The organism is Virgibacillus sp. GM2-2 (assembly GCF_055329585.1).
In genome coordinates this window covers 56,378-113,312 of record NZ_JBUZWC010000006.1, presented here as the reverse complement: position 1 = coordinate 113,312, position 56,935 = coordinate 56,378, and the positions used below count along the sequence as shown (strand labels likewise).

69 protein-coding genes and 1 pseudogene (2 of these 70 cut by a window edge) are annotated in these 56,935 nt (G+C 36.2%); 20 read left to right on the top strand and 50 right to left on the bottom strand.

What is annotated here, in order from left to right:
* A protein-coding gene (locus tag ACY9Z2_RS09455) for a penicillin acylase family protein (protein WP_463609480.1) crosses the window boundary here: on the top strand, positions 1-2,043 show its 3' portion. 327 nt of this gene lie to the left of the window's left edge; only the last 2,043 of its 2,370 coding nucleotides appear in the window; its start codon lies off the left edge, out of view; its stop codon occupies positions 2,041-2,043.
* Positions 2,044-2,076: 33 nt separating this feature from the next.
* Here ACY9Z2_RS09455 and ACY9Z2_RS09450 read toward each other — a convergent pair whose 3' ends face one another.
* Together ACY9Z2_RS09450 and ACY9Z2_RS09445 are read right to left on the bottom strand one after the other, a co-directional pair.
* Entirely contained in the window at positions 2,077-2,502 is a 426-nt protein-coding gene (locus tag ACY9Z2_RS09450; RefSeq protein WP_463609387.1) for an NUDIX hydrolase, read from the bottom strand.
* Between the two features lie 365 nt (positions 2,503-2,867).
* Positions 2,868-3,224: a DUF805 domain-containing protein gene (locus ACY9Z2_RS09445; RefSeq protein WP_463609386.1), complete on the bottom strand. Its 357-nt coding sequence runs from the start codon at positions 3,222-3,224 to the stop codon at positions 2,868-2,870.
* Between the two features lie 429 nt (positions 3,225-3,653).
* On the opposite strand from ACY9Z2_RS09445, the gene qoxA reads away from it, so the two are divergent.
* The 5 genes from qoxA to ACY9Z2_RS09420 are packed head-to-tail and all read left to right on the top strand — an operon-like array spanning position 3,654 to position 7,771.
* The gene (qoxA, locus tag ACY9Z2_RS09440; protein WP_463609385.1) at positions 3,654-4,589 is read left to right on the top strand and encodes a cytochrome aa3 quinol oxidase subunit II; all 936 of its coding nucleotides are present in this window, start codon (positions 3,654-3,656) and stop codon (positions 4,587-4,589) included.
* A gap of 19 nt (positions 4,590-4,608) precedes the next feature.
* The gene (gene qoxB, locus ACY9Z2_RS09435) at positions 4,609-6,549 is read left to right on the top strand and encodes a cytochrome aa3 quinol oxidase subunit I (protein ID WP_463609384.1); all 1,941 of its coding nucleotides are present in this window, start codon (positions 4,609-4,611) and stop codon (positions 6,547-6,549) included.
* On the top strand, positions 6,549-7,154 hold the full coding sequence (qoxC, locus tag ACY9Z2_RS09430) for a cytochrome aa3 quinol oxidase subunit III (RefSeq protein WP_463609383.1): 606 nt from the start codon (positions 6,549-6,551) through the stop codon (positions 7,152-7,154). Before qoxB ends, qoxC begins: the two co-directional genes overlap by 1 nt.
* Before the next feature lies 1 nt (position 7,155).
* On the top strand, positions 7,156-7,536 hold the full coding sequence (qoxD, locus tag ACY9Z2_RS09425) for a cytochrome aa3 quinol oxidase subunit IV (RefSeq protein WP_463609382.1): 381 nt from the start codon (positions 7,156-7,158) through the stop codon (positions 7,534-7,536).
* A 19-nt stretch (positions 7,537-7,555) separates the two neighbouring features.
* On the top strand, positions 7,556-7,771 hold the full coding sequence (locus ACY9Z2_RS09420) for a cytochrome C oxidase subunit IV family protein (RefSeq protein WP_463609381.1): 216 nt from the start codon (positions 7,556-7,558) through the stop codon (positions 7,769-7,771).
* Between the two features lie 45 nt (positions 7,772-7,816).
* Here the strand turns inward: ACY9Z2_RS09420 and ACY9Z2_RS09415 are convergent, their stop codons facing one another.
* On the bottom strand, positions 7,817-8,089 hold the full coding sequence (locus tag ACY9Z2_RS09415) for a spore morphogenesis/germination protein YwcE (protein ID WP_463609380.1): 273 nt from the start codon (positions 8,087-8,089) through the stop codon (positions 7,817-7,819).
* 260 nt (positions 8,090-8,349) lie between these two features.
* On the opposite strand from ACY9Z2_RS09415, the gene ACY9Z2_RS09410 reads away from it, so the two are divergent.
* The 3 genes from ACY9Z2_RS09410 (at position 8,350) to ACY9Z2_RS09400 (ending at position 11,016) form a co-directional block, all read left to right on the top strand.
* Positions 8,350-9,567 carry a dicarboxylate/amino acid:cation symporter gene (locus tag ACY9Z2_RS09410; RefSeq protein ID WP_463609379.1) on the top strand — a complete coding sequence of 406 codons (1,218 nt, stop codon included), beginning with the start codon at positions 8,350-8,352 and terminating at the stop codon, positions 9,565-9,567.
* 258 nt (positions 9,568-9,825) lie between these two features.
* Entirely contained in the window at positions 9,826-10,851 is a 1,026-nt protein-coding gene (locus ACY9Z2_RS09405; RefSeq protein ID WP_463609378.1) for an AimR family lysis-lysogeny pheromone receptor, read from the top strand.
* A 36-nt stretch (positions 10,852-10,887) separates the two neighbouring features.
* A complete protein-coding gene (locus ACY9Z2_RS09400; RefSeq protein WP_463609377.1) occupies positions 10,888-11,016 on the top strand; it encodes a hypothetical protein in 129 nt (42 codons plus the stop codon).
* A gap of 222 nt (positions 11,017-11,238) precedes the next feature.
* Here ACY9Z2_RS09400 and ACY9Z2_RS09395 read toward each other — a convergent pair whose 3' ends face one another.
* On the bottom strand, positions 11,239-12,201 hold the full coding sequence (locus tag ACY9Z2_RS09395; RefSeq protein ID WP_463609376.1) for a hypothetical protein: 963 nt from the start codon (positions 12,199-12,201) through the stop codon (positions 11,239-11,241).
* A 139-nt stretch (positions 12,202-12,340) separates the two neighbouring features.
* Entirely contained in the window at positions 12,341-12,496 is a 156-nt protein-coding gene (gene sspO / locus ACY9Z2_RS09390) for a small acid-soluble spore protein SspO (protein WP_463609375.1), read from the bottom strand.
* Between the two features lie 139 nt (positions 12,497-12,635).
* On the opposite strand from sspO, the gene ACY9Z2_RS09385 reads away from it, so the two are divergent.
* Entirely contained in the window at positions 12,636-13,538 is a 903-nt protein-coding gene (locus ACY9Z2_RS09385; RefSeq protein ID WP_463609374.1) for a GNAT family N-acetyltransferase, read from the top strand.
* Between the two features lie 82 nt (positions 13,539-13,620).
* Here ACY9Z2_RS09385 and ACY9Z2_RS09380 read toward each other — a convergent pair whose 3' ends face one another.
* Positions 13,621-16,080, bottom strand: a complete 2,460-nt coding sequence (locus ACY9Z2_RS09380) for an immune inhibitor A domain-containing protein (protein ID WP_463609373.1) — start codon at positions 16,078-16,080, stop codon at positions 13,621-13,623.
* Positions 16,081-16,350: 270 nt separating this feature from the next.
* On the opposite strand from ACY9Z2_RS09380, the gene ACY9Z2_RS09375 reads away from it, so the two are divergent.
* A complete protein-coding gene (locus ACY9Z2_RS09375) occupies positions 16,351-16,845 on the top strand; it encodes a BsuPI-related putative proteinase inhibitor (protein ID WP_463609372.1) in 495 nt (164 codons plus the stop codon).
* Positions 16,846-16,942: 97 nt separating this feature from the next.
* Here ACY9Z2_RS09375 and ACY9Z2_RS09370 read toward each other — a convergent pair whose 3' ends face one another.
* The 9 genes from ACY9Z2_RS09370 to ACY9Z2_RS09330 all read right to left on the bottom strand — a co-directional run bounded on the left by ACY9Z2_RS09370 (position 16,943) and on the right by ACY9Z2_RS09330 (position 26,073).
* Positions 16,943-17,647, bottom strand: a complete 705-nt coding sequence (locus tag ACY9Z2_RS09370) for an IucA/IucC family C-terminal-domain containing protein (RefSeq protein ID WP_463609371.1) — start codon at positions 17,645-17,647, stop codon at positions 16,943-16,945.
* Between the two features lie 12 nt (positions 17,648-17,659).
* Positions 17,660-18,697, bottom strand: a complete 1,038-nt coding sequence (locus tag ACY9Z2_RS09365; RefSeq protein WP_463609370.1) for a FecCD family ABC transporter permease — start codon at positions 18,695-18,697, stop codon at positions 17,660-17,662.
* Entirely contained in the window at positions 18,694-19,707 is a 1,014-nt protein-coding gene (locus ACY9Z2_RS09360) for a FecCD family ABC transporter permease (protein WP_463609369.1), read from the bottom strand. Before ACY9Z2_RS09360 ends, ACY9Z2_RS09365 begins: the two co-directional genes overlap by 4 nt.
* A gap of 66 nt (positions 19,708-19,773) precedes the next feature.
* The gene (locus ACY9Z2_RS09355; RefSeq protein WP_463609368.1) at positions 19,774-20,784 is read right to left on the bottom strand and encodes an ABC transporter substrate-binding protein; all 1,011 of its coding nucleotides are present in this window, start codon (positions 20,782-20,784) and stop codon (positions 19,774-19,776) included.
* Positions 20,785-20,971: 187 nt separating this feature from the next.
* Positions 20,972-22,330, bottom strand: a complete 1,359-nt coding sequence (locus ACY9Z2_RS09350; protein WP_463609367.1) for a GntP family permease — start codon at positions 22,328-22,330, stop codon at positions 20,972-20,974.
* A 78-nt stretch (positions 22,331-22,408) separates the two neighbouring features.
* Positions 22,409-23,557 carry a galactonate dehydratase gene (dgoD, locus tag ACY9Z2_RS09345; protein WP_463609366.1) on the bottom strand — a complete coding sequence of 383 codons (1,149 nt, stop codon included), beginning with the start codon at positions 23,555-23,557 and terminating at the stop codon, positions 22,409-22,411.
* Positions 23,558-23,560: 3 nt separating this feature from the next.
* Complete coding sequence (locus ACY9Z2_RS09340) at positions 23,561-24,196, bottom strand: bifunctional 4-hydroxy-2-oxoglutarate aldolase/2-dehydro-3-deoxy-phosphogluconate aldolase (RefSeq protein WP_463609365.1); 636 nt, start codon at positions 24,194-24,196, stop codon at positions 23,561-23,563.
* Positions 24,197-24,208: 12 nt separating this feature from the next.
* Positions 24,209-25,162 carry a sugar kinase gene (locus tag ACY9Z2_RS09335; protein ID WP_463609364.1) on the bottom strand — a complete coding sequence of 318 codons (954 nt, stop codon included), beginning with the start codon at positions 25,160-25,162 and terminating at the stop codon, positions 24,209-24,211.
* 56 nt (positions 25,163-25,218) lie between these two features.
* Positions 25,219-26,073, bottom strand: coding sequence for a MurR/RpiR family transcriptional regulator (locus tag ACY9Z2_RS09330; protein WP_463609363.1), 855 nt, complete (start codon positions 26,071-26,073; stop codon positions 25,219-25,221).
* Positions 26,074-26,366: 293 nt separating this feature from the next.
* Here ACY9Z2_RS09330 and gnd point away from each other — a divergent pair, with 293 nt between their 5' ends.
* Complete coding sequence (gene gnd, locus ACY9Z2_RS09325; RefSeq protein ID WP_463609362.1) at positions 26,367-27,248, top strand: phosphogluconate dehydrogenase (NAD(+)-dependent, decarboxylating); 882 nt, start codon at positions 26,367-26,369, stop codon at positions 27,246-27,248.
* Positions 27,249-27,308: 60 nt separating this feature from the next.
* Entirely contained in the window at positions 27,309-28,847 is a 1,539-nt protein-coding gene (gene gntK, locus ACY9Z2_RS09320; RefSeq protein WP_463609361.1) for a gluconokinase, read from the top strand.
* A gap of 165 nt (positions 28,848-29,012) precedes the next feature.
* On the opposite strand, the gene ACY9Z2_RS09315 is transcribed toward gntK, so the two are convergent.
* The 17 genes from ACY9Z2_RS09315 to ACY9Z2_RS09235 form a co-directional block, all read right to left on the bottom strand.
* Positions 29,013-29,549, bottom strand: a complete 537-nt coding sequence (locus ACY9Z2_RS09315; protein ID WP_463609360.1) for a hypothetical protein — start codon at positions 29,547-29,549, stop codon at positions 29,013-29,015.
* Between the two features lie 2 nt (positions 29,550-29,551).
* Complete coding sequence (locus ACY9Z2_RS09310; RefSeq protein WP_463609359.1) at positions 29,552-29,761, bottom strand: hypothetical protein; 210 nt, start codon at positions 29,759-29,761, stop codon at positions 29,552-29,554.
* A 28-nt stretch (positions 29,762-29,789) separates the two neighbouring features.
* Positions 29,790-29,975, bottom strand: coding sequence for a hypothetical protein (locus ACY9Z2_RS09305; protein ID WP_463609358.1), 186 nt, complete (start codon positions 29,973-29,975; stop codon positions 29,790-29,792).
* Between the two features lie 17 nt (positions 29,976-29,992).
* Positions 29,993-30,403 (bottom strand): GNAT family N-acetyltransferase, encoded by a 411-nt coding sequence (locus tag ACY9Z2_RS09300; RefSeq protein ID WP_463609357.1) that lies wholly within the window; start codon positions 30,401-30,403, stop codon positions 29,993-29,995.
* A 52-nt stretch (positions 30,404-30,455) separates the two neighbouring features.
* Positions 30,456-31,133, bottom strand: a complete 678-nt coding sequence (locus tag ACY9Z2_RS09295; protein WP_463609356.1) for a Type 1 glutamine amidotransferase-like domain-containing protein — start codon at positions 31,131-31,133, stop codon at positions 30,456-30,458.
* 9 nt (positions 31,134-31,142) lie between these two features.
* Positions 31,143-31,889 carry a class I SAM-dependent methyltransferase gene (locus ACY9Z2_RS09290; protein ID WP_463609355.1) on the bottom strand — a complete coding sequence of 249 codons (747 nt, stop codon included), beginning with the start codon at positions 31,887-31,889 and terminating at the stop codon, positions 31,143-31,145.
* A gap of 54 nt (positions 31,890-31,943) precedes the next feature.
* Positions 31,944-32,654, bottom strand: a complete 711-nt coding sequence (locus ACY9Z2_RS09285) for a class I SAM-dependent methyltransferase (protein ID WP_463609354.1) — start codon at positions 32,652-32,654, stop codon at positions 31,944-31,946.
* 58 nt (positions 32,655-32,712) lie between these two features.
* A complete protein-coding gene (locus tag ACY9Z2_RS09280) occupies positions 32,713-33,546 on the bottom strand; it encodes an aminopeptidase (RefSeq protein WP_463609353.1) in 834 nt (277 codons plus the stop codon).
* 30 nt (positions 33,547-33,576) lie between these two features.
* Complete coding sequence (locus ACY9Z2_RS09275; RefSeq protein WP_463609352.1) at positions 33,577-34,038, bottom strand: GNAT family N-acetyltransferase; 462 nt, start codon at positions 34,036-34,038, stop codon at positions 33,577-33,579.
* 33 nt (positions 34,039-34,071) lie between these two features.
* On the bottom strand, positions 34,072-34,908 hold the full coding sequence (locus ACY9Z2_RS09270; protein ID WP_463609351.1) for a nucleotidyltransferase domain-containing protein: 837 nt from the start codon (positions 34,906-34,908) through the stop codon (positions 34,072-34,074).
* An 89-nt stretch (positions 34,909-34,997) separates the two neighbouring features.
* Positions 34,998-35,438: a hypothetical protein gene (locus ACY9Z2_RS09265; protein ID WP_463609350.1), complete on the bottom strand. Its 441-nt coding sequence runs from the start codon at positions 35,436-35,438 to the stop codon at positions 34,998-35,000.
* A gap of 43 nt (positions 35,439-35,481) precedes the next feature.
* Entirely contained in the window at positions 35,482-36,348 is an 867-nt protein-coding gene (locus tag ACY9Z2_RS09260; protein WP_463609349.1) for an alpha/beta hydrolase, read from the bottom strand.
* On the bottom strand, positions 36,345-37,025 hold the full coding sequence (locus ACY9Z2_RS09255) for an HAD family hydrolase (RefSeq protein WP_463609348.1): 681 nt from the start codon (positions 37,023-37,025) through the stop codon (positions 36,345-36,347). The genes ACY9Z2_RS09260 and ACY9Z2_RS09255 overlap by 4 nt, the downstream gene beginning before the upstream one ends.
* A gap of 4 nt (positions 37,026-37,029) precedes the next feature.
* Positions 37,030-37,467, bottom strand: a complete 438-nt coding sequence (locus tag ACY9Z2_RS09250) for an NUDIX domain-containing protein (protein WP_463609347.1) — start codon at positions 37,465-37,467, stop codon at positions 37,030-37,032.
* A 115-nt stretch (positions 37,468-37,582) separates the two neighbouring features.
* Positions 37,583-38,344: a membrane protein insertase YidC gene (yidC, locus tag ACY9Z2_RS09245; RefSeq protein ID WP_463609346.1), complete on the bottom strand. Its 762-nt coding sequence runs from the start codon at positions 38,342-38,344 to the stop codon at positions 37,583-37,585.
* A gap of 26 nt (positions 38,345-38,370) precedes the next feature.
* On the bottom strand, positions 38,371-38,661 hold the full coding sequence (locus ACY9Z2_RS09240; protein WP_463609345.1) for a hypothetical protein: 291 nt from the start codon (positions 38,659-38,661) through the stop codon (positions 38,371-38,373).
* Positions 38,662-38,800: 139 nt separating this feature from the next.
* On the bottom strand, positions 38,801-39,301 hold the full coding sequence (locus tag ACY9Z2_RS09235; RefSeq protein ID WP_463609344.1) for an HXXEE domain-containing protein: 501 nt from the start codon (positions 39,299-39,301) through the stop codon (positions 38,801-38,803).
* 230 nt (positions 39,302-39,531) lie between these two features.
* Between ACY9Z2_RS09235 and ACY9Z2_RS09230 the strand changes: the two genes are divergently transcribed.
* Positions 39,532-41,037 carry a BCCT family transporter gene (locus ACY9Z2_RS09230; protein ID WP_463609343.1) on the top strand — a complete coding sequence of 502 codons (1,506 nt, stop codon included), beginning with the start codon at positions 39,532-39,534 and terminating at the stop codon, positions 41,035-41,037.
* A 71-nt stretch (positions 41,038-41,108) separates the two neighbouring features.
* Here the strand turns inward: ACY9Z2_RS09230 and ACY9Z2_RS09225 are convergent, their stop codons facing one another.
* From ACY9Z2_RS09225 to ACY9Z2_RS09210, 4 genes are read right to left on the bottom strand one after another with little or no spacing between them, the layout of a single operon-like run.
* Positions 41,109-41,456, bottom strand: coding sequence for a VOC family protein (locus ACY9Z2_RS09225; protein WP_463609342.1), 348 nt, complete (start codon positions 41,454-41,456; stop codon positions 41,109-41,111).
* Between the two features lie 20 nt (positions 41,457-41,476).
* Positions 41,477-41,908 (bottom strand): VOC family protein, encoded by a 432-nt coding sequence (locus ACY9Z2_RS09220; protein ID WP_463609341.1) that lies wholly within the window; start codon positions 41,906-41,908, stop codon positions 41,477-41,479.
* 44 nt (positions 41,909-41,952) lie between these two features.
* Positions 41,953-42,822 (bottom strand): DUF6597 domain-containing transcriptional factor, encoded by an 870-nt coding sequence (locus ACY9Z2_RS09215; protein WP_463609340.1) that lies wholly within the window; start codon positions 42,820-42,822, stop codon positions 41,953-41,955.
* Between the two features lie 56 nt (positions 42,823-42,878).
* Positions 42,879-43,694: a pentapeptide repeat-containing protein gene (locus ACY9Z2_RS09210; protein WP_463609339.1), complete on the bottom strand. Its 816-nt coding sequence runs from the start codon at positions 43,692-43,694 to the stop codon at positions 42,879-42,881.
* Between the two features lie 111 nt (positions 43,695-43,805).
* Here ACY9Z2_RS09210 and ACY9Z2_RS09205 point away from each other — a divergent pair, with 111 nt between their 5' ends.
* Entirely contained in the window at positions 43,806-43,982 is a 177-nt protein-coding gene (locus ACY9Z2_RS09205; RefSeq protein WP_463609338.1) for a twin-arginine translocase TatA/TatE family subunit, read from the top strand.
* Positions 43,983-44,172: 190 nt separating this feature from the next.
* On the opposite strand, the gene ACY9Z2_RS09200 is transcribed toward ACY9Z2_RS09205, so the two are convergent.
* The 8 genes from ACY9Z2_RS09200 to ACY9Z2_RS09165 form a co-directional block, all read right to left on the bottom strand.
* A complete protein-coding gene (locus ACY9Z2_RS09200; protein ID WP_463609337.1) occupies positions 44,173-44,820 on the bottom strand; it encodes an HAD family hydrolase in 648 nt (215 codons plus the stop codon).
* A 63-nt stretch (positions 44,821-44,883) separates the two neighbouring features.
* A complete protein-coding gene (locus ACY9Z2_RS09195; protein ID WP_463609336.1) occupies positions 44,884-45,426 on the bottom strand; it encodes a DUF1572 domain-containing protein in 543 nt (180 codons plus the stop codon).
* Positions 45,427-45,456: 30 nt separating this feature from the next.
* Positions 45,457-46,278, bottom strand: a complete 822-nt coding sequence (gene coaW, locus ACY9Z2_RS09190) for a type II pantothenate kinase (protein ID WP_463609335.1) — start codon at positions 46,276-46,278, stop codon at positions 45,457-45,459.
* A 111-nt stretch (positions 46,279-46,389) separates the two neighbouring features.
* The gene (locus tag ACY9Z2_RS09185; protein ID WP_463609334.1) at positions 46,390-46,947 is read right to left on the bottom strand and encodes a DEAD/DEAH box helicase family protein; all 558 of its coding nucleotides are present in this window, start codon (positions 46,945-46,947) and stop codon (positions 46,390-46,392) included.
* A gap of 5 nt (positions 46,948-46,952) precedes the next feature.
* Entirely contained in the window at positions 46,953-47,489 is a 537-nt protein-coding gene (locus ACY9Z2_RS09180; RefSeq protein ID WP_463609333.1) for a GNAT family N-acetyltransferase, read from the bottom strand.
* Between the two features lie 54 nt (positions 47,490-47,543).
* Positions 47,544-48,032 (bottom strand): NUDIX hydrolase, encoded by a 489-nt coding sequence (locus tag ACY9Z2_RS09175; protein WP_463609332.1) that lies wholly within the window; start codon positions 48,030-48,032, stop codon positions 47,544-47,546.
* 17 nt (positions 48,033-48,049) lie between these two features.
* Complete coding sequence (locus ACY9Z2_RS09170) at positions 48,050-48,502, bottom strand: GNAT family N-acetyltransferase (protein WP_463609331.1); 453 nt, start codon at positions 48,500-48,502, stop codon at positions 48,050-48,052.
* A gap of 82 nt (positions 48,503-48,584) precedes the next feature.
* Positions 48,585-48,902, bottom strand: coding sequence for a hypothetical protein (locus ACY9Z2_RS09165; protein WP_463609330.1), 318 nt, complete (start codon positions 48,900-48,902; stop codon positions 48,585-48,587).
* 204 nt (positions 48,903-49,106) lie between these two features.
* Between ACY9Z2_RS09165 and ACY9Z2_RS09160 the strand changes: the two genes are divergently transcribed.
* Complete coding sequence (locus ACY9Z2_RS09160) at positions 49,107-49,565, top strand: SRPBCC family protein (RefSeq protein WP_463609329.1); 459 nt, start codon at positions 49,107-49,109, stop codon at positions 49,563-49,565.
* 13 nt (positions 49,566-49,578) lie between these two features.
* Positions 49,579-49,968, top strand: coding sequence for a thiol-disulfide oxidoreductase DCC family protein (locus ACY9Z2_RS09155; RefSeq protein WP_463609328.1), 390 nt, complete (start codon positions 49,579-49,581; stop codon positions 49,966-49,968).
* Between the two features lie 406 nt (positions 49,969-50,374).
* Here ACY9Z2_RS09155 and ACY9Z2_RS09150 read toward each other — a convergent pair.
* The 4 genes and pseudogenes from ACY9Z2_RS09150 to ACY9Z2_RS09135 all read right to left on the bottom strand — a co-directional run.
* Positions 50,375-51,160 (bottom strand): annotated as a pseudogene (locus tag ACY9Z2_RS09150) (NAD-dependent epimerase/dehydratase family protein); the annotation flags it as partial.
* Positions 51,161-51,255: 95 nt separating this feature from the next.
* Positions 51,256-51,942: an LppM family (lipo)protein gene (locus tag ACY9Z2_RS09145; protein WP_463609327.1), complete on the bottom strand. Its 687-nt coding sequence runs from the start codon at positions 51,940-51,942 to the stop codon at positions 51,256-51,258.
* A gap of 182 nt (positions 51,943-52,124) precedes the next feature.
* Positions 52,125-52,532: a DUF4440 domain-containing protein gene (locus ACY9Z2_RS09140; protein WP_463609326.1), complete on the bottom strand. Its 408-nt coding sequence runs from the start codon at positions 52,530-52,532 to the stop codon at positions 52,125-52,127.
* 169 nt (positions 52,533-52,701) lie between these two features.
* Positions 52,702-52,845, bottom strand: coding sequence for a Spo0E family sporulation regulatory protein-aspartic acid phosphatase (locus ACY9Z2_RS09135; RefSeq protein ID WP_463609479.1), 144 nt, complete (start codon positions 52,843-52,845; stop codon positions 52,702-52,704).
* Positions 52,846-53,237: 392 nt separating this feature from the next.
* Here ACY9Z2_RS09135 and ACY9Z2_RS09130 point away from each other — a divergent pair, with 392 nt between their 5' ends.
* The gene (locus tag ACY9Z2_RS09130) at positions 53,238-53,780 is read left to right on the top strand and encodes a helix-turn-helix domain-containing protein (RefSeq protein WP_463609325.1); all 543 of its coding nucleotides are present in this window, start codon (positions 53,238-53,240) and stop codon (positions 53,778-53,780) included.
* 96 nt (positions 53,781-53,876) lie between these two features.
* Here ACY9Z2_RS09130 and ACY9Z2_RS09125 read toward each other — a convergent pair whose 3' ends face one another.
* Positions 53,877-54,548 (bottom strand): hypothetical protein, encoded by a 672-nt coding sequence (locus ACY9Z2_RS09125; protein ID WP_463609324.1) that lies wholly within the window; start codon positions 54,546-54,548, stop codon positions 53,877-53,879.
* Between the two features lie 141 nt (positions 54,549-54,689).
* On the opposite strand from ACY9Z2_RS09125, the gene guaC reads away from it, so the two are divergent.
* A complete protein-coding gene (guaC, locus tag ACY9Z2_RS09120; protein ID WP_463609323.1) occupies positions 54,690-55,673 on the top strand; it encodes a GMP reductase in 984 nt (327 codons plus the stop codon).
* Between the two features lie 89 nt (positions 55,674-55,762).
* Here the strand turns inward: guaC and ACY9Z2_RS09115 are convergent, their stop codons facing one another.
* Positions 55,763-56,512: a sulfite exporter TauE/SafE family protein gene (locus tag ACY9Z2_RS09115; protein WP_463609322.1), complete on the bottom strand. Its 750-nt coding sequence runs from the start codon at positions 56,510-56,512 to the stop codon at positions 55,763-55,765.
* Positions 56,513-56,713: 201 nt separating this feature from the next.
* Between ACY9Z2_RS09115 and ACY9Z2_RS09110 the strand changes: the two genes are divergently transcribed.
* Positions 56,714-56,935, top strand: the 5' portion of a protein-coding gene (locus ACY9Z2_RS09110; RefSeq protein WP_463609321.1) for an SLAP domain-containing protein. Its footprint extends 156 nt past the window's final position; only the first 222 of its 378 coding nucleotides appear in the window; its start codon is at positions 56,714-56,716; its stop codon lies off the right edge, out of view.

Sequence of the window (56,935 nt, the reverse complement as noted above, 5' to 3'; positions counted from 1 at the left end):
GAGGTAGTTGGAGAGGCAGCAATTAACCATGATAAATATTTTCGTACGCTTGGCCTAAGGCGCGCAGCTGAAGCTTCATATGAAATATATTCCGATGATGCAAAACAAGTATTACAGTGGTTTGCGGATGGTGTAAATGCATATATTGCTCAAGCCAAAGAAAATAATAGCTTGCCAATTGAATTTACCTTAATGGGCTCTACACCAGCAAAATGGACACCAATTGACTCGCTAACTATAGGAAAATACATGGCATTTGATTTGGGTGGTCATTGGGAACGTCAAGCATTTAATTACTATGTTCTGAACAATTTCGAGCAAGAAAAAGCGTATGAATTATTCCCAAGTTACCCCGATAACAAACCAACCATTATTAGTGAAGATGAAGTAGACGTCGCCGCAAGTTTTGATAAAGCTATTATCCCACATACGTTTAATGGCAGTAACAACTGGGTTGTTAGTGGAGAAAAATCAAAATCAGGCATGCCACTTCTTGCAAATGATCCACATCTCGGGCTTGCTACCCCATCAATTTGGTATCAGATGCAACTAGAAACACCAGAAATGAATGTAAGTGGCGTTATTTTTGCCGGGGTCCCTGGAATAATTCTCGGGCACAACGAATCTATTGCATGGGGTGTCACGAATACTGGTCCTGATGTCCAACAGCTATACTTAGAAAAAAGAAACCCTGATAACAAATATGAATTTTTATATGAGGGCGAATGGGAACAGGCGACCGTGATTAACGAACCAATCGAAGTAAAAGATGGAGAAACGATAGATTATCAGGTTGTGGAAACACGACACGGACCAATTATTTCTGATTTTGCAAATGAAAAGATGAAGGATACTGTCATGTCTTTGAGGTGGACCGCACTAGAACCTACGACCGAGCTGGAAGCAATTTTAGAAATCAATCGTGCCTCTAACTGGAATGAATTTGAGAAAGGATTGGAAAAATTCCTCTCACCTGCTCAAAATTTTGTATTCGCATCAAAAGATGGAACGATTGCATATAAGGCAAATGGTAATATCCCCATTTATGAAAATGGAGATGATGCATTACTACCACTTGAAGGCTGGGAAGAGGAAAATGATTGGAAAGGCTACATTCCATTCGATGAATTACCAACTGTTATTAATCCGGAAAAGGGATTTATAGCGACGGCGAATAATAAAATTATTGGTGATGCGTACCCATATCACATAAGCAATGTGTGGGCACAACCTTATCGATATGAACGGATTGCTGAGGTCTTATCTGCTGGAGATGATTTCACAGTTGAGCATATGCAGAAGTTACAAATGGATCAAACTAACCTTCAGGCAAGGGAGTTTGTTCCCCTATTTATCGAACAACTAAGTAGCACGAAACTATCACCTGAAGAAGAGAAAGCTTTAAAACTCCTTTCAAATTGGGATTATGTAGATGACGTAAACGCTCCACAACCGTTGATTTTTCATCACTGGTTAGATGAGATTGAAACGATATTATACAAGGATGAAATCCCTAAAGATGTGATGGACTTATTTGGAAGCCGTGGCCAAACAACCGATGAAATACTACGAAAAGGAAATGATTCAATTTGGATTCAGGAAAATGGGGGTTTTGAAAAAGTACTGCAAACCGCATTAAAAAATACCCTAAATCATCTAACCGAAGAATTCGGAAACGATTTAGCAAGTTGGCAATGGGGAGATTACCACAGAGTTCAATTTTATCATCCATTATCAGATATTAGCCCTATTCTAGCATTCTTTTTCAACAAAGAAGATCCAATTCCTGTAGGAGGAAGTGGCGTTACCCCTATGGCGGCAAGCTATGACTCCAATACTGGCATTGTTGACCATGGTGCATCTTGGCGATTTGTTGTAGATACAAATGATTTAGGAACCGGTTACCATATAGTAGGACCAGGTCAGGCAGGTCATTTCAAAAGTCAATGGTATCACGACCAAATGAATGATTGGGTTGAAGGCAACTATCACGCAACCAGAATGAATCAAACAAACGGATTTAAACTACTATTGAAACCATAAGTAAAGACCCTGCCAAATAGCAGGGTCTTTCCATTATATAAGTTTTCCAGTCAATACAACGCTTGACTTAGTCCACGAGGGGATACTATCACATTCTTGTATTTTTTTATACGTCATCCATTTAATCTCTTCAATTTCATCGGGACTTTTAATATAAGGTTTACCAGTAAAACGTGTACAGAGAAATACCACATTTAATACTTGCACATCACCAGTCATAAAAGTTGTGCTATGAACATACCTTAAATCCCCTTCTAATGTAAGCCCAATTTCCTCGAAAACTTCTCGCTTGAGATTATTCTCCAAGACATTAAGTTCACTTTCTTGAAAATCAACCTTTCCACCGACCAACGAATATAGTCCACCAGCATGTTCCTCTTTTTCCGATCGCTTTATGAGCAGAAATTGATCATTTGTATGTATTGCCGCTTCGACGTTTACGATAAAATTATTTGACATGTTTATTCCCCCTCGATTTTACAAATTATTATTTTATCTTACATAACTTTTTTCTTGTATAAACTGAGAACTAATCCACTTGGAATAGTTCTATCAGTAGCGGACTCAGAAGTCGTTATTTTTGCTTTTAGCTCCTGTTTTATGGGCTAAGTGGACTCAGGATGCGTTATTTAGATAAAAACAGGATGAAATCAGGCTCTTTTCATTAAATAGCGTACCCTGAGTCCACGACAGACACATTCGCCCCAATTTTGCTCGAATAAGGAATCTAGTGTCCGCTTTAGTGTCAATCTTCGAGTAACCGTACTTCCTTAACTGCCAATAGCATGAGAGCACATTCAATCATGAAGGTAGCCCCTAACTCTTTAGTAACTATACTTAGGATTCTCACCATACTCGTTCATATCTTCTTCACTATCTAAGCAAGTAAATATAAGTAAAACAATCGCTCCAATAATCGGAATAAGCGCAATCAATATCCAGGCGCCGGTTCTCCCTGTATCATGCAACCGACGAAAAGTAACAGCGAGTGATGGTAAAAAAATAAATAATGAATAAAGTCCTGATAGGATAGAAAACATCATCAATTCCGTATAATATTCTAAAAACATTAAAAACAATGAAATAATAAAGTTAACCAAGGTAAACATCCAATATTCTTTCCGTCTTGCTCTCCCACTGAAACCAACGTAGTTTTTGATAACCTTCATATACCAATCCATATGTATTGTCACCTCCCATTTTCCGACAAACTAAATTGTAGCATAAAATTCACTTCAGTTATTTGTTAATAGCGATAGCCTTAGTTTCATTTGTATTGATAAATTCAGGGCAACGAAAATGTTAACTCAATAAGTTCTAATAATTGTTTAGAAAGGCGTATAAACAGGAAATAAAATAGGAAGTACTAGTAAAGTTATGGAGAATTAGAATAAAAACATATCCATAAACACTGCAAACATTCACAAAATTACACTGATTCCAAAGCTTCAGGCTGAATTCTAGAACATTATGTATCAAAAAATCTACAAAAAAGTGAACATTTGATTTTACTATCGCAAGTTCCTCTACTTACCTATTTCCATTTGTTATACTTATCACAAACAATTTAGTTTGATTTTTACTATTGCTAAACGGTGGGAGTGTTCCGCATGAATCGTAAAAAACGTCAGAGTAAAAAATGGTTTACCTTTTTGCTCTTAGGTCTTGTTTTTCTGCTAAGTGGTTGCGATCAAATGGTGGTATTTGATCCTAAGGGGCCAGTGGCAGAAACTCAAAAAGACCTTATTTTATATTCCCTTTTATATATGGCAGGGATTATTATAGTGGTTTATGTGGCGTTTACGGTTATCGTTATTAAATATCGTGATCGTCCAAATCGAAAAAAAGAAAGCTATAAACCAGACCTTCATGGTAATAAAGCAATTGAAGCAGTTTGGATTATTATTCCTTTAATCATTGTGACACTATTGTCGATACCGACAGTTCAGGCATTATATGATTTAGAAAAGCCTCCAGAGTCTTCCAGTGACAAGGAACCGTTAGTCGTATATGCGACAACGGCCAACTGGAAATGGTTTTTTAGCTACCCAGAACAAGGGATTGAAACGGTCAATTATTTGCATATCCCTACTGACCGTGCAATCGAATTTCGCTTATCTTCAGCTGGATCAATGACAGCTCTTTGGATTCCAGCTCTTGGAGGGCAAAAGTATAATATGGCTGGTATGCAAACAAAGCTATACCTTCAAGCGGATGAAGCTGGTGTTTATGATGGTCGTAATTCAAATTTTAATGGCGAGGCATTTACGGAGCATACCTTCAAAGTATATGCCGAGAGTCAAAGTGAATTTAATGACTGGGTAAGTGAGAAACAACAAGAAGCACCGAAACTTACGCAGGAAAAATATAATGAACTATTAGCGCCAGGATTAGTTGACCGAATGACATTCTCATCAACACATTTACAATGGGTGAATCACGGCACAATAGCAGGTATGGATTATTACATTAAACGCTATGGGGATGCCTATGAGGAACCAATGCATTTAGAAAATAACGGTCAACAAGACAATAAGGAACATTAAATCGAAAGTAGGTGTAATTATGGAATGGGATGAATTTTTTGTCACAGGAGAACCGTTGATTTATGGTGGTATGGTTGCAATCGGACTTGTATCATCTGCAATCATCTTCATCCTTACCTATTTCAAAAAGTGGAATTGGTTATGGCGCGAATGGTTGACTACTGTTGACCATAAAAAAATTGGAATAATGTATATTCTAAGTGCGCTTGCAATGTTATTTCGAGGTGGTATGGACGCGCTCATGATGCGTGTACAGCTTGCCTTTCCAGATATGAACTTTTTAAATGCCCAGCATTACAATGAAATTTTTACTACACATGGTACTGTAATGATTATCTTTATGGCTATGCCTTTTCTTATTGGGCTTATGAACATTATTGTTCCATTGCAAATTGGAGCTCGTGACTTTGCATTTCCTTTTGTCAATGCGCTAAGTTTCTGGTCCTTCTTCTTTGGTGCAATGTTATTTAACATTTCATTTGTAATCGGAGGATCTCCAGATGCAGGCTGGACTAGTTACACACCACTTGCTGGTGCAGCAATGAGTCCTGGTCCTGGACAAAACTTTTACCTAATGGGGCTGCAATTAGCCGGGATTGGTACTTTGGCAACAGGTATTAATCTAATGGTTACGATATTAAAAATGCGTGCACCAGGTATGAAATTGTTTCAAATGCCAATTTTTACTTGGTCGACATTAGTTACTTGTTTCATTATTGTTTTTGCCTTTCCTATCTTGACAGTAGCATTAGCATTAATGACGATTGACCGTATTTTTGGATCCCAGTTCTTTACGCTTACTGGTGAAGGATTACCAATGATGTGGGCAAACCTATTTTGGATGTGGGGACACCCCGAAGTATACATTGTTATCTTACCAGCATTCGGTATTTTCTCAGAAGTAATAGCAACCTTTGCAAAAAAACGTTTATTCGGATACAACGCGATGGTATGGTCAATCATTATCATCGCTGGACTAAGCTTTCTAGTTTGGGTGCACCACTTCTTTACAATGGGTGCAGGTGCATTTGTTAACTCGGTATTCTCGATTTCAACAATGCTTATCGCAGTACCGACTGGGGTTAAAATATTCAACTGGCTCGGTACACTTTACAAATCGCGAATTGAATTTTCAACGGCGATGCTTTGGTCACTTGCCTTTATACCAAGCTTCGTAATTGGTGGTGTTACTGGTGTTATGCTCGGTATGGCTGCAGCAGACTTCCAGTTCCATAATTCCTACTTCTTAGTAGCCCACTTCCATTACGTATTAATTGCTGGTACTGTATTCGCGTGTTTTGCCGGACTCATTTATTGGTATCCAAAAATGTTCGGCCATAAATTAAACGAACGACTTGGAAAATGGAGTTTCTGGTTCTTCCTTATCGGTTTCCATGTCTGCTTCTTCCCACAATACTTTATTGGGTTAGACGGAATGCCGAGAAGAATATTCTATATTGCACCAGAATGGTTTACGCTTAACTTTATATCAACAATTGGTGCATTTGGTATGGGACTAGGCTTTGCGATTTTTGTTTATAACATTTATTACAGCTTCCGTAATAGTGAACGCGAAAAAACTGGAGATGCTTGGGGACTTGGCAGAACATTAGAATGGGCAACACCGACTCCTGTTCCCCATTACAATTTTGCAACGTTGCCAGATAACCTTGGGTATGATCCACTGTTGAAAATGAAAGAAACTGGAGAAAAAACTTTTGATGAGAAAAAACTAGAGCCGATTCATATGCCAAGTAATTCTGGTAAACCATTCATCATGATGGGAATCTTGTTCTTTGCTAGCTTTGCACTTGTATTTGAATGGATTACACTAGCTGTAATTGGATTAATTGGTGCTATTATCATGATGGGAGTTCGATCATTTGACTATGATGATGGCTATCACGTAGAAGTAGATGAAATTAAGCAGATTGAGCGCTCAGCAAGGGGGTTAAAATAATGAGTGAACAAGTAGCTAACACCGGACCAATGGAGTATCGCACAGAAAATGGTAGGTTAAGTATTCTTGGATTCTGGATATTCCTTGCTGCTGAAGTCGCATTGTTTTCAACACTTTTTGCCACTTATGCTGTATTGTTCGGCCGGACGGCAGAAGCACCTTTACCAAGTGAATTATTTGAGCCAACTGGCACACTTATTATGACGTTTCTTCTACTGACAAGTAGTTTTACATGTGGGATTGCGATTCACCAGATGCGAAGAGGATCCAAAAAAGGATTAATCACGTGGCTTGTTATCACGTTAGCACTTGGTCTAGGGTTCCTCGGCTTTGAAATCTATGAATTTATCCATTACACACATGAAGGTGCAACCATTCAATCTAGTGCATTCTGGTCAGCCTTTTTCATTCTTGCTGGAACGCACGGATTACACGTAACGCTCGGGATAGGCTGGGCAATTATGATAATAATCCAGCTTTTCCAGCGCGGTATTACACCAATTACCAGCCGTAAGGTATTCATAGTCGGTCTTTATTGGCACTTTTTAGACGTTGTATGGATTTTTATCTTTACAGGTGTCTATTTAATCGGGATGGTGGTTTAATATGGCAGAACAATCAAAAAAAATCCCAGTTAATCATATCGTAGGTTTTGTATTCTCACTTTTATTGACCGTTCTTGCAGCATGGGCAGCATTAAAATCTGATTTACCCACTACTTGGGTAATAATTGCAATTATGGTACTTGCAGTTATTCAAGCTGGAATTCAGTTATTCATGTTCATGCATATGACGGAATTTGCTAGCGGTGGTGGTCATGTGCCATGGAATATGATGTTTCACGGATTTGTAATGGCATCAATTATAGTTGCTGGTTCACTTTTCACGATGTCATTTGGTCATGACCACGATCAGCATGGTGATAATAAAGAACAACCAAAACAGGAACAGCATCAAGAGCATATGGATCATATGGAACATGAATAATAATAGGTAGGTGCCGAAATTGGAACTGAACAAACACGTAAACGATCAACAAGAATACGGGTTACAGTGGAAGCCTATGATAGGGTTCATCCTCTGCATTCTTTTAACTGCTTTCTCTCTTTGGGGAGCATTATATTCTGGTTACTCTGCAAAAGGGCTATTCATGCTCCTTTCCGTTGTAGCCTTTATCCAAGCAGTGATACAATTATTTCAAACACAATCGAAACAATCATAAATAAAAACACCCCTCATTCATTTTGATATGAGGGGTGTTTTCTTATTAATAATTTTCTTTATATGAAGATACCGGTCGTTTCACCATATGAATGATAAACATTACCCAAGCCACTTCCGCAATGATTAGACTTAAATAATACATCGTCCAAGTTAACGAAAAAGCAGCTGGTGCAGTTTGGAACATTACCTCAAGGAAATATAACCACATGCCTACAAGTAAAACGCTTTGCACGATAGCAAATACTTTCTTCCTTAAATAAATGAATAGGAATGGGGTAAGTGTTGCCAATAACATAAACATCACTGCAATACCCATTTGAATCATCTCCTGAATTGTTTAATATAAACTAACTTAAGTCAATTGACAGCTAACTTCTTTCTTGTAAACGGTTTCTATATATAGTATAACAAATTATTCTCAAAAATGACACAAAAAATTCATGATTTGTCCATTAGTTAGTCAAAAGTTTATCTTCATAAATTTTATTTTCCACATTCTACTAGTTCTTAAACATATTTAAAATGCATACCTATTGTAAAGAATGCATGTCTTGATCAATCGAAGGAGGTGAAATAATGAAGAAGATTGGATTACTTAGCCAGGTATTGATTGCTTTTGTAATCGCTATCATTGCTGGTATTATTTTTGGACCGAGCATAGACGTGGTACAGCCATTAGGTGATCTTTTTTTACGACTCATTCAATTTATTATTGTTCCGTTGATTACCTCTTCTCTCATTGTAGGTGTTGCTAGTACTGGTAACATGAAAACACTTGGAAGAATTGGTGGAAAGACAATCGTTTATTATTTAGTAACAACGTTCATAGCAGTTAGCATCGGTTTAATTGCTGCATTTGTATTCACTCCGGGAGCAGGTGTCGATATTTCTACTACTGGAGAAGTACCGCAAGCTACTGAAACCGGTGGTGTTATTAACGTTTTGTTAAATATTATTCCTACCAATCCTATTGAAAGTCTATCCACAGGAAATATTCTGCAAATCATTTTCTTTTCTCTTTTTCTTGGTGTAGGAATTACGATGGTAGGAGAAAAAGCACAACCCGTCTATCGCTTTTTTGATGGATTGGCTGAAGTCATGTATAAAATTACGTGGGTTATCATGAAGTTAATTCCAATTGGGGTCTTCGGTTTATTAGCACCAATTATTGGAGAGTATGGTGCGTCAGTATTACTTCCTTTGATTAAGCTTGTATCCGTAGTTGCCGTCGCCTGTATTTTCCATGCAATTATCACCTATTCTATTGCTGTAAAAACACTAGGAAATATGAATCCAATTCAATTTTTCAAAGGAATTGCTCCAGCAAGCCTCGTAGCATTTAGCACACAAAGTAGTTCAGGAACACTTCCTGTCACTATAAAATGTTCAGAGGATAACTTAGGTGTATCGAAACGAATTTCCAGCTTCGTTTTACCACTTGGTGCCACCATCAACATGGATGGTACGTCACTTTATTTAAGTGTCGCTACTATATTTACCGCTCAAGCATATGGAATTGATTTATCATTTACTCAAATCCTGTTGATTGTATTAATTGCAACGTTGGGTTCTATCGGTGCTGCCGGTGTACCAGGAGCAGGATTAGTTATGCTTACCCTGATCTTGACTACAATGAACCTGCCACTTGAAGCAATCGCATTAATTGCAGGTGTTGACCGTTTCATGGATATGTTCCGAACGTCTGTAAATATTACTGGTGACGCTTCAGGTGCTGTGATTATAAATAAATCTGAAGAAAATGATGGATCGAAACATGAACCTGTAGCCAACTAATGATTGTAGGCGCATTAACCAAGATGCGCCTTCATTTCATTTTATATCCCTCATGTACTCCTTTTTTTGCACACCTACCCCAAAACAATTCGACAAATTTTATAATGTTGCATCACAAAAATAGATAATATGCACTATAAAATACTTGACAACCTGTCTGAATTGATAGAATTTTGTCGAAACTTCAGGTATAAGTCCCTATTTGAATTGTTATTAATTGTGCTATTATGTAGAAAAGGTAAGGTTAGGAGCTAAAAGATGACTACTGACTCAGTTACAGAATCTGTACTTGACATCTCTCAAGATAATAATCTATCACTGAATCACGTTATTTCAATCTTATCGATGAAACACGATGAACCAATAGTGCTTGACTTAGTTCGACAATTTTGTTTACAAAGCAACAAAGATGAAATTATGAAAACGGGTATGGAATTTTTGTACATGAATGGTTGCTACGATGACCTGCAGCAACTGATCAACAAGAATGAAAAGTCAACTCGTACGAACGTTCAGTGGGCTGCCGTCTACCAGCTATTGTTAGATCGTAAATTTAACCGTTTTCCCCCACCAGTGCTCTTACGCAATGCAACTTCTCTTCCAGGTGACGAGCCAGAAATTAAATGTTTACTTGAATTTGTAAAAATTTCAATTCATTATGACATGCATAATTTTGGCGAATTAGGCGATTTCTTAGATACCCAACAACATCTATTCGCTGAAGTAACCGATCCTTTTCTTCTATCCTTTTTTAACATTCGACTATGCGAAATTTTATTTACTTATTACTGGGTGCGTAACGAGCTTATTATGGCTCGAAAATATGCTTTTCGTGTATTAAACCTAACGCAGAATCCACGAACAAAAGTAGCAATGAACGTTAATTTGGCATTAACCTATACATTTGACACCTATGAACAGGGAATGCACCACTTGCAAGAAGCTTTAGTAATTGCTAAAAAACATAGATTAGTCGAGATAATACAAATCATCCAGAACCTTAATATCCCATTCTTATCAGCTTTTCATCAAAGAATAGAAGGAATCACAACCTCAGACCCAAGCGAACAAGCCCATATTGAGATAGTTAAAGGCAATCTTAAAAAAGCAGAAGCTATCTTGCGAAAATTACCATTAAACTCGCCTTTTGAACTTTATTATTTAGGTCTTGCTACACATAATAAGGATTTATTACACCAATCGTATACATTTTTTGTATCCAAACGAAGTGATCACTTTTTTTGCAGATTACCTATGTTAGCTCTACAGAATATGGGTGCATAATAGCATTCATTTACATACTTGAAGGGAGGTGAGAACATGAAAAAGAAAATCGGAATGTTTTTCTCAGTACTAGCTATTGCAGCATTCTTTATTAGCGCTCCAGTAAGTGCATCAACACAAGGTCCAGACTTCTATAATGATCCTGGGTATGGTGATATCGATTAATATGCTAGGTTCGTTATATGAAAAAGCTTTCAATTAAGTACGTAAAAAAGAAGCCTACACAATCAGTGAGTAATACTGGTAAGAGCTGGTTGTGTAGGTTTCTTTTATTTTATACTATTTTCACTGTTTTGATAAGAAAAACATTTCGTCATATTTAGACAGAATATTTTTCTATGAATATTAACGGTTATACGTAATGCTTTTTTTGGAATATAATTACGTTTACTTTAATTTATTTAAGAAAATTGCCTTTTTTTCATCTCCCCACATTTCGATTAAAGCACCTTCCATTTTTTCACCCATTTTGCCGTAATGCTTCCAAACGTTTGGCCAACTATATTCACTTGGCTCAAATTTTACCCGTACAGTATAGTTTGATAAGTCTCCGTTTTCAGCAGGATTTTCTACTTTAAAATGATATGATCCGTCAGGGTTTACTTGTGCTTTATCACCAGAACCAGAAAGTCCTCCCTCTGGAGTAAGAATCGATAATGCTAATTCACTTCCTTCTATAAGATTACTTTTCCCTTCAATGTTTACAAATTCTTTATCGTACTTTACATCTGCTTCGATTCGAATATTCATATCGCCATAATCATCTGGTTTTTTCCAATCTGGGGAGGGAATTTCTTTTATCGTTGCTTCCCCTTCTTTTTTTGGTAGTAAAAACGTCACACTTGCCTCCTTGTTAACCTTTTCATCCGATATACTATATAAACGAACAAAAGGACCTATTAAGTTCTCTCCACCTTCCCCATACAGCTCTATTACCGATTCATTTGTTTGCTCCTCTGCACGGAATCGAATTTTTAATTCCAATCCACCAGCATATTCCTCTGGGATCCCGGTCTCAAACTTGAATGAACCATCATCTTGAACATCAGCTGTTCCTGATACACCGATAAACGAAGAATGACCAATTGGACGTGGTATGAAGGAAATATGTGACTTTTCTGGAGGTAAGCTAGTTTCTCCAGTGATCGTTAATTGATTATTTTCATAAACAGCTTTACCAGAGAACGTTACCTTTAACGGATCCTTCTTATCCTCATTTTCTTCGACATTTTCAGCTGTGTTGGTATCTTTTTCACCTTTGTCTGAACTAGAATCGCTCGTTGCCGACTTATCACTACAGCCGATTAATACAAAACCGAACAAAACTAACATTACAAATACTTTACGCATATTCTCTCTCCTCACTTACTTTCTCTCCGTTTAGATTGTAACATAAGACGGGAGATATATTCTGACAATAATGGAATTATTTTCTTATAAATACATAATAAAGACCATAACTGATTTAGCTATGGTCTGGAATACTTGTTTATTGTCGCTTCTTCGTCTTTCTGTTATTGAATTTTTCCTCTGGGGTAAGTGGTTCGTTGGCAAATTCATGGTCGTATTGCCTGGTTAATTTTTTCCGGACTGCCTGTTCATCGCTGAATCCATTTCTTGCTTTTTTCCTATCGTTTTTGCTCATTTATTACACCTCCATATATCTAGTTTGTCTGAACTATTTGTTAAATATGTAAAATGGTATTTCAATCAAAATAGATGAAGTTTCCCTTCTATTCACATTATAATTTACATAAGGAAATATACTCGGGAGTGAGTAAAATATGGAGCAATTAATTCGACCACTAACTAATAAAGACAGTTTGTATGTAAAAATAATGGATACAGGAATTGAGGATGACTACATTATTCGTATATTTGATCGCCTTGTAACAGGGAATAATCATATGTATGGTTTATTCCTCGATGATCAGTTAGTGAGTGTCGGTGGTATTTCCGTATTTGCAAACCAGTATGCGATGTTGGGGAGACTGCGCAGTGACAGAAGATTTAGTGGTAAATCACTTGCGACAACTCTAATGGCACATATGATGAAAGAAGCTTTTCATATAGATGGGGTAAGATGGGTTGGGGCTAACACACAAGAAAATAATCTAGCTGCTCGCCGGGTTATGGAAAAAATCGGTCTAACCTCATACATTCCATTATATGGCGCAATAACAAAGAATGTGGCTACGCTTGAATCAGGAGATAAGCCATGGAAACCAGTAGTTGATGTAGCGAAAAAAAGATATTGGTTAGATAAAATGTACGGTTCATTAACTTCGGTTTTCCCCTATGAATGCTATTATTCATTTCCAGTGTCTAGCGCATTATTCCAGAATCAAACGATACAGCAATGGGCATTTTATGAGAACGAAGACAAAACCCGTGCACTTATCACAAAATTGGATCATAAAAAGTATCACTATTTACATACGCTTTATCCTTGGAATGATTTCACATCACAAAAAGGGTTATGGGAGACGATAGCTAGAGAATTCAAGCATTTAAATAAACAAACTAAAGAAGAAACATACATTTGGATGGATTTATCACCACACCAAAAAGAACTGCTGCCTACTAATCATCAATTTCAATTATCTTCACCATGGATTTTATATGGCATAGAAAAAATAAAGTGGCAAGAGCAAAGTGCCATAGATCTATCCAAAAACATCAAATAAAGAAGCTGTAATTCGTTAGAACACGGATTACAGCTTCTCATTTTACTTAACGATTCCTACATCAACATTTTGTATGAGAGAATTAGTCTTCGTCCTCGTCATCATCTTCTTCATTGTCCTCATCATTTTCATCGTCTTCTTCGCTGTCTTCGTTGTCCTCTTCGTGATCATCCTCGGCATCCTCTTGAGAAATCTCAATACGTGCTGTGCTTTGATCTCTGCTTGTTTCAACTACTTCAAATTCCAATCCAAATTCAGGAACATTACGTCCAGCATCTAAAATTGGATCGTTACTATAATCGTTACTATCTTCAAATTCATCAATATTCCGAGTATGGTTATCTTTTAACGTTACTCCGAGTAAATCTCTATAATCTAGAAACATTTTTTCACTCTTCCCAACGTTAAATGCTGCATCATGAATTTGGTATCTAGTATCAGCGAGGGAACCATCGCTCCATTTCAATACCTTCTGATCCGCATCTACTACACCAAGGAACCCTTCGCCCGGATGAATGCCTGTCCAGTTATTGTCATAGGATTTATCAACATACCATACAACAAGGCCTTCTCCGTAAGACATTAAGCTATCTCCACGTCTAATGTGGGCAAGTCCCTTATCTACACCAGCATGGTTACGCCATTCTAATAGATAATAATGTTCTGTATAGTAAGTACCATCATCCTTTGTGAACCCTTTTAATTCAAATGCAGAAGTATCACCCTCAGCATCATCAAATAGAAGTTGTTGTCCGTCAGCCACAACTGCAATATTATCTACATAAAAGCCAGGCATTGTTGCAGCTACATCTGTCCAGTAATTAAACTTTAATTGTATTTGATTACCAGCATATTGGGAAAGGTCAAACGTTGCATCTACCCATCCATTTGAGTTTCCTGTAATACCATTACCAGGATTTTGACCATTTGGATTTTCCGTAGTAGTAATGTTACCTGGGATTGTAGTCCATTTGTCTGATCCTGCCTCTTTCACTTTAATTGAAGCATAATCCCAACCTAATTCTATGTCGTACCACGTTTTAAACGTAAGTTTTGCATCTTGCGCATTAGATAAGTCTACTGTGCGAACCATTGAATTATCAAGGTTGTCACCTTTACCACTGAAATATTCATACTTTCCACTGAATGGTGTATTTACCATATTTTTCTTGTTAGGTAGACTTACGTGAATGGCATCATTGTGGGTACCTTTTGTATTTGCTTGATCGAGAATAAATTCTTTTCCGTCTTCACTAATAGAATCTAAAGAAACTGTTTCACCTTTTAACCAATTACTTCCTTCCATACTTGCTTGTAAAAATTCTCTTGCATATGGACTGAATCCTGTTGGCTCCGTACCAGGAACTTTTCCTGCCCAGCTACCACTTGCCATTATTGACCAGTATGCAACTGCTTCCCCTGCACCCGAATATTGTGTATCATACTCATCTGGTAATCCTAAATCATGACCGTATTCGTGAGCAAATACTCCAGCAGCACCATCCTCAGGCTCAATTGTGTAGTCATATGCCGCATAATCTGATCCAGGTATTTGATAAAGCCCGCCAAGATTCCATCTGTGCGACCAAATAGCGTCACTACCTAATGATCCACCGCCGGCTTCCTCACCAACACCTGCGTGAATTACCATTAAATGGTCAATAATACCATCCGGTTCGCGTAAGTTACCATCACCATCAAGATCATAACGGTCTTCTTGGTCAAAGTTACTTAAATCAACATTTGGATCATTTGCTGCTTTTGCTAAAGCTTCTTTTACAAGTACTCTTGGACGAATATCACTCCCATCTGGAGCTGGATCATTTGCACCATAATATGCTGCTGGGTGATCAGCAGTATACCAACCAGCGATGTCCCCTCCGATGGTATAGCTTCCTCCAGATTGTTTTTCATAAAATTGCTTAACCGAAACCAAATTCTTCCCATTTGGACCAGTATAGCCATTTGATCCGAAGATCATTTTATTAAAATGTTCTGCCGGATAATCTTCGTAATACATATCGGTTTCTTCCGGTTGGATAGAACTGTTTTGATAGTTAGGGAAATCGATTAATATGGCAAGTACATTGTCTTTTCTTACATCACCGGTAAAGTCTTCCTCTACAACCGGATCAAGTCTATCATCATCGTCCTTCTCGTCGTCATCATCATCTTCCTCTAATCCTTCATGATCGTGTTTGTTCTTCATTTTCTTATGTTTCTCAACTTGTTCTTCAGCTAGTTCCCCTTCAGAACGTTCTTGTGCTTCTTCTTGACGATCCTCCAGATACTCATGTAATTGCTCTTGCGCCTCTTCGATTGTTGCATTTTTCTTTATTTTTCCTTCTTCTTTTAACATTTCAATAAGCTTTTCATCATTCGCTATGGACATGTCAAAAGGACCAGTATGTAAGGATACGTGTTTGTCGGATTCTGTCTGTCCTTTAACATTTGGTAGTGTTGTAGCTGCGACACCTGAACTAAATGTGCCAATGCTTAGTGTCATTGCCATTGCTACGGAAATAATCTTTTTCTTATTCAAAACATTCACCCCAAATCGTTTTTTTAACTATCATTAATCCTGTATTTACCCTTCACCTCCATATTGATTAAAACTAACAATTGTCAGAATTAATGTTATGTTGTCAAGATTACTATATATTTCAGAATGTATGTATCAGTCAAAATTCCTGATTTTTCTAGTTTTAGGTAATTGGAACCAATTTTGAGTATTCGACATTACCTGGACTATTTCCGTAATATATCGGGAACTATGTTAATCTAGGATATAAAAGAAATTGGAGGATAACTGATGATAAGACTTTTGATGTTAGCACTTTTATTAATCATTGGGATTGCAGCATGTGGGCAACAAGAGGAAACAAATAAACAAGAAAACACTACTAATGAAAAATCTAGTAATATAAATGAAGAAGACGACGGTTCCACAAATGAACCAGCTTCTACTGGTATCGTAGCTGGAAAACTGGAAGCTACAATTGAAGTTAGCGGTAGTTCCGCAGAATTTCAAATAAAGAATCAAACCGAAAAGGTTCAAGAACTAATTCTCTCAGGAAAAACTTCCTATCAATATGTAATTAAAGATGCAGACGGAAAAATAGTTTTTGAAAAAGCAAAGAGCAAACCTCAATATGAACAAAAGAAACCTATTACATTGAAACAGGCTGAATCCATCGTGTATTCATTGAAAATACCAAATGATTTAAAGCCAGGAGAATATCATATAACAGCAGTTTTACACAGTCATCCAAAAATAAAAGCAAGTACTTCGTTTACAATAGAATAATTAATTAGAAACTTGGCTTATCACCCAAGCCTTTGCACCAATAAAAACATATTCATCTAAAATCGATGAATATGTTTTTATTCTACAGATTGTATCTTTATCTATTTTTAATTGGACAGTTGGCACAATACCCTATTCCTTCCACATCTTCCTCAAGCTTGCAATACAAACAACAGGTTTTCCTTGTAGGTCGTAACTGTAACTCTTCCCCTATTTTCAAGTAGGTACTAATAGGATTTTTTGTTAATCCAAAAACTTCACCTGGTGCATTTTTCAAGTAATAAAAATCACTATGTAAGTTCTCATATTGCATAGGTGACAATTCTTTAACTGCCGTTTTTCGGTAAATCGAATTTATTCGAACAGCTACATTCTCCCATAAAACGGTTGTTGGTACTCTTGAAGACTGTTTCAAGGCCTGAATCAAAGGTGTTATGTGTAAAGAGAAAAGATTGGTTATTACTTTTTTTCGCCAATCATCCCTCAACGTACTCGTTCCTTCGCTCCAATCATAGCTAGTTAAAAATAATTTCCGTTCATTACTAAGAATACATGCCTCTATTGGCAAATGTATGGCGCGATTATACATAACCATCGTATATAGAGTAGATGAAACAGCTATAAATGCGTAACGTTTCATTAACATAGATGCCGCAACCGATTTATTTGGTGCGTTTATCGCTATCATTTGTTGATGTAAGAAGGGCCCGAGCGATTCTTTAGCAATTAAATCAGCGAGTGAGGTTCCTTCATAGTGAGACTGATCAATATGTATGGCAAAGGTTTTTAATTCATTAATCACATAAACACCTCATCACATATTCCGATTTTTGTACAACAAATAAATAAAGAACGGTGCTCCTATTCCAGATACGAACACACCAGCAGGAAGATCGAGCGGTAAAAAAGCGGTTCTTGCAACCACGTCAGCCAATATAACTACTAATCCACCAATTAATGCAGATATTGGCACTAAACCACCGAAGGAATTGCTTACAAGTTTTTTTGCAATATGCGGTGCTATTAATCCGACGAACCCTATTCCACCAGCAAATGCAACTGCAGAACCAGCTAACGCAACACTAATGAAAAGAAGTACAAATCGATTAAACTGTACTCTTGATCCAAGACTTGTGGCTACATGATCTCCTAATTCCTGGACGTTAACAGCATTTATGAATAAAAAACAAAGTGGGATAAAAATAACCACCCACGGTAACATAGAAAGTACTTGATTCCAATCTGCTCCGTATACACTCCCGGTTAACCAAATATACGCTTTACTCGTTGAATAGGTAGGATTTAAAACGATCATCATCGTGACTAATGCGCCCATCCCTGCTTCTATCCCTATACCAATAAGCACAATTCGAATTGGAGTAACACCTTTTTTCCAAGCTAAAACATAAATAAAAAGTGATACCACCCCTGCACCCACTATAGCAGCGAACGGAAGCCAAACAATACTAACAGCTGAAAATGCTGTAATAAATACAACAGCCGCAACAGATGCACCACCAGTAATTCCGATAATATCGGGTGAAGCAAGTGGATTCCGAATAATCCCTTGTAAAATAAGTCCAGATACACCTAATGCCATCCCAACAAGTAGTGCAAGAAGCATACGTGGTAGCCTTAAAACATCAATTACAAAGGCATGCTCCCCTGACCCTAATCCAAGAACATGTTTAACAACTTCTATCGGATTAATAATGGAGCTACCAATCGATAATCCTGATATAAATACAATAAATAGTATACAAACTAGTATAATTGACACGAGGAGGGATCTCTTTTCTATCTCAAAGGAAATCGAACCAGAACGGTTCCTTACAGTTATGTATTTGTTCATTCCTTGTCAAACCCCCTTCGTGCAATGTAAATAAAGAATGGCACACCCAATAGAGCAGTCATAACGCCAATTGGCATTTCTTCTGGCATAATCACAAACCGAGCAACCACGTCAGCAATCAATAAAAGACTAGAGCCATATAGCGCACAATACGGAATAACCCAGCGATAATCAAATCCGACAAGAGAACGGACGATATGTGGTACGATCAACCCGATAAAACCAATAGCTCCTCCTATTGCTACAGAGCCGCCAGCCAAAACAACGATCACAACACCCATTACTGCCTTTAGTATAACCGTTCGTTGCCCTAATCCTTTTGCTACATCTTCACCTGTAAGTAAAATGTTAATTGGATAGCCTAAAAACAAAGCAATAATACCTGCACCAATCATAAAAGGTAGAATTGGTAATAGCATCTCCATCGTTCTTCCTGATACTGAACCAGCCAACCAAAATAAAACACCCTCTAAATTTTGTTCATTTAAAACTAAAAACCCTTGTGTAAACGAACTAAAAAATGCTGTAATTGCTGCACCAGCTAGCACAATTTTAATTGGGGTCATTCCATTTCGACCCATCGAACCAAGAAAAAATACCATTACTCCAGCAATTGCCGCTCCTAAAAACGCAATCCACATAAAATGAATCAGTGATTGGACAGATAGAAATACCGATGCAAAAACAACAAAAAATAACGCACCAGCATTTACACCGAAAATACTCGGCGATGCTAACGGATTTCTCGTTAGTGCCTGCATTAATGCCCCTGCAACCGCAAGGGCAGTTCCAATAACCGTGGCAATCACAGCTCTTGATATTCTTGTAGTGGTAATAATAATATGTTCTGTTGAGTTTTTGTCGAAATGGAGAAAAGCATCGATTACTGTTCCGAAAGAAATTGGCGTCTGGCCAAATACTACACTTGCTACAAATGAGGAACAGAAGAGGATTATTCCTATAACAAAACCAACAATCTTCAGTGAGGTACTGGGAAATAAATGTGTCATCTACTCACACTTTCCATTCATTATGTAGGAAAAGGGGAAAGTCTGAACCTCCCCCTTTCATCTTGCCTATTTTTCTAATCCAAAATGATCATAAATTTGATCTAGCATATTATTGGCTGCGATGATTCCTCCACCCATATTCCAAGCAACATCATCCACAATATAGGCACGATCATTTTTTACAGCATCTAGGTTTTTCCATAGTGGATGATTCGTCCACTCTTGATAGTTCTTTTCGATTGCTTCTGCGTCCGTATCATCTGAATTGAAAATAAAGAATACATCTGCATTCATCGATGGAATGCTTTCTTTACTTGTAAGCTTTAACACAACATTTCCTTCTTCTGCTGCTTTTTGTTGTGACTCTGGACGTACAAAACCTAGTTCACTCAAGATATCACCAGCGAAACCAGTTATATAAATACGTGCGTGGTCAGCGCGGAAATTAAGAACCGATACTTCAATCGGCCATTCATCCCCTAACTTAGCTGTTATCTTTTCTTTGAAATCTGCTACTCTATTATCCCAGTCAGCAAGAAGTTGATCCGCCTTTTCTTCCTTGTTCATTGCTTTACCCATCAAATCAACGGTTTCTTTATACTTGAAAACTGTTTCATGCATAACCGTCGGAGCAATCTTCGATAATTTATCGTAGATCTTTTCGTGACGTAGTTTAGATCCAATGATCAGATCTGGCTTAAGCTTTGAAATTTCTTCTAAGTTTGGCTGCGTTTCCAATCCAACATGCTGAACATCTTTCAAATCATCACGAAGATACTTATACATCGGTTGTTCTACCCATGAATCGACTACTCCAACCGGTGTAACGCCGAAAGCTACTGCAACATCTGTGGCACCTTGGTATAACGTAACAATACGCTTAGGCGTTCCTTCAATTTCTGTAGTGCCCATTGCATGCTTAACTTCCCGTACATCACCAGATTCCGATGATTGATTACTAGATTTGCCCTCCGTGCTTTGATTTCCACAACCAGCTAAAACAAGAATTATAGAAACTAAGATAGCTAGAATATAATATGTACCTTTCTTCCCAACTGAATATGTGTTACCTAACATAATATCCCTCCTAATTGATAATATAATAATGATAATCATTATCAATTATGAAGTTTATCCTAAACTCAGATTAAAAGCAATAGTTTATTGAAATTATTTTGGAAACGTTTGCACTTATATCCTCAATAAACAAGCCTGTATTACGTCTATTCCACGCAATACAGGCTTTATACTAAGTTTAGATGTGTTAAATAAACATACTAATAATCAATGTCATACCGAATCCAACAAAAGCAATGATCGTTTCCATAACTGTCCATGATTTCAATGTATCTTTCTCAGACATTCCGAAGAATCGGTTTACCATCCAGAATCCGGAGTCATTAACATGAGATGCTATTGTAGCTCCAGATGCGATTGCAATAACGAGTAACGCAATCATCGGTCCTTCAATGCCAAGCGTACCGATAACTGGTGTAATCAAACTTGCTGCTGTGATCATAGCGACGGTTGCAGAACCTTGTGCAATACGAATTGCTGATGCTACAACGAATGCAAATACTAGAACTGGTATGTTCATGTTGGCCATTGACTCAGCAAGTACGTCACCAATACCTGTTTCAACTAATACTTGCCCGAAAATTCCACCTGCACCAGTAATCAAAATAATGATCCCAGCTGGTTCTAGGGACTTCGTTGCTATTTCTTGGATTTCAGAACGAGAGTAGCCACGTCGTGTTCCAAGTAAATAAAACGTTAATAATGCAGTGATGGTCAACGCTACTCCAGGATTACCAATGAACGATAAGACCGTACGCAAGGTACTCTCTTCCGCCAACGTTACACCAGCAAAAGTGTTTAATAGAATTAAAATAAGTGGTAAAAGAATAAGAACTGCAACCATACTAAAGCTTGGTAAATCCTTATCATATTCTTTACCTCTAGCTTCTTCGGCCATGTTTTGTAGCATTAATTTTGGTACTTCTACATGAATTTTTTTAGAAATATACGTACCGAAAATCGGACCTGCAATAATCGCAGCTGGTATACCAGCAATTAAACCAAATAAGATTACCCAGCCGATGTTAGCACCTAATAGAGATGCAACGGCAATTGGACCAGGTGTTGGTGGCACAAAGCTGTGTGTAACCGCCAAACCAGCTAATAATGGAATACCATAGAATAGTAATGATTTTCCTGTCTTCTTAGCTAAGCTATACAAAATAGGAACTAAAATTACAAAAGCAACATCTAGAAATACAGGAATCGAAATAATAAATCCTGTTAACATAAGTGCCCAATTTACTCGCTTCTCACCGAACTTATCCATCAATGTTAGTGCAAGTCGCTCTGCTCCTCCAGAAGCTTTTAGTATTTCACCGAACATTGCACCGACACCAATGATAACAGCGATTTCTCCAACTGTTCCACCCATACCAGCCTGAACAGCATCAAATATTTCTGATGGGCTCATACCAGCCATTAAACCTACTAAATAACTAACAACTATTAATGCTAAAAATGCTTGTAAAGTTACTTTAATAACTAAGAACAATAGTAACGCTACGCCAAATACAGCTAGCAATATTAAACCTAAAGCAGACATTTCAACTCTCCCCTTCTGTGTGTTTTAATTTGTTTGACTTTCCTACAAGACTTTACTTCCCTACCTGTTATCACCCCTTTACCATTCGGCTACAGTGCCATCTTTATGCCGCCATACTGGATTTTTCCAGCGATGACCTTCTTTTGCGGATTCGATGACTCGTTCTTCATTTATTTCAATTCCGAGCCCAGCACCATTTGGGATGGATACAACACCAGACTCGTATTTAAACACTGACGGATCAACTAAATAATCGAGCAAATCACTACCTTTATTGTAATGAATGCCAAGACTTTGCTCTTGAATAATACAATTCGGTGTACACGCATCAAGTTGTAAAGACGCAGCTAAATTAATTGGGCCAAGCGGTGCATGCGGAGCAACTGCTACGTCAAATGTTTCAGCCATAGCCGCTATTTTTTTCGCTTCCAAAATACCACCTGTATGGGACAAATCAGGCTGAATAATATCGACAACTCCATCAATCAGCATTTGTTTGAATCCCCAGCGGGAATAATTACGCTCGCCTGTTGCAATTGGGGTAGTTGTATGTTTAGCGATTTCCTTGAATGCTTCCAAATTCTCAACTAATACTGGTTCCTCGATAAACATTGGTCGATATGCCTCAAGTTCTTTAACAAGGATTTTTGCCATTGCTTTGTGAACACGACCATGAAAATCAATGCCAATACCAAAATCATTTCCAACAGCATCCCGAATAGCTGCCACCCTACTAACAGCTGCATCCACTTTCGAATAACTGTCAATGTAATTCATTTCCTCTGTTCCATTCATTTTGATCGCCGTAAATCCCGCATCGGCTTTTTCTTTTGCTGCGGCACCAACATCTTGCGGGCGATCACCACCAATCCAGGAATACACCTGAATATTTTCGCGTACAGCGCCACCAAGCATCTCATATACTGGCATATTGTAATACTTTCCTTTAATATCCCAGAGCGCTTGTTCAATTCCGGAAATGGCACTCATCAAAATAGGGCCACCACGATAAAATCCACCTCTGTATAAAACCTGAAAATGATCTTCTATGTGCCTTGGATCTTTACCGATTAAGTAATCCATTAATTCTCGAACAGCAGCCTCTACTGTATGCGAACGACCCTCGACAACTGGTTCACCCCAACCAACAATGCCTTCATCTGTCTCAATTTTTAAAAATAACCAACGTGGTGGAACTTGATAAAGTTTAAAATCTGTAATTTTCATTTTTTACACTTCCTTTATCGCTTCTACAAATTGTTGTGCATTCTTGGTTATCGTTCTTAACGCATTCGAATCAATTGATTGTTTTGTATTTACAAGAGCACTACCAAGTCCAGCAGCAACTGCACCATTTCTAAAGTACTGTTGAATATTGCTCAAATCTACGCCACCCGTAGGCATTAACGGAATATGAGGCAGTGGAGCTTGGATATCTTTGATATAACTTGGACCCATCACATTTGCTGGGAATATTTTTATCAAATCAGCACCATGCTCATAAGCAGTTAAAATTTCTGTTGGTGTCAATGCACCAGGAATACTTACAACCCCGTATCGTTTCGCCACTTTAATTGTTTCCACGTTGACAGTTGGCGAAAAAATAAAGCGGGCACCTGCCATAATTGCTGAACGAGCTGTTTCTGGATCAAGTACAGTCCCCGCACCAACAACCAGATGCTCACCAAATTCTTTATTAAGATTACTAATTAAAGTTGTCACATTTGGTGTGTCCGCAGTAATTTCTAAAATGTGGACACCACCTTCATGCAGTGCCCGTGCAATTTCTAAAACATCATTACCTTCAGCACCACGTATAACGGCAACTAATTTATGTTGCTGTATTCGATAGAACGTATCTGTCATCATTCAACCTCCTTATCGTTCAACATCGTCTCGTTCGGTTTGACTTATAAAATCAAGTAATCTATTTTTATCCGGTAAACCTTCCACATCACCTTCAGCCATCGTTACCATTGCTCCAACAGCATTACCTCGTTGAACCGCTTTCAGTACATTCAGTCCGTCAATTAACCCTGACAAACATCCAGCAGCAAAGCCATCACCGGCACCGACTGGATCTACCACGTTTTCAACTGGAAAACCTTCCACAAAACCTGATTCCTGATCAGTTAGCACATATGCACCTTTTTTACCGAGCTTTAGTATTACCGTCGTTGCACCGTTATCTTTAAATTTTTGCGCCAACATTTCAGCATCGAATTTTCCAAATAAAAATGTTCCCTCGTCCATGCCTGGTAACACAATATCAGCCATTCCAGAAAGCTCTAACAGAACTTTACGTGCTCTTTCTTCCTCCCAAAGTTTACGCCGTAGATTCGGATCAAACACTACGGTCACACCAGACTTTTTTGCGATGTCCACTGCCCTTAAAACGGTTTCATAACATGACTCACTAAGTGCAGGTGTGATGCCTGTTACATGCAAAAATTTAGCATTAGCGATGTATGTCTCATCTAAATATCGGGATGACAGTTTACTGGCAGCTGAACCTCTACGGTAATAATTCACCCGTACCTCCTTAGGTGTTAACTTTTCCTTAAAAAATAATCCAGTTGGTGCTGTATCATCAAAGGTTACCTGATCAACATCTACTCCCTCACCTCGGATAAAGGATTGGATACGTATTCCTAACTCATCATTACCAAGACGACTAATCCATCCCGCTTTTGCTCCAAGTCTCGTTAAGCCAATTGCGACATTCGATTCCGCACCAGCTACTCTAGATGAAAACTCACCCGCATAACGCATGAGTCCTGAAGATTTCGGTATAAACTGTATCATCGTTTCGCCTATCGTGACGACATCCATTTCGCTACCTCCTACCGCCCATTAAAACGTTTTCATTCCTGTCGAAAAAATTTTCATTATAACCTTTTTAACGAAATAGCCCGCCGCATATTTTGCAATGCATCGCGCCCTGATTCTTTTTTGGCAATCATCACATTCGTATAGAGTGCATCAATTAGACTAAGCTGAGCAATTCGTGATGACATTGCTTCTGAACGAAAATCGATTTCTTCCGCCACTGTATAAAGAGAAATATCCACTTCTTTCGTTAATGGAGACTTAGCAAAGTTTGTGATGCTAATTGTTTTAACACCTTTTTCTTTTAGCACTTCTAAAACATCTAACATATCCTTTGTCGAGCCAGAATGCGATACCAATACAGCAACATCATTCTCCGTTAATTGAGAGGCAGACATCAATTGCATATGTGACTCCAGGTTCGAACTTACGTTTAATCCTGCGCGAATAAATTTATGGTAGGCATCAAATGCAACTAAAGCAGATCCACCACTTCCGAAAAATTCAATTCGGTTAGCATGAAGAATTGTTTGTACTGCTTGCTCAATAATACTCCCGTCTAATATGTGCATCGTATCTTCAAGCGTTTTTATATTAGAACGAAATACTTTTTCAGAAACAGTACCAACCGTATCATCTTCACTAATCTTTTCATGTATATCCTTCATCGGCGTGACAATTTCTGCAGCTAGCGCAATTTTCAGCGCCTGAAATCCTTTAAAACCAATCCGCTGACAAAAACGAAATACTGTAGATTCCGCTACTTCCAACTCATCCGAAACCTGATTAATCGTATGATGAATAATTTTTTGGGGATTCTGTAGAATATAATCTGCAATTTTCTTTTCTTTGTCACTAAACTTTCCGTAATTACCACGGATACTCGCCAGACCGTGATTTTGCACGATTTCCATTAACTTTCTCCTTTTTTCTTTGTTTAGCTAAGGCTTCTAGCGCCTTCGCTTTTCTTTGTCTAGCTACGGCTCCTAGAAGCTGCCGTCATAAACAATGAACACTACAAACTCGAAAGACCACGTGTTTTACGGTTCCTTGCTTATGCGTCCGCTCCTGAACAGTCGCCTTCGCTTTTCTTTTTCTGAATTTATAAAAATGATTATACAAGAAAAAAATTCTTTTTTCAAATTTGATTACGGAAAAATTTTTGATATACTTGCAGTAAGAAGAAATTTACAACGAGGTGGACTTGATGAAATTAGGAATTATTGGCCTAGGTAAAATGGGTCTAAATCTAGCATTAAACTTATCCGATCACAACCATGAAGTTGTTGGGTATGATAATCAAACAATTGATAATAAAGACATTGAGACAGCTACATCAATTGCAAATCTTGTGAAGGTACTACCTACACCAAGAAAAATTTGGTTGATGGTACCAGCTGGAGATATAACTGAATCAGTACTTAATGAACTTTCTCCTCTTCTTGTTGAGGGGGACATTGTTATTGATGGTGGTAACTCCAATTACAAAGATACGTTAAGACGTGCTGAAGCTCTTTCGGAAAAAGGAATTTATTTCTTTGACTGTGGTACAAGTGGTGGAGTGGACGGTGCACGTAATGGTGCATGTACAATGGTTGGTGGCGATCCAGAAAAATTTGCTGAAATCGAATCATTATTTAATGATCTCTCTGTTGAAAACGGCTACCTTTATACCGGAAAATCTGGTAGTGGCCATTTCTTAAAAATGGTTCATAATGGCGTGGAATATGGCATGATGCAGTCTATTGCAGAAGGATTCGATATATTAAACAAAAGTGAATTTGATTATGATTACGAGAAAGTCGCTAAGGTATGGAACAATGGATCTGTAATCCGCTCGTGGTTAATGGAGTTAGTGGAAAATGCTTTCTCAAAGGATGCAAACTTAGATCAATTGCGCGGCGTAATGAACTCATCTGGTGAAGGGAAATGGACTGTTGAGTCTGCACTTGATTTTCAAGTAGCGGCCCCAGTAATCGCGTTATCATTAATGATGCGTTATCGTTCACAAGAAGATGATACATTTTCTGGCAAAGTGGTTGCAGCCCTTCGAAATGAATTTGGTGGGCATGACGTTGTAAATAAATAAGTTGAAAAAGAAAAAGGAAACGCACATCCTTTTTCTTTTTCTAATTTAGGAGGTTCGATGATGAAACGATTATATATTGGAGTAGATATTGGAACAACAAGTACAAAAGCTATTCTATATACAAAACAAGGTGAGGTAGTTGCATCAAGCACAAACAATTATCCTCTACATACACCAAATCCACTTGTCGCTGAACAAGATCCGAATGAAATTGTTGATGCGGTAGTTGGCGCAATAAGAGATATCATTCGAAAAAGCAATACCACTAAAGATCAACTTGCTTTCGTTTCATTCAGTTCTGCGATGCACAGTTTAATTGCAGTTGATCCACATGGGGAATTATTGACAAATAGTATTACATGGGCTGACACGCGAAGTGCAGAGTACGCAAAAAAAATAAAAAATGAACACAATGGACATGAAATTTACTTGCGTACTGGAACTCCTATCCATGCAATGTCACCACTTGCAAAACTTGTTTGGCTAAAAGCAGAAAAACCACAAATTTTTAAAAAAGCTTCCAAATTTATTTCTATAAAGGAATATGTATTTCATAAATTATTTGGTGAATATGTCATTGATTATTCCATTGCATCTGCAACAGGTTTATTTAATTTACGGGAACTTGATTGGGATGAAGACGCGTTAAAGCTAGCAGGAGTAACTAGAGAGCAATTGTCGAAAATTGTCCCTACTACTTATCAAATGACAGGACTAAAACAGGAATTTCAATCGTTTATGGAAATAGACGATGTTCCGTTTATTGTCGGTGCAAGTGATGGTGTGCTATCCAATCTAGGTGTTAATGCTATTGAACCTGGTGTTGTGGCTGTAACAATCGGAACGAGTGGCGCTATTCGCACCGTATACAATGAACCAAAAACAGATCCAAAAGGACGAATTTTTTGTTATGCCTTAACCGAGAATCATTGGGTAATAGGCGGACCGGTAAACAATGGTGGCATTATTCTACGCTGGTTACGTGATGAATTTGCCGCTGCGGAGGTCGAAACAGCAAAACGATTGGATATTGATCCATATGATGTGCTAACAAAAATTGCCTCCGGTGTTAATGCGGGGTCAGATGGGCTGATTTTTCATCCATATATGACTGGGGAACGCGCACCATTATGGAATGCGAATGCACGTGGTTCGTTCTTCGGACTAAGCATACATCATAAAAAACAACACATGATTCGTGCTGTGTTAGAGGGAACAATCTATAATCTATATACCGTATTACTTGCACTGGAAGAGTTAACCGGAGAACCTAAACGCATCCAAGCAACAGGTGGATTTGCTCGTTCTGAAATGTGGCGACAGCTAATGGCCGATATTTTTGACAAACCCGTTATCGTACCAGAAAGCTTTGAAAGTTCCTGTCTTGGGGCCATTGTTTTAGGCATGTACGCAACTGGAGAGATAGAAGACTTTAACATCGTTTCAGAAATGGTAGGGAACACCAATACACACGAACCTGTCGAAGAAACTACTGCAATTTACCGTGAACTGTTACCAATTTTCATTAGATTGTCACGGATGCTTCATGACGAATATAATCAAATTGCAGCATTTCAGCGTAAATACTTAAGTGAATGAAAGTTTGGATTGGCTATATTAGCTCACGTTTCATATAAAGCAATTATAAAAGCATGGATTAACTCGGCATCCATGCTTTTTTCTTTACTGTCATTTCATTTATAAATAGTCTTACATCTAGTTTTATGTATTTTCCCTACCGAACCAACTTTTGCTAGAAGCAAACTATTTTATTTCATATTTTGTATTTAGCATGGTGTTTCCAACCAAATCATTATTCTTCCACCATTGAAATTCAATTGCGTACTGTTCAGAATTTTTTTCTCCCGTTACAGGTAGATTCAAATGATTTTGTTTAACATCGATTTGTTTCATTTCACCTGTTGTTAGATTGTGTAATAAAATTTCTGTCGGCTTTGGTTCCATATCAAGCCAAGAAACTTTAATAATGTCACCATCTTTCACAATACCGCTATGTATATCTGGATAATTGTAACTTAAAGTTTTTGAACAATTATTCCAGCAAATATATTCATAAGAATGATCAAATCCGAATCCGTTAAATACCACAGATGGTTTTGGGATATCGTCTATAGGAAGTTTGTTTCTATCATTCGAATTTTCTTTAGGCTCTATACTACTACTCTTTTTTTCTGAATTAGAGACAATATAAGCAGTTTCTTGTTCACTCCCTTCACTATTATTCGTGCATCCAGTTATAGTTAAAGTTAGTATTGAACAAAAAAGTATTACTTTCTTCATCATTATCCTCCGTAAAAACCAATTATCTTTAATAAAGTTGTTCCAATAAACGTAACTGCAACTCCAGTAACAATGACAATCATCAACGTTCTAATTCGTTTTGTATCAAACCAGACGAATATTGCCATTAAGAGAGTGAAAATTATACCAAAAAATATAGAAGCATATGGATTTGTTGGCACAATCCAATCATTCCAATTTAGAAAGTCCATAACGTTGTCCCCCTAGCCTTAGCATAATCTAATAATAGGTCACTTCACTCGTCAGGATTACAGTAAAATGAGAGTGACTAACTGGAATTACGTTGTGAACAAAAACATTATACGATCCAGTTTCTTCTCTTTTTTTGTCAATTAAATTCCGTAGCATTTCAGCTAAAGAATCCCCTTCGGTTAACTCTATATCTACAAACTCTTGTTCTTTCACTATTATCCTCCTTCGAACTATATTAATTTTACAAAGGAAACAAGATCACCATTATCACAGGACGAGAAGCCATGTTTTTCATAAAAGCTTCTTACATCAATTGCATCATTCGTTAGTAAAACTTTTTGGCGAACATCATCGTATTCATGTAAAATCCTTTGTAAAAGGTGCGACCCTATTCCCTTGCCTTGATAACATTCTAATACAAGAATATCTTGAATATAAATGATTGTCAGGCCGTCCCCCACTACCCTAATTAGACCTACCAACTTATCATCATCCCAAGCTGTAATAACTTTTAATGAATTCTTTACTGCCGCAACAAGTATTGGCATATTTTTGGTGTAAGAGGTCCATCGAACGTCATCATAAAGATTTTTTAGGTTGTTTTTGTCACATACCAAGTCTTCTTTGTAATCGATAGTCACATAATAACCTCCTTCAACATTTCATCGACTATTTAAACTGCATAATTCATCTTTATTCCTCTCCTATATACAATCCAGGGTTGACTATAGTCTTACTCTCACCATCAAAAATATAAGCAGGGTTCATTCCAATAACCTTTAGTCCATTTTCACTAACAAATACCGCTGTTCCTTCCGGCAACGCTATCACCGGATGTTTGTACAATTGAATATATTCTTTTATTAACGAATGGTTATCTTCTTCGTAATGGCACTCTATTGAAAAGTTAACAAGATTTAAACCATCCACATCTATTAAGTTAATGTCGTTACTATCCGAATGAGCACAAGTCATAATATCAATTCCTTGAATTATCGCACCGGCACTACCTCCGTAAACCACTCCACCAAGCTTTACAAATTCTGTTAAAATACGATCAAATCCAGACTTCTTAAAATCATTTAGTAACTTAAACGTATTTCCACCACCAATGTATACTGCTGAAAACTTTTCCATGTCCTTGATTGTTCGATCGTTTAGATCAGACCACATTTCAATATTTTCGATTCCAAGCGGATTAAGTACACTACATATCCATTTGAAGCAGGAATCGTATGAATTTAATTCAGGTTCTCTTGCAATAGGTATGTATAGCACCCACTTGTTCTTGTCGACCTCCCCAGCAAAAACCTTATCTACTAATACTGTCTGATGGCCATCGCCACCACCAGATAAAAATAACTTTCCCATAATATCATCCTATCTCTTTTTACACTTTATAATCAAAGTAGTAGGTACAGATTTTGCCTTCTCATAAGAATACCAACGATTTGCATGCCGATGGACGTCTTCCTCAGTTAAACGAACTTCCTCAATGATTCTTTCAATCTGAAAACCACTCGCTATTAATGTATTAATATACGTGCTGAGTTTATACTGTTGCATGATTGCCGGGTGTTCCCAAGCTTCGTGATCATACGGTCCTTCTTCGTGGTAGGATTTTTCAAACGTCAAAATATCATCTGTTTTTCGTACCCGACTATGTAAGGGGTGTTCCCAACTGAATATAAAAATGCCGCCTGTTTTCAAGTATGAATTCACGTTCTTCAATGTTTTTTCCAAGTTCGTCGTCCATCCGAGAGCAAATATAGAATAAACGATATCAAAATAGTTATGCGTTAATCCTGGATCATGTTCCATGGGTGATTCAAATAACCTTACTTTTGAGTTGCTGTCCTTTAATAGTTTTCTAGCCGCTTCAATCTGCTTACTAGACAAATCTATTCCCCATAGTTCACTAGCATTTCGTTCACTCATGTATTGAAGCGAATGGCCACTACCACACCCAATATCTAATACTTTTGCATTCGTTACATTTTCAAAAAGATTCAATTCATCTTCACTTGGTGCAAGTGGCCCGTATTCAGGAAGTGGATTTCTCCCATAAAATCGATGTGCTACTTCATCCCAGCTTTGTTTATTTAATGTAAGTGACTCCGTGTTCATGATAATTCCTCCTAGTTATTTTGCAAATGTGTTGAGTTAAATACTGCAGAGAGACTACGAATAATTTTTTCTAACGACATAAGTTATTGCATTAGTTTTTAGTAAAACTGATTTTTCCATTCTGGTAATTTTATATGTCAACGGCTTAACTATTTCATATAAAACATTCCAACCTCTATACGTACTTCTAAGTTTATGCAACATTTTATCTGTTGAAATGTTTACCTCAACAAGTGCTTCAAGCTGTTCTTTTGTTTCCATATTAATCTCTTCAACTTCTGAATTAACTATAATGCAATTAATTCCATTATGTTTCGTACCTTCAGCAATCTTTTGAATAACTCTATCGAAAATCTCCTCAGAGCGAACATGCTCTAAACTTGAAACCGCAACGATAAAATCATAATAGTTAGGAGTTACTTCAAAACATTCTATATCTGCTTTTATAGTTTGAATTACTGTGTCAACCATGTATTCCTTACTGTAATGATTTAATTTTTGTAAGGCTGAATCTAATAAATCAACACAAATAACCTGAGCATTTTTATCTTTTGTTGCTTCTGCTATTGGAATACTATTTCTGCCCACTCCACACCCTAAATCAAGAACTTTTAAATCTTTATGATCTTCAAGCAAGGGAAGGAATCTCATCACTGTGTCTACAGGTTTATGTAACCATGATCCTTTTTCAAACAGTTTGTAATTGTCATAGCAAAGATCATGATATTTCTTTTCTTCATTCCGTATATAATCAATCCTATTCAATTTTTATCCCCTTTTTTCTACATAATTAAAATACTTTTATCATTCTTCCTCGCACCCTCTATTGATTAATCCACTTATCGAATTCAACACTTATCTTCCCTTTAGCTAACAATTCCAGCACCTCAGATTCAGACATCTTCTTCATTAGATCAACAACAAACTCTGTTCCGAGAAAATAACCAAGTCTACTATACCCAAATCGCTTACCACCTGATAGTTTAAGCCACTCACGTTCTTTATTTTTTGTGCTATCCTTTAAATCATTTCTAAAGGCGTCAGCTATTTCTCTATGATTACTCCTACAAAAAGAATACCATTCCTCGCCGTCATCATCATATGCAAAATAAACACTCTGTGGAAGACCAGGTACAAGTTTTTGAGATAGGTACGTCGCAACTCCTTCCAAGTACAATGAATTACGTACGTCTTTCCAATCAACGGTTATCCAATCAATTCCAGCATCATCTAATATATGATAATGATAACTATGTATTATTTCGTGTGCTACTAATACTTCCAATAACCTTGGATCATTCGGTAACATTTCAATTGATAAATAGATTTCAGCTCGATGATCTACGAATGCATTAGAAGCGTACAAACCAATAAAAAGATGTATAGGGACATTGAGAGAAAACCCAAAGTATACTTTTGCCTTCCTATCTATTTTTTCTAACACGGCAGGAAGCAACCTGTAAGTATTTTTCAATTTAGAATAGTCATCGGAAAATTGTTTAATGGCACTTTGCATCTTTGCGTCCGTTTTTTTACAATATCCATTGAAATAGGTCTTAAAAATTCCAGGATATCTTTGGTAGTATTCATTCAAATCAATAGGTGTTGTTGAATCATAAAGTTGGAAAAAGAAAAATGTACTATCATTAACTTTCAAGATAATTCTCCCCTTAAGTAATCAAGAAAATTATAGTTTCTTAAACACAAACTCCCGTTGTTTAATAAACCCCTGTCTTTCATAAAATTCTTTCGCAAGGGTATTGTCTATCCAATAATCCAGTTCGACCAGATCAATTTCATACTGTCTTGCTATCTCATAAATTCGATTCATTAAAACTGTTCCATAACCTTTATTACTTTTCGTTCCATCTATACAAATTTGATGAATATACACTGACTTATATGGAACTTTGAATGCATGTCCTTGAAAATCTCGAATTTCAATCCAAGCATAACCAATTGCTTCATTGTCGTGTTCTAGTAAAAGAAAAATGGCATCTTTATCATTTATCAGTACTCTAAAAGCTTCTTTCACTTTTTCGTAGTTATATTCATAAAAGTGTTCTGGAGACAAGGCATAATGTAAATCCTGAACCGTTTTATTTAATCGTGCAATCACTTCATAATCTTTTGTTTGACTAATCTTCATAAAAATTCTCCATTCACCAGAAACATTTATAGTCTACAAAACCATCGCTATAATACGCTTACACCATTCTTCTTTTTCTTCCAACCCTGTTTTCAAAGATAACTCTTTATTCAGCCTCATGAATTCAGGAACAATTTTGGCTAATGTTTTCATAATTTCCATCGAATCTCTACTACAATCCCAGCTCTCCAACAAAGACAATTGCCAGTCTTTCAAGTGACTTCTTTTACCTTCTAGCTTTGACCAGCCCCCGTAAGAACTGTCTATCCGTTGGTCCATTTCCATGTACCATCCCAAAACTAAATGCCACCTTACCTTATCCAAGTTGGCCAAGGCATAAAATTTTTCATCCCTCATAACTGATCGGTATGTTTCATGAAAGAAGGCAAACATTTTCCCACGCCAAAATTCAACATCCTTGGAGGAAGCCTGATAAGTGAGTTTTGAGGACTCCTCTAATACGTTTTCCACTATTCCATTTGGGTCATATAGAGCCTTTAACCCGCGCAGCCATAAAGATGGCTCAAGTTCGCCTGGCTCTTTATAAAACGTATCGACCTTAACAAAACAATCGAAGTGGGTTACCACAACTGGTGAGTTTTCTACACCTTCGTAAAACAAAACATTTCCCCATCTTTGAGATCGATTCCTCTTTTCACGAATAAAACGATCCTTCTTCACAGGTTTAACGATAATATGTAAATCAATATCCGAGTAATTGTCGAAATTACCTTTAGCTAACGATCCACCTTGATAGATAGCTAAAACATCTGGATCGCTTGTTAAGTCTATTAATGCATTGTCGAGTAATTTTTCACGATGTTTTGGTAACAACAAATCTCTTTCTTTATGTCTACTTTCAAATCCCACACATGTTGAAACAACTCCTTTGTATTTTATTATCGATTCCGATAGAATCCCTTCTTAACATGGATTGCAATTATAAAAACAATTATTCCTTACCTTCTCAACCTTTTTTTAAATAAGTAAATAACTAAGGAAAAGATCAAAATTAAAATTAAAAAAATAACGACTTTTGCCAATATGCTAGAGAAATTATATTTCCCTTCCGCATACTGTCCTCTTCTAATTGCTTTTTTATATTGACCGTCTTTCAACTGAACTGCAATTGCTTCACCTGTACTAATACCATGTATTGAATAATATTTTGTACCTTCTTTAAATGCATTTGAGAAATTACCTGCATAAGATTCCATATCTGAGTATCTTGTTACTTGACCAATCTCATTATCAATCTCAGTTACAAACTCATCCACTACTTCATATATATAACCTTCCCAAACTACAAATGGATAAGCCCAAGAAGTTGCTAATGAGTTACTTGGAAATAAAAACAAAATAAATATTACAGAAAAAGAAAGTAAGTGTTTATTTCTCACACAATACACCCTCCTGCATAATACGTATTAAACACCATATTTATTAGAGTTTACCCAGTAAATCTATTATGATATCTGGCCTATCTTTATGTGTTTCATGATCACTTTGTCTAGCAATGATTAATTTACCATTGCTAGATAACTGCGATAATTCATTCTGTAACTCTCGCCAAACTTCCTCGTATAAAACAGCTTCTTTTTCGGGAATCCCGTGCTGCATGAAGGCTTTAGTTGATACTACTTTATCCCTCGCAATAACGAATAAGGGGATGTTAGGAATTTCATCCATTCTTTTAATGCTTTCACCACTATTACCCCAATTACTAAATTCCTCAGCAATGGTTTTGAATAATAAGGGACTAGAAACGAACTCTTTAACCCCCTCTAACATATCTTGAGGCAGTCTTTTCTCCTGTTCCTTCACTATATTTTGATTTGATAGTAAAAGTTCTTCCTTTGATTTTTTTGAAAAAATTATATTACTATTAATCATTTTTTCTAGTGAAATAAGTGAGTACATTACCGGTAAATCCAGATCATATAACCGTTTGTAATCAGGGGAAGTAGAGTCAATTAAAACTAGTCTTTTTATTTGGTAAGGATACATTTTTGCATATTGCTGTGCACATAATCCCCCGAAAGAATGCCCTATTAGTATAACTTCTTCAGTAACTCCAATTTGCTTCAACAAATAATTAAGTTCTTTGGCAATATTTTTCGTTGTTCTAGCGTTAGTTGGTTTAGCGCTTTTTCCGTATCCCGCTCGATGATACAGGATTACCCTAAAGTTCTTCTTGATATTTTGAACTAATGGATACCAATCATATAATGAACAACCTATTCCCAGTTCTATAACTACTGTAGAATTACCTTCCCCATAAACTTTATATTCTAGATTCAATTCCTTCATGAAATCCCCCTTACCAACACTTCCAATTCATTCAAATCATGAATAACCATTACATCTGAATGTGTTTCTTTATTTTTTCGATTTAGCCAAATCCCTTTCGTTCCAGCCTTTGTACTCGCTATTGCATCCGTATCAACCCGGTCTCCAATATAATAGCAGTCAGTAATTTCGACTTCCGCTTGTCTACAAGCAGCTTCAAAGATTTCTGTATTCGGTTTAGCTATTCCGGCTTTACTTGAAGTAACGACACAGTCAAAATACTGACGAATGCCAATGTAATTTAGTTTTTCTATCTGCTGGTCATAATCGCCATTAGTTATTATTCCTAATGAGTGACCTTGTTTTTTCAATGTAGTTAAACATGAAATTACATCATTATAAACCATCCAATTTTTTTGATACAGGTCTAAGTACTCATCAAAAATACAATCTGCCTGATAATTACTTAATCCTAGTCCAAGAAAATGCTTAATACGCATTCTTCTTTGTTCTTGAAAGGACAATTCTTTTGCAAGAAACTTGGTAAAATACGAACCCGATAAACGATTCCACTCCAATATAAATTCGTTCTTCGTATAATTTAAATCTTTGTTATGTAACTCAAAAAAATCTTTAGCAGCCATTCTTTCTGCTCGATTATGATCTAGTAAAGTTGCATCAATATCAAAGAAAATCATTCTTTTACCTTCCTAAAATTAAATCCAATAGATCGTCTGGGACTAGCCTTAATTTTCCATTTTGAAATTCATTTAATGGTTTCCACATGGCCTTATACGAAATGCCATTATCTTCTAAGCCTACTAAAACGTCTTTCTCATATAGCTCTTGTTCAACGAATTTGGCGTCGTATACCTGAACTAATTCATGACCTACTTCACCATTAAATGTAAAAATGTTTTCTACCGTTCCTAAGTATTGAATGTCTTGAATGGAGGTCTCTAATTCTTCCTCAATTTCCCGAATTAGTGCATTCGAACTGGATTCACCATACTCAATACCTCCACCAATCGGTCGATAAAAATAATCATCTCTGCTTGGATCGTAGCCTTCTGCAACAAGAATGGTATCATCTTTTTGAAATAGACAAATAACTAACGGTCGAATAACTCCTTTTCGCACGAAAAAACCCCCGATTTTATAATGTATTCATAACCTTTTCGACTTTTTAACCAAAAATTCCTGCTTGAAATAAAAACGGGATGCGATTCCTATGAACCACATCCCTAATATTTTTTTAAACCTTACTATGATTCAATCTCTTCAGGTAAATTTCATTAGAAAACCATGTCTGGATTATCAGAAATAATCCACCCACTGCCCAGTATAACGGTAAAGCTGCTGGCACAGTAAGTGAAATCACCAGTATCATGATTGGTGAAATTAGTCCCATCCAACGCATCATTGGATTAGCTTGTTGTTCCATCGACATCGTTCTATGCTGAATTTTAGCTTGTATATAATAAATAACCCCCGCAATCACTGCAAGTAGAATGTTTGGTTCACCTAAGTTGAACCACAAAAAATTGTGTGTTGCGATTTCTGTTGAACGTTGAATGGCATAATAAAACCCCATTAGAATTGGAGCTTGTATTAGCATTGGCAAACATCCAACCGATAGTGGGTTAACCCCATGTTTCGTGTAAAGGTTCATCATATCCTTTTGGAGTTCATTCTTTTTCTCCTGATCATTTGTTTTCTTAATTTCACCTTGAATGCGCTCCATTTCTGGTTTTATAACAACCATCTTATCCTTCATATGTTGTTGATTTTTATATTGTTTCAACATAAACGGCATTAATATAAGGCGAATTAATAAGGTAATTAAAACTATTGAAATACCATAACTTCCATCAAAAAATGTGGCCGTTGATTTTATTAAAAACGTGAAGGGATCTACAAAAATTTGTATCAAGATGTTATTATCCGTACCATCACCGCTTGTGCAACCGCTTAATAGTAAAAAAGAAAAAATACTTAACGCAACTAATCGTTTCAAATTACTCCTCCTTACAAATTATAAATCTATGGTGTAAGAAGGAGGTGATGATCATCTTTATGATCATTTGGTGAATCTTTTAGCCTAATACAAAAAACGATAAAATTTACTACCGTTTCAATATGAATATCAATTGGGTAATGAAGACTTTTTTTGATGTATGTATCATAGGTGGATCTTATATTGGCAAAAATACTTGTGTCACAAGCCTTACCAAAATAGTGATGAACTACAAAGAGGGAAACAGGTAGCATAGCTGACATAAACAATAAATAAAACTGTAAATCCATAGGTAATTCAAAAAGAAATTCGATCATCATGTTTCCCTTCTTTCACTAAAAATTTTTCTTTTTTAGTTATACGGAACTGACTATTAAAAGGTTTCACCTAAAAGAATTAGGTAAATTGATACCTATAATTCAAAGTGCTTTATATTTATGTAGAAACAAGAAATATTTAAAAGAAAAAGCGCACACAAAACATCGAACCAAATAAAAAGATTACGATCCCGATTGCATACCTTGAACTTACATTCCACGTCGTCTTGGAAAGCAAATTGTTGTGCTTCAACTTCTTATAAGCAATAACTGTGTAAGGTAACACAATTAATATTGCTGTAACAACCCCAGGTGTGTACATTCTTAATGCAATACTTTGGCCGACATGTGTAAATACATTTATAAATAGAATAATCAATGTAGCAACATATAGGTTCATACTAATGCTTGCTTTCAAATGTTTAGAGGCATAATAAGCAAGTATACCGTACAAAATGGTAAACAACGCAACTACAATACCAAATTCGTATGGTTTATACCCCATGTTGTCTACAATTACCTCAATAAACGTTCCTTTATATAAATTACTATTATGTTCTAACCATTGATGTGTCCAGATAACTTCCTCTAAATCATGGAATAAAAAGATGAATGGTCCTAACCAAATGATCTTTCTCATCGTTACTAGTTAACCACCTTATATCTTATCTCTATATTTTTATTTTGATTATAAGATTGGAGGTGCTTGTTGTAAATAACATTTTGTTTCAAATAGATAAATGAAACTGCCAAAAATAATATACCATCTCCATTTGTTTAATAACGGATTTTGTAACAAAAACAAAACGAATACTAGATAGCTTTTGTGATATTATAAAATATACGCATCTAATAATGAGGGGGTTTGATATGAAAAAGGTTACAAGTGTTTTTTACATCACAATGGCTTTAGTTCTTATATTTGTTATCCTCGGTGCAGCCACACCTACGCAATTCGAACAAATTACTACAAACATCAATGCCTATCTTTCTACAAAATTTGGTTGGTACTACATGCTACTGATGACCGCTCTAGTCATTACTACTGTCTTCATAGCCGTTAGTCCATACGGGAAAATTCGTTTAGGTAAAGATAAGGAAGAACCTGATTTTTCTACACCATCTTGGATTGCAATGCTTTTCTCGGCAGGTTTAGGAATTGGTTTAGTCTTTTATGGTGCAGCAGAACCATTATTCCATGCGTTTTCGGATGCTCCTTTTGGAGAAGAAGGAACCGAACAAGCATTTAAAAATGGACTAGCCGTGACATTTTTTCATTGGGGAATTCATGGATGGTCGATGTACGGTCTTTTTGCTTTAGCACTTGCATTTTTTCAATTTCGAAAAGACGAACCTGGATTGGTTTCCGCTACATTAAAACCACTGTTCGGTGATAAAATGAAAGGTCCTTTCGGAAAAATAATTGACATATTGGCAACGTTTGCAACTATTTTTGGTGTTGCAACCTCACTTGGCTTCGGCGCAGTCCAAATTAATGGCGGATTAAATCACCTTTTTGGAATTGAAGTTGGATTCACCTCACAATTTATCATCGTTTTTATCGTCACTGTCTTATTTCTAATGTCAGCATGGTCTGGACTGAACAAAGGAATTAAATATTTATCCAATGCTAATATGGTTATTGCAATTGTATTATTTTTTGCCGTATTATTTGTTGGTCCAACTTTGCTCGTTTTAAATATGTTCTCAGAAACACTCGGAATATACCTTCAAAACATTGTTCAATGGAGTTTCCGAACTGCCCCTCTTTCTGGTGATAACCGGGGATGGTTTGATGCGTGGACACTTTTCTATTGGGCCTGGTGGATTTCTTGGGCACCGTTTGTAGGAATGTTCATTGCCCGCGTTTCCCGCGGAAGAACAATTCGACAGTTTATGGTTGGCGTTATTATCATTCCAACACTAATTGTTTCCTTATGGTTCGGAACCTTTGGAACTACTGCAGGTTATGTACAAAATAGCGGTGTTGACCTAACACAATATGCAACTGAGTTAGTTTTGTTTAACATGTTTGATCAATTACCACTTTCATTCTTCTTATCATTACTTGCAATCTTGCTGATCATGACTTTTTTCGTAACATCAGCAGATTCGGCGACCTTTGTATTAGGAATGCAATCGACAAATGGATCGTTAACACCACCAAATAGCGTTAAAATAGCACTTGGTCTTGCACAATCATCTGTAGCACTGATTTTACTCTATGTTGGTGGATTAACTGCTTTACAAAATACGATTATAGCGGCCGCCTTTCCATTCTCTTTTGTCATGATTTTAATGATGATTTCATTGATGAAAGCGTTGAATCAAGAAGTGAAATTGATCGATAGGAAAAAGTCAGGGAAAATGAATTAATTAAAACCACTCTATAGCTTCCTTACTGTAGAGTGGTTTCTTCATTTAAGTTTAACTTAGACTCAACAGATCTACTTTTCATCCTGAACAAATCCCAATTCATTTCCATCTAAATCAAGAATGCTAAATTTCCTACTTCCATATGCTGTATCAAACAGGTTTTCTATAATTTCAACTTCATGTTTTATCTTATTCCACAATTCATCAACATCATCCACATAAAAGTTAAACCTTCCTTGCGATGGTGCTTTTTCATCTTCCATCAACCCAAATATAGCTCCACCTTCACTTTTGAAATGAACGTAATTCGGCTTTTCAGGTGGCCAAGTCGCTTCAACTGTAAATCCGAGTATTTCTTTATACCAATCAGTTGCTTTTTCTAAATCCGTAACATTAACTCGAACATGTTTTAATTTCATCCGTCTTACACTCTCCCATTCTAAAAGGATAACATCGCACCTCGTTCATCAAAGGTTGAATCTGGATTCCATGCGACTTCCCACAAATTGTTTTCGATGTCAGCAAAATAGGAAGTCCTCCCTCCCCAAAATGCATCACTCGGCTCACGCAATATTTTGCCACCTGCCTTTTTGACTTTTTCAGTTACTGTATCTACATCTTCAGGTCGATCCACATTAATTGCTAGGGTAACCGGATTATACGCACTAGCTGATGTATTCAACTCCACACCAGCATCCATTGCCAGATCCTCGATTGGAAATAATGTCAGCATCACTCCAGCTGTTTTAAATACAGCATACTTATCCGAACTAATTTCGGTTTCTTCCCAACCAAATTTTTGATAAAAAGCTCGTAATGCCGGTAAGTTTTTTGCTCCTAACGTTACTAATGTTACACGTTGCGGTATCATGTCTTCACTCCTCTATATTATTTACACACTATTGTACGGGACTTTTATAAACGTGTATTGTAAAAATCGGACATTTTCAGTTGGGACGGTGTTTTTCCAACTCGCTTTTTAAAGTCTTTAATAAAATGTGATTGGTCATAATAACTAGGGTTGTTTGTTAATTGAGGATTTGAAGTACTTGCTTCCTTCATCCACGTAGAAAGAGTTGACTGAAACCGAATAACCTGACTAAATTTTTTGGGGCTTAATCCGATCCTATGTTCGAATAATCGTTGTAGTCGTCTACTGTCAACTACTTCCGCTTCACATATTTCTTGTACCGTAACCATTCCTTGATTACAAAGAATGGTTTCGAGGACATTATTTAAAAGCGCATCATTTTTAGATGATCGAGTTGTTAGACTAAATGAAAGTACGCGATTACATGCTGCTATCATATCGTTCACACTATGTAAATGATGGCTCATATCTTGAAGACCTTTAAATAACCCAGATGCTAGTTCGTTTAGCCCTACTATTTGTTGGCTAGTTTCCATTGCTTTGTGTTGAAAAAAATGCCTTGCCCCTCCAGGAAAAAATCTAATCCCAAAGGTTCTTTTATCAACTGAAATGCTTTCATCTACTTCAAAATAATATCCAAAGATTCCACAGTAACGTATATTGCAAAAATTCATTTCATCGTCATACTCAAAAAGTATATCGGTGCAACCATCGGGTATTACAGTAAATGAATAGGACTTTTTCCCGTGAATGTGTTTTTTCGGAATTGAGCTCCAATAACAGCAAACATAAGGCAATAGTTGTTGCGCTGGTCGGTATTCACTGTAATGCGTAAATGGACTCGTCATTATTTTGGGTTTATACAATTCGATTAGTTTGGTCATGACAATCTCCTGCATATTGATCGTTTCCATTATTTCTACTACTTAATAAAATTCTATATTCACGATAATTCACGATACCAAATAGTCTACTTCCAATGATTAGGCATTCTAATTGTAGTTGGTAACTTAGTATGGATATCACCTTTAGCAGCATTCACTTGCGCTTGTGTAAGAAAAATACTTCCTGTGAGATCTGCTCCACTTAAATCAGCATCTCTAAAATCCGCACCAATCACATCTGCTCCTCTAATGCCAGCATTTCTTAGATCTGCTGCAATAAATAAGGCACCTCTTAGGTTTGATCCATTAAAATTTGCATTTTTTAATGTTGCACCAATGAAATCTCTATTTTTATTTTCTTTATCTTTTCTTGAGATTTTTGCACGTACAAGTTCACTGGTTTGAAGAAGTACCTCGTTTACCTTCTCTCTATGCGATGGTATATCAAGTTCAAGTATTAGCTTTGGCCCAAGATTTGTTAGCTTTTCCGTCTCTTGTAATACAACTTTTATTTCCGCATGAATCGGCAAGGTTTCTTTTAATTGAATTGCTTCATATAAATAATAGAGCATTTCATGTAGCTGTTGTATGACTGGAAAAACATTGTACATCTCTTCTGCCAGATCAGGGTTTTTGCGCCAGTCTTTTCCTTCATATGTGAATTGAGATACTTTTTGACCAGCACCAAAGCATTCATAAACGGAACAACCTTTAAACCCCTCTCCCCTCAAGTTTTTATGAATTCCACATCGATAATCTGATTGCAAATTAGGACAAGGTGTTCCTCCCCCTTTATCGAAAGCAAAATCAGCAGACTTTGCGTACGGCAATGCTACACAACACAGACCGAAACAACTTTCGCAATCTGAATGTATGTCACTATGTATTAATTGATTAGACATGGCATACACTTCCTTAAGTTTCATAGATTGATTTATAAAAAAATAGGTAATACTGTCAAATTCATGCTAAAATAAGTTTATCATAATTTCGTCCTCGGGGAGAGATACTTCATGTTTAGTAATATTGGCATTATGGAACTTGTAGTTCTTTTTATCATTGCTCTATTTGTCTTTGGTCCTTCCAAGCTACCAGAAATGGGTAAGGCAGTTGGTAGCGCATTGAAAGAATTCAAAAATGCTGCGAGTGGTATTATGGACGATGAAAAGAATTCAAACAGGAAAAAATAGTAGTTTATCAAATTGCCCAAAATCGGGCGAATAAGAACTCAGAAACTACCTCTTCTATTAGAAGTCGCTGTCTCATTTTTTTCCAGATTGGGTGCATTTCATTCAACTATATTTTATTGTTTGGCCAGAAGTCTAGAATTCCTTGCATATTGAATTTCAGTTACTTTCATTCCAACCTTTACCTGCTATGTTAAAAAATTTCTTGTAGTTCATTAACACTAGTAACCATCCTAGAAGGTTTTGATTTAATTAATTCTTCATATGAACCATATCCATATGTAACTCCGATCGAATCAATACCGTTCTCGCTTGCCCCGATGATATCGTGCTTCCTATCACCAACCATTACCATTTCCTCAGGTACAAATCTTTTATTCTGTTCCATTACGTAGTGAATGATTTCAGTTTTAGAGATTCTAGTACCATCCAAATTGCTCCCAACGATTACATCGAAATAATAATCTATATTAAAATGTTGTAATATTTTCTCGGCATATACAGTAGGTTTAGAGGTAGCTACGGCTAACTTATACGATTGTTTCTTCAACACGTCTAGAAGGCTGGGGATACCCGGATATAATTTGTTCTCATACATCCCTAATTCCGTAAATCTTTTTCTATAGAATGTGATTACTTTCTGTACACTGTCCACATCAAAATCATAGAGTTCTGCAAATGTAACTTGTAACGGTGGACCGATAAAACACTCAAGTTTTTGCCTATCATTTTCTACAATTCCCATTTCACTCAGTGCATATTGGATAGATTTAGTTATCCCTTCTCTCGGATCAGAAAGAGTCCCATCTAAATCAAATAATATAAATTTATACTTTTCCATTCATTTCTCCTTAATTACCATTTTATTTTAATGTTATTTCTACATTGAGTTAGAATGGTATTTTTACTGCTCTGCTTGATGTTTTTTCAACATATGTTGTAGGAATTCTTCTGACTTTCCCTTAGGTATACTTAGACTTTCCCAATTATCACCTTTTAGTTGTTTGCCAACAAAGACAATTTGTCCAATGTGATAAGCATAATGTGCTAATTGTCTTTCTATAGCGTCAAGCACTGTATGTTCCTCTCCACGAATATAAATATACGTTAATAAGTCTTCTTGAGTTAATTTGTTTAAGGAATCAAAAGTAATTTCCCAACCTTTTTCCCAGACAATTATCATCTCGTCTTTTGACTTTACACTGTTCTCAAATTCCTGGTCTCTTTTTCTGTTAGGTTTTTCTCCATCTGATGTTAGGAAATCAGTCCATCTTGATACCATGTTTCCGCTTAGGTGTTTAACTATTACAGCGACACTGTTCGAAGCATCATTTATAACCCAGTGAATATCATCCTCTGACAATTGATTAATAGCTCTTTCTCCTAAACTTTTTACTGCTTGGTATCTCTCTTTCGCTACTTCTAAATATTCTTTACCTATGTCCACTAGCATTCCTCCTTTAAATCGATTGATTATCTAATTCATACTAAGTAACGCACCAACAGCTCCGCTAAACTCTCCGTTTTCTATAAACAAAGGTCTCTTCTCACGTGAAATTGTATACTCCTTTATAATAGTTGATAAAACGTGATTTGAACGGAAAGTTGATCCTATGTAAACGATGGAATCTGTATTAAATCGGTCAGCCGCCTGACAGCAGATAGTGACTACTGTCTCTCCAATTAATCCATTTATGGCTGCTAACAAATCTGCTTTAGATGGTTCGTTATGTGTTAATTCGTTTATTTTCCCGAAATTGCTAGCTGTCAGATCTCCAGATATTGGAGGAACCGTACCTTCAAAAATGTCTTTTACCTTGAGATCGACGGTTTCTCTATTACCTATCTCCAATTCTTGAACAATCTCAATATAGCTTTTTTTATTCGATAGTAGATAGGAAAGCCCAAGAAGCGTACCTCCGCCAACTCCTGTACCACCTATCCGCTGTTGTTCACCTTTTTGTATGTAATGAATAGAGGTTCCAGTTCCGATGTTTGCTAATATATAATGATTGTTTTTCATTGATTGTTGATAGTTGTCAACAAAGTATTCTACCCCTTTACATGTTGCATCAAATTCAATTACCGATTTCACTTGAAAATCTAACATGCTAGAAAAGGCTTGGCTTTTCCCTCCTGTTACACAAATCATTGGATTGCTAAAGTTTTCATAAAGCCATGAACATACTTCAGGCAAATTATTGGATTTAAAAGTAGTAAAATTTATCTTGTCTTCTGCCAAATAGGCAACCTTCACAAGGGTGCCACCTGCATCAATGCCAATTTTAGTTTGAGTCATTTTGTTCTATCCTTTTTCCATTCATTTAATAAGTAACTAACTATACCTTAAAATCTTAAGCGCTTTCTGAGGGGGTGAGTTGTGCATCATATATTAGCTCCCCTCTTCTATTCATAATCCAAACCTATCCTTAATTAACTTCGCCACTTCATCAGCACCCAGATTAGTATTATTTATTCTAATATAATTCTTTTGATTGATTTCACCATTTATTGAATTTAATCTGGCTGTTTCGGCAGATGTTTTTAATCGCATTTCCGATTCTTCAACATTTCTTTTTGATGGTTTTTGCTCTAATCTCAAAGGAGTTTTATTTCGTTTAACTCTTTCTCCCAAATCAGCTTCTAACTCGACAAAATACACTTCCCCACCCTTTGATTCAAAAATATCACAGATTTTATCAAGCCATTCTTTTCCTTCAGGCTTATCGAAATTCCATACGAAGGTGAAAATTATTCCATACTGATCAGTCATTGAAAAAGATTCAAAAATCTCCTCGCGAAACAGGCTAGATAATCTCCACATCTCAGCAGTAAACCCGAAAAATGGTTGCAATAATTCAATTGTCATATGGTTGTGCAAAAGCTTTAAATCCGTTATTTTCGTTAGTTCCTGTCCCACCGTCATTTTACCAACTGCTTGTGGTCCAAACAATAACACTAACTTCATCAGGATCACCCCTTCCATTCATGCTCAAGTATGCTATATAAAAAAGAATCTCGCCAACCATTTTTTAACATAATATGTTCGCGAATTTCCCCTTCCTTTGTCATGCCTATTTTTTCTAGTACTTTCGCAGAACCAACGTTTCTTGGGTCACACGTAGCGAATATACGATGAAAATTAAATTCTCTGAATCCAAATTCTATCAATAATTTAGCTACTTCTGTTCCGTAGCCCTTCCCCCAGTAATCCGGGTTTACTACATACCCAATTTCTCCAACTTTATTAATGAAGTCCGTAATAGTAAACTCTCCAGCTCCAATTAACTTTTGAACCTTCTTATCTATTATCACAAAAACAAATCTACTCCTTGGGTTTTCAGAGGCATCATTAATAGACTGTTTTATATATGTTTTCGTGTCTTTCTCCGTGTTTGGTCCCCACGGTTGGTATTGACTAACCTTTTCCTGAGAAGCATATGTATGTATATCTTTCCAATCACTTTCTTTTATTTCTCTTAAATAGACTCTATCGTTTGCTAGGTTCATAGTAAATATCCTTTTCCATTATATTAGGTACCTCATCATTATAACTTCCAAAACCTATTTATTAACTATCCAATTATCATAAACTTCTACATCTAATCCTAGCTCACCACTTTTTAACCAATCAAATGCTTTCAATACCAAGGGCGAGGAATTATTAATTGAAACATCCTGTTCTGAAACCCAAAGTGCACCTAACGAATCCTGCCCTTCAAATTGATCTGGTTCCTTTATCTCTCCACCTATTTTTTTAACTGTGTAAAAAACTGCTATATGATGCACATGTGTGAAATCTTTCCAATGCCACGGTAACATGAAGTCAGCTATGCCCAGATTCTTTTTTATTTCAATTTCTACACCTGTTTCTTCTAAAAACTCACGCTTCATTGCTTTATTTAAACTTTCTCCTTCCTCCAAGCTTCCGCCTGGGAGATCATATCTATTAATGTACGGACCACCATTTTTTCTAATTACCAATAATTTGTTATCCTCAAAATATAAACCATATACCCCAAAAGCGCGGTGGTACTTTTTATCAATGTTCATCCAGTTTCCCCTTGTTGTCATAATGTACTTTTTTCATATAACTTAATAGATTCACCACTAACTCCGTACACTTTACCAACATGATTCCACCCGTATTTCTCATAGTATCCTTCAAGATCGGTTGTTAGATAAAGCTTTGAATAACCTTTCTTAGCTGCTTCACGCAATCCGTGTTCTAGAAGTGTAGAGTCTATCTGCTGACCTCGATATGTTTCATCTACAAACAAACATCCTAGCCACGGACATAAATCTTGTCGACTATTTATATCATTTCTTAACAATGCATACGTTCCAATAACCTTTTCGTTATCTAAAGCAACATAAAAGCTTGGTACGTCTTTTGAATTGATAGAATGAATCATACTATCTTCGTAAAAAGGGTAATTACTCTCGCTTCCCCATTCCTTCCAAAATACATGTATTGCTTTATCGAATAGGTCGGTCCTATCACGTAATTCGATTATCTCCAAATTTTACTCCTCCATAAGAAAAATTTATTAATTCGATACATTACTTTTAGCCGAAAATCATTAACACAACTAAATCAAATATTTATATACCTTCTCTTTTTACAAAGTTATAAACAGCCAAGAGCAAACAAACTATGCTGATCGCCCAGACCACCCCAGCTATTCCAATTTGAAATGATATTTCTTCCGATGCCATAGGGTGATTATAATCAATAGACACAGCTTTCAGGAAAAAATAAATTGCAACTGAAAATAAAATGAAATGTAATAACGTCCATAAAAAACCATAGTGATTACTCTTGCATCTGATCCAAAGTAATATTGTTAGGATAACTGCGACTCCCATAACTATACAAAAACCACCAACCAACATACCATATATTCCTTGCTCGAGAGGCATCTAATTCCCGCCTTTCTTTTTGATACTTGTTTATCATGGTTTATTTCCAATGAAAAATGATAATACATACTTTATTTTTAATAATTAAATTTTAACACAAATATTCTGATTTTTATTAACATCTTGTGAAATAGTAATTCCAATTCGAAACAACTGCAATATGTTAAAATATATTCAAAGAACACGAACATGTGGAGGAAGCAAATGCCTATAATAAAGCATAATCAATTTATAGATGCGCCAATCGAAATATGCTTTGATCTTGCAAGAGATGTAAAAACACATACTAAAACAACTTCAAACACGAAAGAGAAAGCTGTAACCGGTGTAACGGAGGGATTGTTAGTAAAAGGCGATACTGTGACTTGGGAAGCTGTTCATTTCGGCATTAAACAAAGGTTGACTGCCAAGATAACGTACATGAAAATACCTTATCAATTTGAAGACACTATGCTAAAAGGAATCTTCCATTCGTTTTATCATACTCATCAATTTGAAGAGAAAAACGGCGGAACCATTATGATAGATACATTCGAATATCGCTCTCCATTTGGTCTAATCGGAAGGATGGCTGACAGATTGTTCCTTGAGGAATATATGCGAAAGTTCATCATTTCTCGTTCAAAAGCGTTAAAAAAAATAGCTGAGAAAATCAATACGTAAGAGGAGGATTAAAATGTCTAAAATTATTTTATTTGATGGAGATTGCAATTTTTGTGATCGAAGTGTTCAATTCATTATTAAACGTGATCCTCATGCAACTTTTAAATTTGCATCATTACAAAGTGATGTTGGAATAAACTTGCTGAAGCAATTTGATGCTCCAGAAGATATAGATAGCTTTGTATTAGTAGATGGTAATACATGTAATTTCAAATCTACTGCTGCCCTTAAAGTTTGCAAGGATTTGAAAGGTTTGTGGAAACTAGCTTATCTTCTACTAATCGTTCCAAAACCTATACGTGACTTCTTTTATGGAATACTCGCTAAGAATCGATATAAATGGTTCGGAAAGAAAGAGAGCTGTATGTTACCTTCTCCTGAAGAAAGGGAGCGATTTTTATAGCCACATTAAATTTCCTATTTTAATGTGTCATTGCTATTAGATGTTCTTAAAACAAATCCAAAACAGAATAGAATTGTCCCAATGGCAGATATAGCAATTATATACAGCCCATTCCAATTGTTTGAACTCCCTGTCATTTTCCAAATCGAATAGGGTATGAGTATAATTATTACTACGAGCATGATACCCCAAAAAAGATTGTTTATATTTGACTTTACTTCCTGTAACTTGGAATTACTCTGTTTATAGTCTACTATTTTGTTAAGCACAAATAATAATGCTAGAAAAGATATGATGAGAAGTAAACTGAATTCCACTTTCAAAGTCTCCTTTTAATTATTTTATGAACTTCTTCCCCTATTAGATAAGGATATGCCTGTAATGTTAATGTTTAGCTTAAGCCTTGCTATTTTTTGAGATTGAGGGCTTTTCGTTCAAGGTTTGTAATTGTTTCTTCAAATGTCTTTATTGGATTATAACCTAATTCTTTAATCTTATCATTCGAATATATTGGTCGTTCATTTTCACGATTCGGCAATTCCATCTCTTTCCCTAATGCGGAAATTAACTTTACTCGGAATTCTTTTTCAGGATAATTCCCATCAATAGCGTTGTATACTTCACCCGACTTGCCCTTTAATAAAACTAAATGAATCATCTCTACTAAGTTATCAGCATGTATCCAAGCTATAACATCTTCCGGGTTTACCCAATCAATTGAATCCGCAGATATCATCCGATTAATTTGTCTGTCTCCCCAATAAGAATTTTCCTCCGCGCATATAGCTCCTGGTCTTAAGGTTATAACATCCAATCCCTTTTTTGCATATTTGTTTAATATCCGCTCTGATTGAGCTTTAGTATGAATATATACCTCTTCATGCTGTTGAACTATAGGGGTTTTCTCGTCTAAACATCCTTCAATTGGTTCACCATAAACGGAAATACTTGAAATATGTATAAATCTTTTCAATTTCAATTTAAGAGCAATATCCGCCAAATTTTCTACACCTGTAACATTAGAATCTATTGCTAAATTTAGGTCATGGCCTAAGTATGCAGCGCAATGTACGATTATATCAATGTTAGTTATTGCTTTTAGTAATGAGTCTTTGTCTGACAGTTCACCTACTACAGGTTTCATACCTAATTTAAGAAACTTATTAGCATACCTTTCATCTCTAATAAGAACCCTTACCTCTTTGCATTAATGCAATAAAATTGTTGCAACTCTTTCACCTACGGTTCCTGTAACGCCAGTAACTAATATTTTTTTGTTTGTTATTTTCATTTTGATTCCTCTTTCCGAGGTATTGGTTTATTCTTCTTTTTTACAACTATTGCAACACACAAGCCAGCAGTTAAAATTAGTAAAATCAATGGTTTATATAATTCATTTTTAACATAAGTAAAGTTGAGATGGTTTTCTTTATAGGGATCTATATTCCAAGTTATCGTATCTCCTTCATATATCCCGTTATGGTTTTTCACTGTAAATGGTAAAGTAAGATGTACTTGAATTTCCACATTTTCTCCAATATCACCTTGGTTAATAAAACCTTCATTTGAAACTTTAGGAACCGCCATGACTGCATTAAATGATCTCTTTTTATAGAAAGGTAAACTTGTTCCATTTCCACTAGAATTCCCAGGGAGTTGAAACTCACTAAAATGTAATAAGCCTAATCGCATGGTTTCTGGATATCGTGCAATTACTTCAAAAACTGTGTATTTTTCAGTTTCATTTGTATTATAAGTATAATCATAGTGGGTATATGATTTTAAATTCTTTGGGAAATTTTTCATAATGTATTTCTCAACCTCTGTCTTATTGTATTTGTCATCGACTTTCACAATAAGTTTCACTTCGGCAATTTCCTCTTCGTTTACGTTAATAGAATAATCAGCCTTGACAAATCCTGTTAAGGCGAACACTGAAAACAAAATAATAAATAATAGTATAACTTTTTTCATATCTTGGTTACCTTTCCTATATATTTCCCTCAGCGGTCACCGTTTTCCTGGAATCCACTTATGTATTATCGTTCCTAAAGTGAGTTTAGTATGTATATTTTGTAGTAGAGATAATTTCCTGGGGAATAAAGGAATTAACATTTTGAAAAATTGATATGAAGAATCTATTGATACCTCATTGTCTATACCTTACTCTCCCCCTTCTCTTGGTGCCAGCGAATAATTCGCCATTTTTCATCCGTATCTTTTCGCCATACTTCTAAATTTAAGGCACGTACCATTCGTTCATTATCTCGATAGGTAATCTCGTATGATACCGCAGCTTGGTTTTTGTGCTGGGGAACGATTTGCAACCCTGAAAAAACAAATTCTATTTTTTTACCTTTAAAATGTTCTGCTGCTCCCTTGTTTCCTTCTCTAATGTCGTCGACAGTAAAACTTTCTATTTCCCCTACTCTTGGCATGTATTGCGTTCCTAAGAAATCATCTGCATAAAGTGTATTCATTTCCTCATATTCACCGTTCGCGAAATTCTGATGTAGTTCCATCAACTGATAAACTTGTTTAGATAACTCTGTTTCAATAGTCATTAGAACCCCTCCTTCCTTTAGGTATTCGCCATGAGGTGCAAAATCCCTTCCAAAATTTTCAATCTTACATCAGCAAAAAATCACAACTATTAGAAACTACTAAAAAACCAAAATGAACGGTTTGAATTAAACCTAGAATTCATTTTGGTTGTTCTCACTATATATAGTATTAGTTTAATTCACTTTCTTCATTTCGTAACTTGTTCAACAATACATCTAGTTCCTGGGATATTGATAATAATCTTGGGTCAGTTGGATTAGTCGTATAAACTTCATACATTTCTTTACGCATTTCTTCAATTCTTTCTTCCATATTATTCACAATACTATTTCCTTTCTGTCAAGTGTACATTTATACATCATACACTAAAATAGTCCTAATTTCGTTCATTATTGTGCTAAAATAGGTGAAATTTCTCATAAAAATGTGTCAGTTTTGTGACAAATTATGCTTTTTTTTACCTCTTTTTGCGGTAAAATAGATTATATGGAATATATCGGTAGGGGGGAACTATTATCAATACTGAATTTAAGCACCATTACCAAAAAGATATCAGAACAATTGAGGATTTAGACCTTGCCCAAAAAATAACCGTACATGATGAACGTTTAATCCATTTTATAAAAATAAAGGATTTAAAAAATGCTGAGAAGGAATTGATTAACATATACTTCTGCTTTTTAAGTGTACCGGAAAAGGATCAAGTGGATACCTTAAAATTTTATACGAGTAGTATTGTGACGGGTCTAACCCGTTCATTAATGAGGGAAAATAAACTTACTGCGCATCACCTGTCAAATACAACTGCCCTTTTAGCGGTAATTAATAATTGGAAAGTTGTGTGTGATTTTTTTACATGGGTATCATGGTTTATCAACATAATATGCTCCAAATTAGACGCAGAAGTAATCGAGGATTCAAATTCACATGTTCAGGCGGTTATACGCTTAATAGAAAATAACCTTCAAGATACACTAACGATAAATTGGATTGCTGAGCAAGTAGATCTTTCGTCATCTTATATATCTAGGGTTTTCAAAGAACGAATGGATATATCCATTGTAAAATTCATTAATCGCAAAAAATGCATTGCGGCAGCTTATGAAATGAAACACTCCACTGAATCAATTGGAGCGATATGTGATAGATACCATTTTAAAAATCACAGCTACTTTACTAGAGTATTCAAGCAAAACTACGGCGTAACACCGCTTCAATATAGAAAGGGTAATCGACAAGAAATTTAACAGCAAAATATCAATTACAAGTATAGCTTAAGGATTAAAACCAACTAAAAAGGTTACATCCTTTTGATATTTCAAGAAAAAAATACAAAAGTCACTCTATGCTTTCACCCATACTCGAAGTGGTCCAATGGATTTCCAGCCAGCAGTTATTGCTGCTTTGAGATCCATATCTTGTTCATACCCTACCATTAGTTGTCCTGGAAATTCTTTTGCGACTACTTCCGGTATCTCGTTCCATACTGTTTTATCTTCACTGTCGATAGAAAAAACATTCGTTATACCTACTACTCCTTCATCTAGATTAGCAATAAAACCTGCAGATTCTTTCTTATGAATAAAAATTTTTACATTATTTATATGTAATAGTTTTTTATTCATTATATCGTTTAACCCACTTCTCTCCGTCCATAAATTCAAATCCTCTTCAGACCTAATTAACCGCCAGTTTGAGTTTGGTCTAGTTACAGTCACTGAATTGTGATAAATCCACTCCGCTTCAAATAGAATTTCAAAACCAATCGATTTTAGATCAACACTTGCATAGCTATCTTTAACACTAGTTACATCCCCATTTTCGATAAAATAGTTTAATTCTTCTAGCTTTACGTCAGTTTTTTTCGCTATAACAATTTCAGGATAATAAGGTGGAGCCTTCGATAATAGTCCCCACGTATTCTCTGTTGTAGCATCCTTCATCCCATGTGTATCACTTACTGTCTTACACCATAAAATATTGTTTCGAACTGCTTTGCTTTGAATATCGTTCATTTTTGTTCCTCCATAATAAGCTTATATAGTTAGTATATCATTTTTAAACTTTGACATATGGATAAAAATACTGTAAATTAACTAATAGACGAACATTAATATTTAAAATCAAATTAACATTCGTATTTAGGAGTGTATTCTATGGAAAATGTATTCGATTACGAAGATATTCAATTAATTCCTGCAAAATGTGTGGTAAATAGCCGTTCTGAATGTGATACAACTGTTAGTCTTGGTGGACATACATTTAAATTGCCTGTTGTTCCTGCAAACATGCAAACTATTATAGATGAAAAAATCGCAGTTTTCTTAGCTGAAAACGGTTATTTTTACATCATGCATCGTTTTGAACCAAATAAACGCATTGCTTTTGTAAAAGATATGCAATCACGTGATTTGATTTCATCGATCAGTGTTGGAGTCAAAAGTGAAGAGTATACGTTCATTGACCAGCTAGCTGAAGAAAAACTTACACCAGATTTTGTAACGATTGATATAGCGCATGGTCATTCCAATGCTGTAATTAACATGATTCAATATATTAAGAAACATCTTCCACAGACATTTGTGATTGCTGGAAACGTGGGGACCCCTGAAGCTGTAAGAGAATTAGAGCATGCGGGTGCAGATGCTACGAAAGTTGGTATCGGTCCAGGTAAAGTATGTATTACGAAAATCAAAACTGGATTTGGAACTGGTGGCTGGCAATTAGCTGCGCTACGCTGGTGTGCCAAGGCGGCTAGCAAACCAATCATTGCTGATGGCGGTATTCGTACACATGGTGACATTGCTAAATCTATACGTTTTGGTGCAACGATGGTTATGATCGGATCACTATTTGCAGGACACGAGGAATCACCTGGAGAAACATTTGAAAAAGAAGGAAAGCTCTATAAAGAATATTTTGGTTCAGCTTCTGAATTTCAGAAGGGTGAAAAGAAAAATGTTGAAGGTAAGAAAATGTATGTGGAACACAAGGGCTCATTACAGGATACCTTAACGGAAATGGAACAAGATCTTCAATCTTCCATTTCATACGCTGGTGGAGAAAAATTGGAAGCTATTCGTACTGTGGATTACGTAGTAGTAAAGAATTCTATTTTCAATGGAGATAAGGTTTATTAATTTGCAAGCTGAGCGAAAAAATCGCTCAGCTTTTTTATCTCGTATTAACGAGCAGCACCCATCCTTTGGAGGATAACTGAAGCTTCACTTTATGAGATAAATAATTTTATGGCCATAATTACTACAGCAACTATCAAAAACCGTTGGACCCATTTCTCTCCATGCTTAACTGCAAATTTGGTTCCGAGAAACGCTCCAATACTAGTTCCAATTGCCAAGGTAATCCCGTAACCCCAGTTTACCTGATCGTTGATAATAAATACGGCCAATGCTGATGTCGTATAGATAGCTACTACAAACAATTTAATACTATTAATTTTTACTAAAGATAATCCAGAAACTAGCGTTAAGGCGGCAATAATTAGGAAACCTACACCTGCCTGAATAAACCCACCATATACCCCAACGAAGAAAAATATAACGATGAGTCCTATTTTTCTCAGAAGAGTCTGAGGAACTGATTCGCCTGTCAGTTGTTTATGCGGTTTCCAAACGATAACCACGAGCACTAAAATCATAACCACAGATAATATTTGATTAAATACATCATCAGGAATTGAAATAGCTAGCTTAGCACCAACAATTGATCCGATAAAAGCCGGTATCGCTAAGAGTGTACTAAATTTCCAGTCAAAGTAACCACTTTTTTTATAGGTTGTGATACCAACAATATTTTGAGCCATTAAGGCTATTCGATTCGTACCATTAGCAACAGATGCTGGTAATCCAAAAAATATTAACATAGGTAGGGTAAGCAATGATCCACCACCAGCGATAACATTAATGAAACCAGCTACTACGCCTACTAGTAGTATTGCTATGAAAGAAAGTATTGTCATGTAGTTCATTCCTTTTGCAATCGTGTGTATGCAGAATTCACTTGAATTAATTTTTTAAACGCTTAGCATGAATGAAACTTCATTAGCTTTTTCTAGTTTAGCAAGTTATTCTAGATAATGTAATAGAAAAAGATCGACAATCGTCATGTTTGATCTTTTTCTAAACAAGCTATCTATCATATGATTATGAGGTGTTACTTGATGCAAAAGCTTATTTTTCACCCCGCGTGGGATAAAACAATTGCTGAACAAGATCGTGAATATATACAGAAAAAATTTGAAACAACACATATAGTTCCAGAAGCAGACATTCAGTTCACTTCCCTTAAGCAGGCAAAAAATCACCGTAGAGAATTATTGGTCACTGTTTTAATCCATAACACAAGTCAACGGGAATTCAACTTCCACAATCAAAAAATGACA

Excerpts from the sequence above, each read along its gene's own strand:
- ACY9Z2_RS09140 (WP_463609326.1), bottom strand. The coding sequence starts at position 52,532 with ATGACTATTGAAACAGAGTTATCTAAACAAGTTTATCAGTTGATGGAA.
- ACY9Z2_RS09365 (WP_463609370.1), bottom strand. The coding sequence starts at position 18,697 with ATGAACAAATACATAACTGTAAGGAACCGTTCTGGTTCGATTTCCTTT.
- ACY9Z2_RS09255 (WP_463609348.1), bottom strand. The coding sequence starts at position 37,025 with ATGATTTTCTTTGATATTGATGCAACTTTACTAGATCATAATCGAGCA.
- ACY9Z2_RS09375 (WP_463609372.1), top strand. The coding sequence starts at position 16,351 with ATGATAAGACTTTTGATGTTAGCACTTTTATTAATCATTGGGATTGCA.
- ACY9Z2_RS09415 (WP_463609380.1), bottom strand. The coding sequence starts at position 8,089 with ATGGGTATTGCAGTGATGTTTATGTTATTGGCAACACTTACCCCATTC.
- ACY9Z2_RS09165 (WP_463609330.1), bottom strand. The coding sequence starts at position 48,902 with ATGCCTCTCGAGCAAGGAATATATGGTATGTTGGTTGGTGGTTTTTGT.
- ACY9Z2_RS09135 (WP_463609479.1), bottom strand. The coding sequence starts at position 52,845 with ATGGAAGAAAGAATTGAAGAAATGCGTAAAGAAATGTATGAAGTTTAT.
- sspO (WP_463609375.1), bottom strand. The coding sequence starts at position 12,496 with ATGAGCAAAAACGATAGGAAAAAAGCAAGAAATGGATTCAGCGATGAA.
- ACY9Z2_RS09240 (WP_463609345.1), bottom strand. The coding sequence starts at position 38,661 with ATGATCGAATTTCTTTTTGAATTACCTATGGATTTACAGTTTTATTTA.
- ACY9Z2_RS09295 (WP_463609356.1), bottom strand. The coding sequence starts at position 31,133 with ATGGGAAAGTTATTTTTATCTGGTGGTGGCGATGGCCATCAGACAGTA.
- ACY9Z2_RS09215 (WP_463609340.1), bottom strand. The coding sequence starts at position 42,822 with ATGGAAACGATCAATATGCAGGAGATTGTCATGACCAAACTAATCGAA.
- ACY9Z2_RS09315 (WP_463609360.1), bottom strand. The coding sequence starts at position 29,549 with ATGAAGAAAGTAATACTTTTTTGTTCAATACTAACTTTAACTATAACT.
- ACY9Z2_RS09350 (WP_463609367.1), bottom strand. The coding sequence starts at position 22,330 with ATGTCTGCTTTAGGTTTAATATTGCTAGCTGTATTTGGCGTAGCGTTA.
- ACY9Z2_RS09230 (WP_463609343.1), top strand. The coding sequence starts at position 39,532 with ATGAAAAAGGTTACAAGTGTTTTTTACATCACAATGGCTTTAGTTCTT.
- ACY9Z2_RS09210 (WP_463609339.1), bottom strand. The coding sequence starts at position 43,694 with ATGTCTAATCAATTAATACATAGTGACATACATTCAGATTGCGAAAGT.
- ACY9Z2_RS09395 (WP_463609376.1), bottom strand. The coding sequence starts at position 12,201 with ATGCGTAAAGTATTTGTAATGTTAGTTTTGTTCGGTTTTGTATTAATC.
- ACY9Z2_RS09125 (WP_463609324.1), bottom strand. The coding sequence starts at position 54,548 with ATGAACGATATTCAAAGCAAAGCAGTTCGAAACAATATTTTATGGTGT.
- ACY9Z2_RS09360 (WP_463609369.1), bottom strand. The coding sequence starts at position 19,707 with ATGACACATTTATTTCCCAGTACCTCACTGAAGATTGTTGGTTTTGTT.
- ACY9Z2_RS09445 (WP_463609386.1), bottom strand. The coding sequence starts at position 3,224 with ATGGATTGGTATATGAAGGTTATCAAAAACTACGTTGGTTTCAGTGGG.
- ACY9Z2_RS09145 (WP_463609327.1), bottom strand. The coding sequence starts at position 51,942 with ATGAAAAAAGTTATACTATTATTTATTATTTTGTTTTCAGTGTTCGCC.
- qoxA (WP_463609385.1), top strand. The coding sequence starts at position 3,654 with ATGAATCGTAAAAAACGTCAGAGTAAAAAATGGTTTACCTTTTTGCTC.
- qoxB (WP_463609384.1), top strand. The coding sequence starts at position 4,609 with ATGGAATGGGATGAATTTTTTGTCACAGGAGAACCGTTGATTTATGGT.
- ACY9Z2_RS09155 (WP_463609328.1), top strand. The coding sequence starts at position 49,579 with ATGTCTAAAATTATTTTATTTGATGGAGATTGCAATTTTTGTGATCGA.
- ACY9Z2_RS09410 (WP_463609379.1), top strand. The coding sequence starts at position 8,350 with ATGAAGAAGATTGGATTACTTAGCCAGGTATTGATTGCTTTTGTAATC.
- ACY9Z2_RS09235 (WP_463609344.1), bottom strand. The coding sequence starts at position 39,301 with ATGAGAAAGATCATTTGGTTAGGACCATTCATCTTTTTATTCCATGAT.
- ACY9Z2_RS09200 (WP_463609337.1), bottom strand. The coding sequence starts at position 44,820 with ATGGAAAAGTATAAATTTATATTATTTGATTTAGATGGGACTCTTTCT.
- ACY9Z2_RS09310 (WP_463609359.1), bottom strand. The coding sequence starts at position 29,761 with ATGGACTTTCTAAATTGGAATGATTGGATTGTGCCAACAAATCCATAT.
- ACY9Z2_RS09175 (WP_463609332.1), bottom strand. The coding sequence starts at position 48,032 with ATGAACATTGATAAAAAGTACCACCGCGCTTTTGGGGTATATGGTTTA.
- ACY9Z2_RS09290 (WP_463609355.1), bottom strand. The coding sequence starts at position 31,889 with ATGAACACGGAGTCACTTACATTAAATAAACAAAGCTGGGATGAAGTA.
- ACY9Z2_RS09385 (WP_463609374.1), top strand. The coding sequence starts at position 12,636 with ATGGAGCAATTAATTCGACCACTAACTAATAAAGACAGTTTGTATGTA.
- dgoD (WP_463609366.1), bottom strand. The coding sequence starts at position 23,557 with ATGAAAATTACAGATTTTAAACTTTATCAAGTTCCACCACGTTGGTTA.
- ACY9Z2_RS09205 (WP_463609338.1), top strand. The coding sequence starts at position 43,806 with ATGTTTAGTAATATTGGCATTATGGAACTTGTAGTTCTTTTTATCATT.
- ACY9Z2_RS09180 (WP_463609333.1), bottom strand. The coding sequence starts at position 47,489 with ATGAACCTAGCAAACGATAGAGTCTATTTAAGAGAAATAAAAGAAAGT.
- ACY9Z2_RS09115 (WP_463609322.1), bottom strand. The coding sequence starts at position 56,512 with ATGACAATACTTTCTTTCATAGCAATACTACTAGTAGGCGTAGTAGCT.
- gntK (WP_463609361.1), top strand. The coding sequence starts at position 27,309 with ATGAAACGATTATATATTGGAGTAGATATTGGAACAACAAGTACAAAA.
- ACY9Z2_RS09275 (WP_463609352.1), bottom strand. The coding sequence starts at position 34,038 with ATGAAGATTAGTCAAACAAAAGATTATGAAGTGATTGCACGATTAAAT.
- ACY9Z2_RS09335 (WP_463609364.1), bottom strand. The coding sequence starts at position 25,162 with ATGGATGTCGTCACGATAGGCGAAACGATGATACAGTTTATACCGAAA.
- ACY9Z2_RS09260 (WP_463609349.1), bottom strand. The coding sequence starts at position 36,348 with ATGAAGGAATTGAATCTAGAATATAAAGTTTATGGGGAAGGTAATTCT.
- guaC (WP_463609323.1), top strand. The coding sequence starts at position 54,690 with ATGGAAAATGTATTCGATTACGAAGATATTCAATTAATTCCTGCAAAA.
- ACY9Z2_RS09450 (WP_463609387.1), bottom strand. The coding sequence starts at position 2,502 with ATGTCAAATAATTTTATCGTAAACGTCGAAGCGGCAATACATACAAAT.
- ACY9Z2_RS09405 (WP_463609378.1), top strand. The coding sequence starts at position 9,826 with ATGACTACTGACTCAGTTACAGAATCTGTACTTGACATCTCTCAAGAT.
- ACY9Z2_RS09185 (WP_463609334.1), bottom strand. The coding sequence starts at position 46,947 with ATGAAGTTAGTGTTATTGTTTGGACCACAAGCAGTTGGTAAAATGACG.
- ACY9Z2_RS09160 (WP_463609329.1), top strand. The coding sequence starts at position 49,107 with ATGCCTATAATAAAGCATAATCAATTTATAGATGCGCCAATCGAAATA.
- qoxD (WP_463609382.1), top strand. The coding sequence starts at position 7,156 with ATGGCAGAACAATCAAAAAAAATCCCAGTTAATCATATCGTAGGTTTT.
- ACY9Z2_RS09225 (WP_463609342.1), bottom strand. The coding sequence starts at position 41,456 with ATGAAATTAAAACATGTTCGAGTTAATGTTACGGATTTAGAAAAAGCA.
- gnd (WP_463609362.1), top strand. The coding sequence starts at position 26,367 with ATGAAATTAGGAATTATTGGCCTAGGTAAAATGGGTCTAAATCTAGCA.
- ACY9Z2_RS09340 (WP_463609365.1), bottom strand. The coding sequence starts at position 24,196 with ATGACAGATACGTTCTATCGAATACAGCAACATAAATTAGTTGCCGTT.
- coaW (WP_463609335.1), bottom strand. The coding sequence starts at position 46,278 with ATGACTCAAACTAAAATTGGCATTGATGCAGGTGGCACCCTTGTGAAG.
- ACY9Z2_RS09330 (WP_463609363.1), bottom strand. The coding sequence starts at position 26,073 with ATGGAAATCGTGCAAAATCACGGTCTGGCGAGTATCCGTGGTAATTAC.
- ACY9Z2_RS09220 (WP_463609341.1), bottom strand. The coding sequence starts at position 41,908 with ATGATACCGCAACGTGTAACATTAGTAACGTTAGGAGCAAAAAACTTA.
- ACY9Z2_RS09400 (WP_463609377.1), top strand. The coding sequence starts at position 10,888 with ATGAAAAAGAAAATCGGAATGTTTTTCTCAGTACTAGCTATTGCAGCA.
- ACY9Z2_RS09355 (WP_463609368.1), bottom strand. The coding sequence starts at position 20,784 with ATGTTAGGTAACACATATTCAGTTGGGAAGAAAGGTACATATTATATT.
- qoxC (WP_463609383.1), top strand. The coding sequence starts at position 6,549 with ATGAGTGAACAAGTAGCTAACACCGGACCAATGGAGTATCGCACAGAA.